This is a genomic window from Halopiger goleimassiliensis (assembly GCF_000455345.1).
GTDB lineage: Archaea > Halobacteriota > Halobacteria > Halobacteriales > Natrialbaceae > Halopiger_A > Halopiger_A goleimassiliensis.
Map to the genome: position 1 here is coordinate 1381747 of NZ_HG315690.1, position 56249 is coordinate 1437995.

Consider the following 56249-nt stretch of genomic DNA (forward strand, 5'->3'; position numbering starts at 1 on the left):
GTTCGCGCACGTCTCCACCCTGTTACCCGACGGAGCGCCCCACGTCACGCCGGTGTGGATCGACTACGACGCCGACGCCGATCGGCTACTGGTCAACACCGAGCGGGATCGACGAAAGGAGAAAAACGCCCGCAACGATCCGCGCGTCGCCGTGAGCATGACCGATCCCGACAACCCCTACCGGATGCTCTCGGTGACGGGCGAGGTCGACGAGATCACCACGGAGAACGCGCGCGAGCACATCGACGAACTGGCCCAGCGGTACACGGGCGAAGACGAGTATCCGAATCCGATCGAGACCGAACGGGTCATCATCTCGATCGAACCCGAACGGGTGAGCGCGTTCGAGGGGTAATCGCTCGAGTTCGGCGACGAACGCTATTCCAGATCGTCGACCAGATCGCTCGCGACGCCCGTGTACCCCGCGGGCGTGAGCGCGCGCAGTTCCTCGCGGACCGACTCGTCGACCTCGAGGTCGTCGAACAGGTCCCGGAAGTCCTCGAGCGTCACGTCCTTCCCGCGGGTCAGCGCCTTGACCTGCTCGTAGGCATCTTCCTGCCCTTCGCGGCGGAGAATCGTCTGAACCGCCTCGCCGATGATCTCGGGCGTCGACTCGAGGTCCTCGTGCATGACCCGCTCGTTGGGGACGACCTTCTCGAGGCCGGCGGCGGTCTTCGTGTAGCCGATCAGGCAGTGAGCGAACGCGGCACCGACGTTGCGCTTGACCGTCGAGTCCGAGAGGTCCCGCTGGAGCCGCGAGGTGGTGACGTAGTCGGCGAGAAAGGTCAGATCGGAGTTGGCCTTCGAGAGGTTGCCCTCGCTGTTCTCGAAGTCGATCGGGTTGACCTTGTGGGGCATCGTCGACGAGCCCGTCTCACCCGCGACGGCCTCCTGGCCGAGGTAGCGGTCGGAGACGTAGAGCCACATGTCGAGGTCGAGATCGAGGAGAACGTCGTTGGCCCCGCGGACGGCGTCGAACAGCGCCGCGAGGTCGTCGCAGGGGTTGACCTGCGTCGTGAGGGGTTCGAATCCCAGTCCAAGTTGGTCGGTCACGAACTTCTCGGCGAAGGCCTGCCAGTCGACGTCGGGATAGGCCGCAACGTGAGCGGCGTAGGTGCCCGAAGCGCCGCCGAGTTTGCCCCGGAGCGCGTCGTTCGCACGGTTGATCCGGCCGATGGCAGTCGCGAGGCGGGCCGCGTAGACGGCCATCTCCTTGCCGAAGGTCGTCGGCGTCGCCGGCTGGCCGTGCGTGCGGGCGAGCATCGGCAGGTCGCGATGCTCCCGGGCCATCGACGAGAGGGTGTCGGCGACGTCGCGCAGTTCCGGCAGCAGCACGTCGTCGACGGCATCGCGGACGAGCAGCCGGTGGGCGAGGTTGTTCACGTCCTCGCTGGTCAGCCCGAAGTGGATCCACGCCGAGGCGTCGCTGTCCTCGGGCAGGCGGTGGCGGACGAAGTACTCGACCGCCTTCACGTCGTGATTGGTCGCCTCGAAGCCGGCGTGGCCCTCCGTCTCGAGTTTCTTGATCAGTTGTGCGTCTTCCTCGGCGAACCCCTCGTACAGCCCCCGGAGGTGTGTGCGTTCCTCGGCGTCGATCTCGAGCGGCGTCGCCTCGAGGTCGGCCAGCGCGATCAGGTACTCGACCTCGACGCGGACGCGGGCCCGCATGAGCGCGGCCTCGCTGACGTAGGGCGACAGCGGAGCCGTTCGGCCGCTGTACCGGCCATCCAGCGGCGACACGGCGTACAGCGAATCTGTGTCGGTCATCGCCGACACCTTTTCAGTACAGGGGGAAAGGAATATCGGAACCGTCCGCGGGATCACCCACGAGCGTGTATATCACCGGTTCGGATCGATTCCATACCGCCCATTCGATCCACGAACGTGCACATATTTGCTCTCGAGACCGCAACGGCTTTGGCACTCGCGGGCGGGCGTCCAACCATGACGCGAATCGCCGGAATGGCCGGCAACCGAGGGCGTAACCTGTTGAACATCGCCGACAGACGGCCGGGCGGGGCCGAACTCGCCGTCGTCCTCACGAACGACCCGGACGCACCGGTGCTGGAGTCCGCCGCCGAGCGCGGGATCCCGACCGAGGTCGTCCCGCTCGAGGACGGCATGAGCCGCGGCGAACACGAGAAAGCGGTGCTCGAGGCCCTCTCGGAATACGAGTTCGACCTGATCTGTCTCGACGGCTACATGCGCATCCTCTCGGATACCTTCCTCGAGGACGCGCCCACCACGCTGAACGTCCACCCCTCGCTGCTGCCGTCGTTCCCGGGGATGGACGCCTGGGGGGACGCGCTCGAGGCGGGCGTCTCCGTCACCGGCTGTACGGTCCACGTCGTCACCGACGCGACCGACGAGAACGGCGACGTCCTCGAGAGCGAGGTCGACGCCGGGCCGATCGTCACTCAGGAGCCGATCCCGGTCTACGAGGGCGACGACGCGGAGACGCTGAAAGAACGGGTCCTCTACGAGGGCGAGTTCCGCGCGTACCCACGGGCCGTCAAGTGGTTCGCCGACGGTGCGGTCGAGGTCGACCGCGAGGCCGGCGAAGTCAGCGTCGAGGCCGACGCGCCCACGGCACCCGACGCCGAGGGCCTGCCGAACCGTCGCCTCGTCTCGAGCGACCGCGTCGACACGCTCCGCTACGGCGAGAACCCCCATCAGGACGCCGCCGTCTACGCCGACTACACCTGCGACGAGGCCAGCGTCGTCCACGCCGAGCAGTTGAACGAGGGCGCGAAGGCGCTGTCGTACAACAACTACAACGACGCCGACGGCGCGCTCAACCTGATCAAGGAGTTCGATGAACCCGCCGCGGCGGTCATCAAGCACACCAACCCGGCGGGCTGTGCGACCGCCGACTCGCTGGCCGCGGCCTACGAGAAGGCCCTCTCGACGGACCCGATGAGCGCCTTCGGCGGCATCGTGGCGCTGAATCGGGAGTGCGACGCAGAAACGGCGGAGCAAATTATCGACTCGTTCAAGGAGGTCGTCGTCGCGCCCGGCTACACCGACGACGCGCTCGAGATCCTCTGCGAGAAGGAGAACCTGCGCGTGCTCGACGTCGGCGAGTTGGGTGAGCGCACCGAGCGATTCACCGAGAAACCGCTCGTCGGCGGCCGACTCGTGCAGGAGCGTGACCTCCAGTCGATCTCGGTCGACGACCTCGAGGTCGTCACCGAGCGCGAGCCGACAGAAGAGGAACTCGAGACGATGATCTTCGCCTGGCAGACGCTCAAGCACGTCAAGTCGAACGGCATCCTCTTCGCCGACGGAACGGAGACGGTCGGCATCGGGATGGGACAGGTCTCCCGCGTCGACGCCGTCCGCCTGGCGGCGATGAAGGCGGACGAGCACGCCGAAGGAAAGGACGCCGAGGGAGCCGTGATGGCCTCTGACGCGTTCTTCCCGTTCCCGGACGGCATCGAGGAGGCCGCGACGGCGGGCATCGAGGCGGTCGTCCAGCCCGGCGGGTCGGTCAACGACGACGACGTGATCGAGGCCGCGGACGAACACGACATAGCGATGGCGTTTACCGGTCAGCGGTCCTTCAGACACGATTGAACTGCCGCGAACGAAGTGAGCGGCTTTTTGGTCGAGATTTTTCGAGGAGTGGTGAACGAAGTGAACCCGACGAGAAAAAGGTCGATGCCGCGATGGCGTTTACCGGTCAGCGGTCCTTCAGACACGATTGAACTGCCGCGAACGAAGTGAGCGGCTTTTTGGTCGAGATTTTTCGAAGAGTGGTGAACGAAGTGAACCCGACGAGAAAAAGGTCGATGCCGCGATGGCGTTTACGGGGCAGCGATCCTTCAGGCACGACTGAACGAACGTGAAGCGTGCGACCAGCGCTGTAAACCACGAGACCCTCGAGCGGATCGGCGAGGTGATCGACGCCGATCCCTCGTCGCCGCGAGCCTGACAGCCACCGACGCGTTCGATGAGACTGCGCAGCAGAGACGAGCCGAACGCCTTCGGAAAACGGCGGCGGACAGCCGACCGACGGAGATTTTGGCACCCCTAAATCGAACGACTTTTGAATTATTAGGGGAGCCTAAATCGCATGGACTCGAATCGGAACGGCGGACCGAGCCGTCGACAGTTCGTTGCGACGAGTATCGCAGTCGGCGGGACAGCGCTGGCCGGCTGTACGAGCGAGAGCGACGGGAACGGAACCGGGGGGAACGGGAACGGCGGGAACGGGGACACGAACGACGACGGATCGTCGGAAGGCGGCGATTCCGGAGCCGAATCCGACGGCTCGTACACGGTGTCGATGGCACCCGTGGGGGAGGTCGAGTTCGACGCCGTCCCCGAGGACGTCTTCGTTACCTTCCCGCAGTACGCCGACATGGCGGTCGCCCTCGGTCACGGCGAGGGCGTGAACGCGCTGTTCTCGACCGAGATGGCCGGCACGACGATGAACAAGTTCTACGAGCACCTCGAGGGCGTCTCTTTCGACTGGGACGGGCTCCCGGACCCCCTCGCGGACGGGCTCTCCCGGGAGCAACTGTACGACCTCGACAGCGACGTTCACTTCCTCGACCCCTCGTATCCGGTGAAACACGACGACAACTGGGACGAAGACGACGTCGAGCAGATCGCCTCGACGCTGGGGCCGTGGCTCGGGAACTTCCACAGCGGCGTCCACAGCGAACCCGCCGAGGCGTACGCGGACGCCTACGAGTACTACACGCTCTGGGAGATCTTCGAGCGCGTGGCGGCGGTCTTCCAGGAGCAGGAGCGCTACGAAGAGCTCAGGGCGGTGTACGATGACCTCCTCGCGGAGATCGAGTCGAATCTCCCCCCGGAGGACGAGCGGCCGACCGCCGCACGGGTGACGCTGGGTGACGGCCAGTTCTTCACCTACCACCTCAACACGCCCGGCTTCTGGCAGGCCGAAACGCGCCCGCTCGGCGCACGCGATGCGCTGGCCGACTACGACTGGTCGGGTGACTGGGGCACCGTCGACTACGAGACGATGCTCGAAGCGGACCCGGACGTCATCCTCCACCTGTGGGGAATCACGTCCCGCTACTCGATCGACAGCGTCCGCGATCGGCTCGCGGACCACCCCGCCGGGAGCGACCTCGCGGCGGTGCAGAACGACCGGGTCGTCGCAAGCGGGATGCGCTACCAGGGTCCGATCATGAACCTCTTCCAGCTCGAGATGACGGCCAAACAGCTCTACCCCGAGCAGTTCGGCGAGTGGCCCGGCTACGACCCCGGACAGCCATATCCGGAGATACCGAGCGAGGAACAGCTGTTCGACCGAGAACGGGTCGCCGAGATCGTTCGCGGAGAGCGCTAGGGCGGCAGAAGCCGCAGTAACGGCGGCTCTGTCGACGACGTGCTCGAGGTCGCGGACGAGCACGGGATGGAAACGGACCGCGAGGACGCGAACGGACGCACGTCGTTGCACTGTTTTCATCCGATCGTCGGCGGGAGGAGTCGCCGCAGCGAACCGGTCAAAGAACCGTTTCACCTTGGCGAAGGTCCATGTAGGTATCGTTCGAACCGACTGATATGGATCGACGACAGTTCCTCGCCGCGTCGACCGTCGCCGTCGCGGCGGTCGCCGGCTGTACGAGCAGCGCCCAGGAAGAGACGCCCGAGGGGGAAATCCGCGGAGCCGCCCCGGAGGGTCCCGCCGAACGGGCGATCGAGGTGAGCGCCGTCGGCGAGGTCGAAGCCGAACCGGATCGGGCCACGCTGAGCGTCGGCGTCGAGGCGACTGGCGAGAGCGCCGAGGCGGTCGAGTCCGAACTCGCCGAGAAGGCCGACGCGCTGCGGGCGACGTTCGACGACCTCGGCATCCCCGACGAGAACGTCGAATCCGGGCGTTTCAGCGTCCGTCCCGAGTACGACGGCGACGGCTACCAGGGTGCCCACCGGTTCGAGGTCGTCGTCGACGACGTCGACAGCGTGGGCGACGTGATCGACGCGGTCGCCGCCGACGCCGACGACATCGGCCGAGTCAGCTTCGGACTGACCGACGAGACCCGCGCCGAGTTGCGCGACCAGGCCCTCGAGCAGGCCCTCGAGAACGCCGACGAGGAGGCGAGCTACATCGCCGAGAACCGCAACGTCGCCATCACGGGAACGCGGTCCGTCTCGACGCGCAACGTCGACGTCGTCCCGGTCCGAGCCGACCACGGGTACGTGGCCGAGGCCGACGCCGCCGACGACGGCGGAGCGGCCCCGACGACCGAAATCGACTCGGGACCGGTCACCGTGACCGCCTCGGTCGACGTCAGCTACGGGTTCGAGGACGCCGACTGAGACGGTTTACTGTAAGTCATTTCCGGCGCACCCGCGATCCGGGCTGCGGGTGCGCCGGTAAATCGTTACAGTAATCCGTATGTGACGGACTGCCGTATCCGCTCTCGGCTACGAGTCGAGAACCACGAGCACGCCCCTTCTCGACCCGGTGTTTATTCGGTGCGGTGTCGTACGAGACGTATGCTCGATCGAGTTCTCGTTCCGATGGGTGGCTCCGAAATGGCCGAACGTGCGCTCGAGTACGCACTGGAGAATCACCCCGACGCCGACGTGACGGTGCTCACCGTCGTCGCCGAACCGACCGGACTGATGGGCGACGCGATGGGGCTCGCGCTCGAGGACGACTTCGAGGCGGCCGCCACCGAACGCGCCGAGGCGGTACTGGAGCGGGCGCAGGAACTGGCTGCCGAGCACGACGCGGAGATCGACACCGTGATCGCGGTCGGGCGGCCGGCCCGAGAGATCGTCCGACGCGCCGAGGACTACGACGCGATCGCGATCGGTACCCACGGCGGGAGCCTCGCCGATCGACTGTTCGTCGGCAACGTCGCGAAGACCGTCTTCCAGCGCTCGCCGGTGCCGGTCATCACGGTCCGATAGTCGCGTCGAGAGCGGAGACCACCGAGTCGGCGACGCTGGCGAGCGGTACGAAATTCGAAATGCGGCTGTCGATCCCGAAACGGGCGGTCGACGGCGGGACGGCGGCCGATCAGTCGTCGGCGGGAACGGCCGTGGACGCTCGCGGGTCGGCCATCGCGAGCACGTCGTCGAAGAAGTCGAGGGTGTCCTCCGGGCCGGGGTTGGCTTCGGGGTGGTACTGGCGGGTGATGACGTCGTACTCGACGCCGTCGAGTCCTTCCGGCGTGTCGTCGTTGACGTTGATCTGAGTCACCTCGAGGTGTTCGCCCGGATCGTCGACGGTGTAGCCGTGGTTCTGCGTGGTCATCACGACCTGCCCCGACTCGAGGTCGAGCACGGGCTGGTTGACGCCGCGGTGACCGAAGGTCATCTTCTCGGTCGAACCGCCGAGCGCCTCGGCGACGATCTGCTGCCCGAGGCAGATGCCGGCGACGGGCGTGTCCGCGACGAACTCCTGGACGAGGTCGATCGCCGCCTCGTAGTTCGCGGGGTCACCGGGTCCGTTGGAGATGAACAGAACGTCGGGATCGACGGCCTCGACGTCCGCGGGCGTCGCGTCGTAGGGGAGGACGTGGACCTCGGCGTCGCGGGCCAGCAGCGAGTCGACGATCGAGCCCTTCGCGCCGCAGTCGACGAGCGCGACGGTCTCGCCGCCGTTGTCTTCGCCGTGGACGACGGGGTCGTCGACGCTGACCTGTGCGCCGATGTCGGTGTGCTCGCTCATCGCCTTGCACTGCTCGAGTTCGGCCAGGGCGTCCGCCTCGGTGACGTCCTCGCCGACGGCGATGCCGCACTTCATCGCGCCCTCGTCGCGGATGTCCGTGACGATTTCGCGGGTGTCGAGGTGGTCGACCGCCGGGACGCCCTCCGACGCGAGCCAGTCGGCGACGTCGGCGGTGAACTCCTTGGCGATCGCCGCACGCGGGTGGACGCGGTCGTCCTCGAACCGCTCTTCGCGGACGCCGTAGTTGCCGATCAGCGGGTAGGAGAAGGTCAGGACCTGTTCCTCGTAGGACGGGTCGGTCAGGCTCTCCTCGTAGCCGGTGTAGGCCGTCGTGAAGACCAGTTCGCCGCGTGCTGTGCCCGGAGCACGACCACGCCCCTCGAGTACGTGGCCGCCTTCCAGTGCAACGTAGGCCGGTGTCATTACGAACTACGTATCGGACACACCGCCATAAGTGTTGTCTTCGAAGCTCAGTTACGAAATTCGTAATCGGTAAGTGGCCGTTGGTGCTACACTCGCATCTCCATGGACGAACTGGACCGGCAGATTCTCGACATCCTGCGGCGAGACGCCCGGACGCCGTACACCGAGATCGCCGACGAGATCGGCACGAGCGAGGGGACCGTCCGCAACCGCGTCGAACGGATGATGGACGACGACGTCATCGAACGGTTCACGATTTCGACGCGGACGGGCAACGTCAAGGCGATGATCGAGGTCAGCGTCGCGGTCGACGTCGACACGAAGGCCGTCGCCGAGCGGATGGCCGAGTGGGACGAGGTCGACTTCGTCTGGATGGTCTCGGGCGAGCAGGACGTGGTCCTCGTCGTCGACGCCGCCGACACGCGCGGCGTGAACGACCTCATCACCCAGGCCCGCGATCAGGAAGAGGTGGTCAGCACGAAGACGCGACTGATCCTCGACGAGGAACTGGGCTGAGAGCGGGCAGTCCGCCTCAGTCGTCCGTCTCGCCCGGCGGCGTCCCGACCCCCGGCGTCGGCTCCTCGAGCGCGTCGATCACGCCCTTCTTGCGGTGGACCGTCCGGTAGCCGCGTCTGAGCAGTCGATCGAACGAGGAGCGAGCGACGCGAGCGCGCACCCGGCCGTCGCGGACCGCGTCGACGACCGCCCCGGGCGTGAGCCGGTCGGCGTCGACGATGGTGTAGGCCCGTCCCACCTCGAAGGGGTAGTGGGCGTCGCTGCCGCCGACCAGCGGGAGGTCGCGGCTCTCGGCCAGTTCCTCGACGAGCGGCTGCGATCGGGGGTGTTTGCCGTTGACCTCGATCGCGTCGAAGGGGACGTCCTCGAGTTCGCGGACCGTGCTGTTGCGAAACGGGTGGGCGACGATCGCCACGCAGTCGCGGTCGTGGGCCAGCTCCGCCGCCTCGGCCGGTGTGAGCGCACCGGGCTCCGTCTCCCGGGGCGGGTCCGGCCCGACGACGAGGACGTGGCCCCGGTCGGTCGTGATCTCGATGCCGGGAATCGTCTCGACGTCGCCGGGCGGATCGAGCGGGGTGTAGTAGTCGTGGTTCGTCGTCGCGACGCCCTGGAGACCACGCCAGGCGGCCGCTCCGGCGAGTAGTCGGACGCCGAGCGGGTCGAAGCGGTCGCCGAGGGAGCGGCGACCGTGGAAGAAGCGCGTGTGGGCGTGCAGGTCGATGGCGTACACGAGAGCGCATACGCCGGGCAGGCCCTTTTGCGCACGGCCGGCGTTTCCCGCGGCATGGGATCCGATGCGAGCGACGGCCCCGGCTCGAACCCCTCCCGCGTCCTCGTGCTCAATCCGGTCAGCGGGAGCCAGGATCACGTCGACGACGCAGTCGAACTGGCGGGCGAGTACGGCTTCGAGGTCCGACGAACGGAGGAGGGCGGCGACGCCGAGCGGTTCGCCGAGGCGGCGGCCGACGAGGCCGACCTGATCGCCGCCGTCGGCGGCGACGGCACCGTCAACGAGGTCGTCAACGGCGTCGTCAACGCGGACGCCCTCGAGTCGACGACGGTCGCCGTCGTCCCAGCCGGGACGGGCAACAACTTCGCGACGAACGTCGGGATCGAGGGCCTCGAGCACGCGTTCGAACTGATCGAGGACGGTCGCCGCCGCGCGATCGACCTCGGATTCGCCAACGGCCGGGCGTTCGTCAACTCCTGTATCGGCGGCGTCACCGCCGAGGCCAGCGCCGAGACCTCCGCGGAGAGCAAGCGCGAACTCGGCGTGCTCGCGTACGTGAAAAACACTCTCGAGACCGTCCGGGAGTTCGACTCGCTTAGACTCGGCGTGGAGACAGCACCGGGACCGGACGACGAGCGGCCGCATCGCTGGGAAGGAGAGGCGCTGTTCGTCCTCGTCGGCAACTGCCGGCGGTTCAACGGGACGCGAACCGCCCAGGCCGACGTCGAGGACGGCTTCTTCGAAGTTACCGTCGTCGAGGACGCGGCGGCCACGGAACTGCTGGGCGACGCGGCCCTCGAGGGACTGTTCGGGAACGGGAGCCGCCTCGTTCGGCGGCGGACGCCGTCACTGGCCATCGAGAGCCGCGATCGGGCCGTCGAGTACAGCCTCGACGGCGAGTTGCTCGAGACCGACGCGCTCGATCTCGAGACGCACGCGGGCGCGCTCGAGGTCGTCGTCGGCGACGGCTACCAGCCGGATCCCGACCAGGGCTGGCCGCTCGAGACGACGTAGCGATCGTTGCCGAACGAACCGCGCCGACGACCGCGGGTCGATACTGGTTTCAAAGTCGTCTACGATGAGGTCGATATGAGCACGCACGACGACGGCCCGGTACACGAGAACGCGGGCCAAGACGTGATCGCCGTCGACGCCGACGACAACGAACTCGAGGTCGTCAACCGGCTCGAGGCCCACACGGGCGAGGGCATCCGCCACCGTGCGTTCACCTCGCTGGTCTTCGACGAGGACGACAACATCCTGCTCGCCCAGCGCGCGCCCGACAAGCGCCTGTGGGGCACCTACTGGGACGGTACCGTCGCCTCCCACCCCGTCGAGGGCCAGAGCCAGGAAGAGGCGACCCGGGAACGGCTCGAGGAGGAACTGGGCATCACGCCCGACCAGTACGACGACCTCCGGCTGACGGACCGCTTCGAGTACAAGCGCTACTTCGAGAACGCTGGCGTCGAACACGAGGTCTGTGCCGTCCTCAAACTGACCCTCTCCGACCGCAGCCTCGAGCCGAACGAGGAGGAGGTCGCCGGCCTCATGTGGGTCCCCTACGAGCGACTCCACACCCACCCCGAGTGGTACCGACAGCTTCGCCTCTGTCCCTGGTTCGAGATCGCCATGCGCCGCGACACCCGGTAGTCGGTTCCTGTACTTCCTGCCGAACGTTCAGTCCAGCCCGTGTAAGTATCGTTCCGTCCTACCCCACCAGCCTGCGGTGGCGCGTGCTATCGAGCGGCCGACCGAGAGGGAGGTCGCTCGATGAAACCGCGCGAGGGATGAACGAGCGACTAGTGCGGGACCGAGGTCCCGCATACCATGCGAACGGGCACAACGTGCCCGTGAGCAGACGACGGGAGCGAGTGAATCGGCTGGGGAGGGTGTGGCCACTCCCCGTGTCCACGATAGCAGAACGCTTCAATTCGACATCCTCCGTTCGACCTCACCGTTCAGTGTCACGTAGGCCAGAGAGAGCGGACCGACCTCCCGCTACCAAGCTTTTCCGAGCCGTCAGACCGTCCAGACCGCTACATCGCCCGGAAACGAGCCCGGAAACGAGCCCGCGGATCGACCGACGGAACGCCGGTGGCGCGTGGTACCACGCAACAAGGCTTATTAGCACCCCCTTCGTAGCGTCGGGTGAGGACCGACGGAATCGGTCCGTGTGACGCAATGAGTTCCCCAGCACCGGAACCCGAGACGCACGAGGTGACGCTCTCCAGAGAAGAGCAGTGGGTCGTCCACCACGCCCTGACGACCCGGATCGACGAGGCCATCGACGCCGACGAGGAGCCGCCCGAGTGGGCGCTCGAGGCCCTCGACGCGATCGAAGCCGGCCGGGAGACGTTTACCGGCCGCCAAGCGACGGCACTGGTCGACCTGCTCGAGCGCTATCTCGACGAAAAGCCAGTTCCGGAGTCCGACAGCGTCCACGGATCGGCCGTCCGCGACCGACTCGAGGACACCCTCGAGTCCCGAGCCTGAGCGCCGTTTTCCTCGCGTCAGGGACGCGTCGTCGCCCAGACTGCCGTCAACGCGAGTAGCAACGCGGGAAACAGCGGCAGGATGATCAGCGCGAACCGGTACTCGACGTCCGGCGGAATCAGGAGTATCAGGCCCGGCGCGATAATGAACGCGAACACGATGACGCCGACGAGGAGCCAGCCGCGCCAGTCGAACTCACGGTCGGCCGTCGCGGGGTGGGCCGGGTCGTCGACCCAGTCGTCGCCCTCGTCGTCCCGCCGAGCGCCGTCCTCGTCGAAATCCGACGGATCGTGCACGTAGCCGCCGTCGTCGCTCGAACTCACGCCGGGTAGTTGCGACTCCCGTGTGAAAGCAGTCACGGTTTGGGACCGACTCCCAGGGGACGTGGGTCGTCCTCGAGCGCGCACGGCACCGACCGGGACGCGATACTGCCCCCGCCTAGCGTTCGCTGTCCGGCCGCACGACGACCTTGCCGAACCCCTCGCGGTTCTCGATGATCTCGTGGGCGCGCGGGGTCTCGCTCATCGGCAGTTCCTCGCGGATGGCCGGCTCGAACGTGCCGTCCCAGACCAGTTCCATGACGTCGTCGACCTGGTCGGGCGTGGCCATCGTCGAGCCGATGATCTGGAGCTGTTCCCAGAAGATCCGCGGAATGTCCGTCTCGGGCCTGCCGCCAGCGGTGCCGCCGCAGGTGACGAGTCGGCCGCCCTTGGTGAGGCTCTTCAGCGAGTCGCGCCAGGTCGGCTCGCCGACGTGTTCGACGACGACGTCGACGCCGCGGCCGCCGGTCTCGTCGTATACCCAGTCGGCGAAGTTCTGCTCCTCGTAGTTACAGACGTAGTCCGCCCCGTGATCCTCGGCGTACTGGAGTTTCTCCTCGGTGCTGCCGGTGGCGTACACCTCCGCGCCCGCGTAGTCGGCGATCTGGAGGGCCGCGTGGCCGACGCCGCCGCTGGCCCCCAGCACCAGCACCGTCTCGCCGGCCTCGAGGTCGGCGCGGTCGATCAGCATCCGCCAGGCGGTCTGGAAGACCAGACAGCTCGAGCCGGCGACCGTCCAGTCGACGTCCTCGGGAACCGGAATCAGGTTCTCCTCGGGGATGGCGGCGTACTCGGCGTGGATGCCGGGGACGTGTTCCCCGATGATGTAGTAGTTCGGGTCCATCGTCGGATCGTCCAGCCGCAGGTCGCCACAGCCGGCCGAGAGCGCGACGCGGTCACCTTCCTCGAACCGGGTGACGTCCTCGCCGACCGCCTCGACGATTCCCGCACCGTCACTGCCCGGGATGTGAGGCATCTCGAGGTCAAGACCGGGCATCCCGCGGCGCGTCCAGATGTCCAGGTGGTTGAGCGCCGCGGCCTTGACGTCGACGAGGACCTCGCCGCGCCCGACCTCCGGGTCCGGATACTCGTCGTACTCGATGACGTCGGTGTCGCCGTGCTCGCTGAATTGGACAGCCTGCATACAGGTGGGTAGACGGAAACGCGAGCCATAACGGTTGGGTCACGGGGCGCTCGGACGTCGTTCCGATCGACGATCGACGCCCGCCGCGACCGGCCAGCGTTTTATTCGTGGACTGACGACACGGTCGTATGGACGAGTCCAGCGCACGCGCGGGCACCGAGTCGGCCGACGAGCGTACGGCGTCGGCCGAGGAGGGGCTCGGAACGGGGCTGATCACGATCTCGACGGACCGGTCGCTCGACACCGACGCCGCCGGCGAGCGGATCGAGACGGCGTTGGCCGAGGCGGGCCACGACATCGTCACGCGCGAACACGTCGTGAACGACCACGACCGCGTCCAGTCGATCGTGCTGCGGATTATCGACCGGGAGGACGTCGACCTCGTGATCACCGCCGGCGGGACAAGCATCGAACCCGACGACGTGACCATCGAGGCCACGGAGCCGTTGCTCGAGAAACACCTCTCGGCGTTCCCCGAACTGTTCACCCAGCTAGCCTACGACGCGGTCGGCACGCGGGTGGTCGCCGCGCGAACGCTCGCGGGCGTCGCCGAGGGGACGCCCGTGTTCTGTCTCCCCGGCAACGCCGACGCCGCCGGACTCGCGACCGAGGAGATCATCCTGCCCGAGGCGACGCATCTGACGACGCTCGCGGCGGTCGACGAACCGGACGAGGAGGACGAGTGAGATGAGCAAGCCGGTCGAGAAGGACGCGATCCGAGAGCGCGTCTGGGACGACCTCGAGGACAGCGGCGTCGCGCGCTTCCCGTTTCCGCCCCACGGGCGCATCCCGAACTTCGAGGGGGCGAAGCGGGCGGCCGAGCGACTGGCCGACCAGCCCGAGTGGACGGCCGCCGAGACGATCAAGGCGAATCCGGACGCGCCCCAGTTGCCGGTCCGCAGGCGCGCACTGCGGGAGGGGAAGACGGTCTACATGGCCGTGCCGCGCCTGCGGGACGAGCAGTGTTTTCTAAAACTGGACCCCGCCGAACTCGAGGACTACGACGCGGCGACGACGGTCTCGGGGTCTGCGGAACACGGCGAACAGGTCGGCCCCGACGCCGTCGAGGGGATCGATCTGATCGTCTCCGGTAGCGTGGCCGTTCGCGCCTCCCGAGGAGACGGGGCGAGCGGCGAGAGAAGCGAGCAGGACGGCGCTCGCATCGGCAAAGGGGAGGGCTACAGCGATCTCGAGTACGCCATCCTGCGCGACCTCGGGTTGGTCGACGACCGGACGCCGGTCGCGACGACGGTCCACGAACGCCAGGTGATCGACGACCCCGTCGACACCGGGGAACACGACGTCCCGATGGATCTGGTCGTGACGCCGGAGCGGGTCCTCCGCCCCGACGGCGGCGACCGGCCCGACGGCGTCGACTGGACGTTGCTCTCCGAGGACCGACTCGAGGAAATCCCGGTGCTCCGGCGGCTTCGCGACGCGATCGACTGGACGGGAGACGGGTAAGGGAGCCACGGTGGCTCCAGCGGACGACTGCGCGGTCGACCCGTCGGTCCGTCGTCAGAAACGAACTCGAGGCGGAACGTCCGCCCCGAGCGCCAGAACCGCAGGACGCGACGCGGACGTATGGAGGTCCGCGTCGAAACGGTATGGCAATGGTGGGGGGAAGGGTGCTGTGGTGGGATTGCTGGAAGTCACGGGAACAGGCGTGGGGTGCCTCGGTGGGGTCTGCCCGTCGACCTCCATCCGATGAAAGGGCCGGGACCCACTTGAACGGGGATGACGGTATACCGTTCTTACGACGAATTTCCGCCAAATTAACCCGAGTTCAATCGGCCGATAACAGCAGTCTAACCGTTTATACCCGGAACTATCGGAATAACTGGTGATTTCTCACGATCGATAGCGCGAGTCGCGGCAACGAGCCGGACGTGTTAGGCGAGCAACTCCTCGGCGACCATGCTCGCGTCGACCAGTCGCGGATCGACCGCCAGGTCGAGTTGGGCCGTGACGAACTCCGGAACCGTCTGGCGGTCGTAGACGACGGTCCGGAGGTCCTCGTTCAGGTCACAGACGATCGGAATCGTCGTCGCCTGGCCGACGTCGGTGAGCACGTAGAGGTCGGCCTCGAGAATCCCCGCGTCCTCGAGTTGCGGCCGGGAGATGACGCCGTCGACGCGCGTGACGTCCACGCCCTCGGCCTCGAGCGCCGAGCCGATGTCGTCCTCGTCGGGGCCGGCAACGATCGCCTGCGTTCCAGTTGCGTCGCTCATTCGTACTCGATGGTCGCGGGCGGTTTGTGCGTCACGTCGTAGACGACGCGGGCGACGTTCTCGTTGGTCCCGGTGATGCGCGACTGGATGCGCTGGAGGGTCTCCCAGTCGATCTCCTGGGCGCGGGCGGTCATCCCGTCCCGGGAGTCGACCGACCGGACGGAGACGACCCAGCCGTGGACCCGGTTGTCGCCCTTGACGCCCGTCGCCTTGCCGATCACGGCCGCGAGCGCCTGCCAGGGCTCGTACTCCTCGAGTTCCTCCTCGACGACGTGGTTGGCCTCGCGGGCGACCTCGAGTTTCTCCTCGGTGACCTCGCCGATGACGCGGACTGCGAGGCCGGGGCCGGGGAACGGCATCCGCTCGGCGACGATCTCCTCTAATCCGAGGTGGCGGGCGACCTCGCGCACCTCGTCCTTGTAGAGGTCGCGGACGGGTTCGACGATCCCCTCGAAATCGACGACCTCGGGGAGGCCGCCGACGTTGTGGTGGGATTTGATCCCGCCCTCGCTCTCGATGCGGTCGGGGTAGATCGTCCCCTGCACGAGGTAGTCCGCGTCGGCGTCTTTCGCCTCGCGCTCGAACTCACGGATGAACTGCTCGCCGATAACCGACCGCTTCTCCTCGGGATCGGTAACGCCCTCGAGGGCCTCGAGGAACCGGTCTTTGGCGTCGACGACCCGCAGCGACTCCATGTAGTCGAACGTCTCGCGGATCTGGTCGGTTTCTCCCTTGCGCATCAGCCCGGTGTCGACGTAGACCGGCGTCAGTCGGTCGCCGATGGCCTCGTAGGCTAAGGCGGCGGCGACCGAGGAGTCGACCCCGCCCGAGAGGGCGATGACGGCGTTCGCGTCGCCGATTTCCTCGTCGATCTCTGCTACTGCCTCCGGAACGAACGTCTCTGTCTCGACCATCAGTGGGTTACCTCCGTTTCGGCGTCGTCGTCCGTATCGGTGTCGCCGGCCGGCGACTGCTCGAGGATCGCCTCGACCAGTCCCAGGAAGGGCGGACTCGGCTGGCCCGGCCGGGACGTGTACTCGGGGTGGAACTGCGTCCCGAGGAAGTAGGGGTGGGCCTCGTGTTCGAGGATCTCCATGCGATTTCCGGCGGTGCCGGAGAAGGTCAGCGGCTCGTCCTCGAAGTGCTCGAAGTACTCGGGGTTGACCTCGTAGCGGTGCCGGTGGCGCTCCGAACACGAGGTGTCGCCGTACAGGTCGTACGCGAGCGTCTCGGGTTCGATGACGGTCGTGTGCTCGCCCAGCCGCATCGTCCCGCCCATGTCCTCGACCTCGTACTGCTCGGGCAGGATGTCGATGACGGGATGGGGCGTGTCCTCGTCCATCTCAGTGGAATGAGCGCCCTCGAGACCCAACACGTTCCGGGCGTACTCGACGACGGCCATCTGGAAGCCCAGACAGAGCCCCAGGAAGGGAACGTCGTTCTCGCGGGCGTACCGGACCGCGCGGATCTTCCCCTCGGTGCCGCGCATCCCGAAGCCGCCGGGGACGATGATCCCGTCGACGGCCTCGAGTTGGTCGTCGTACTCGTCGGCCATCCCGTCGGCGTGGACCCAGTGGACGTTCACGTCGACCCCGAGTTCGAAGCCGGCGTGTTTCAGCGACTCGTGGATCGACATGTACGCGTCCTCGAGATCGTACTTGCCGACGAGCGCGACGTCGACCGCGCCCTCTTTCTCGGTGGTGACGATCTCGCGCCACTCGTTGGCCCGTTCGCCTTTCGGCAGGGCCTCGTCAGCCAGCCCGAAGTGCTCGAGGACGTACTGGTCTAACCCTTCGTCCTCGACCATCAGCGGAACGTGATAGACGTCCTCGACGTCCGGGTTGGAGAACACCGCCTCGGTCGGAATGTCACAAAACAGGGCGATCTTCTCCTTGGTTTCGGGCTCGAGGCGGTCCTCACAGCGGCCGACGATGACGTCGGGCTGGAGGCCGATCGAGCGGACCTCCTTGACCGAGTGTTGCGTGGGCTTGGTCTTCTGTTCGCCGTTTTTCGAGTAGGGGACGAGCGTGACGTGAGCGAAGAGAATGTCGTCGTCGTCCTCCTCGTGGGCGAACTGTCGCAGCGCCTCGAGGTAGGGCATTCCCTCGATGTCGCCGACGGTGCCGCCGACTTCGACGATACAGACGTCGGTTCCCTCGGCGGCCTCGCGGATGCGGCGTTTGATGTCGTCGGTGACGTGGGGGATGATCTGGACCGTCTTGCCGAGGTAGTCCCCGGCGCGTTCGGCCTCGATGACGTGCTGGTAGGTCTTGCCCGTCGTGATGTTGTGGTCCGAGGTCATGTCGACGTCGAGGAACCGCTCGTAGTTCCCCAGATCGAGGTCGACCTCGCCGCCGTCTTTCAGGACGTAGACCTCGCCGTGTTGGTAGGGGTTCATCGTCCCCGCGTCGACGTTCAGGTACGGGTCGATCTTGACGGCGGTAACGTCGAACCCGGCGTTTTTCAGGAGTCGGCCGGTGCTGGCGGCCGTGATCCCCTTGCCGAGTCCCGACATGACGCCGCCGGTGACGAAGATGAACTTGTTCCCCAACGTGGGGTCATAATGGGTGTCCGAGTCCGTCGGCATACCGAGTGTCCGCGCGACCGGTTGAAAACGATTTCGGGACCGTACCGGCTCCGACAGTCCTTGTCACTCCCGGCCGAACGCCCTCGAACCTGCCCCTTCCTCCCGCTCGCGTTCCGCGCAACGCCGCAGCACCGAATCGTTCACCTGGAGGACGACCGTATTTATTTTGTGGCCGGCGCTCGAACGTGTGCATACTGTGTCATCTCACGGACGCGCACCGCCCCTCGAAGTGGACACCCCCGACATCGGCTTCCAGGCCGGCTTCGGGTTCTATCTCGGCGTCGTCGTGGTCGGCGTCGCAGCGATCGCGGGACTGGCCGCCGACGTGTCGACCGCGACGCTGCTTGGCGTGCTGCCGACCGCGCTGACGGTCGTCACGATCGCCGGCCACGTCATCGCGAGACGAAGCCACGGTCTGCCCGAGCGGATCGGCCGCTCCCGCTGGCGACGAGCTGCCTGTTACGTGCCGCCGCTCGCGTTCGCCGTCACGTTGTTCGCTGCCACCTTCGAACTGATCGACCCCGGGACCCGGATCTACCTCGTTACGGTCGTGTTCGCCCTCCTGTCGGCCCCCGCGGCATACGGGATCGACCGCATGTCCCGCAACCGGTACGTCGAGGCGGCCACCGCCGACGAACCGGTGGCGACCTGGCAGTACCACCCGGTAGGGCTTCTCTCCGGCCGGACGTCTTTCACCGTCGTTGTCGGTCTCCTGATCGGTCTCGGGATTCTCGGTGCCCTGCTGGGACGTCTCAGAGCGTTGTTGTGGCCGGTCTACGGCGTCGTCATGCTGGTCTCGACTCGGCTCGGCCGGCGGAACGCGGCCGACTCGAGCGGTCGATGGAACGTACCGACGCTCCGGGCACACCGGGCCGGACTGGTCGTCCAGCGACCCTTTGCGCGAACGCTCCTCCCCTGGGACGCTATCGAAGACGTCCGCCTGACCGACGACGAACTCGTCCTCGAGCGCAGACGCCGGTTCGACCTCCACTGTGATCGGGACCCAATCGACGATCCGGAGGCAGTGTGCGAGGCGATCGAACGCACCCGCGCCGGAACCGTCGACCCGATCGGTGCCTCGAGTTCCGTCTGACCCTCCCTCTCCCTCGGCCGTGGACGACGCTCGTCACGCTATCTCGTATCGGCCGAATCTGTCCGTCGCGTACCGGAGCGAGAGTCCGGCCACCACGACACAGGTCCCGAACAGCGCGATCCCACCCCACGTCCGAATCGCCTCGGTGGAGACGGACGGGACGACGATCCGGAACGCCGACGGCAAATACACGAGGAGTAACCCACCCAGCCCGGCGACGCCGACGAGAAACGAGTAGCTCCCGATGACGCCGAGATGCGGGGTCGTGACGGTCCGACCGTCCGCCCGCGTCGATCGATGCGTCGCGGGGACCAGAGAACCGAGACCGCTGGCCACCGTCGTCGCCCAGATCGAGAGCAACGCCGTGAACCCGAGCAGCGTCGCCGTCTGCGATCCCGTGATCGGTCCGGCGATTCCCGCCAGGCCGATCAGGAGCGACGCCGGCGGAAGCGTGACCGCCAGTCCGGCGAGCATCCGACCGAGGACGAAACAGCGCGTGGGAACGGTCGCCAGGGCGAGTTGCGAGTACATCGGTGCGCTATCGCCGATCGGATTGAGACAGAAGAGGGCACCGGCAGTCCACGCGGTCACAACCGACAGAAGCGGCGGGGCGACCAGCAGTGCGACCTCGAGCGGTTCCCCGATGAAAGAGACGACCGTCGGGAGCAACACGAAGGCAGCGACGAAGACGTGGCCCAGGCGTGCGGGGTTTCGGACGCCACGGAGCAGCTGTACCCACGCGACGTGAACCGACGGGAACCGACCGGTCGGGAGCCAGCCGCCACGGACCGACGTCGTCGACTCGGAGTCGCTGGATCGATCGGGGAGCCACCAGACCGTGGGCGTGACCGCCCGGATCGCCCCGAGAAACGCGAGCGGAAGCCCGACCGCGACGACGATCGATCCCGCAACACGCGGGTCGAGCAGCGGCCCCGCCGACGAACCGAGAAGCGCGAGACGTGCGTACAGTGAAACCGGTGCCTCGAGGACGGACGTGGCGTCCGCGACGGCCGACGGAACCCGATCGATGGCGAGCATCGCCGCCGCGACGAGGGCTGCGACGAGAGCGTACCGAACGCGGCGGTCGATCCACCGGAGCGTCGGCGTCACGAGCAGTCCGAGGAGATAGCTACCGAGGACGCACGCGAGGAGGAACGCGGCGAGGGTCGCCCCGCCGGTGAGGACGAGCGCCGGCGAACCCGCTCCGAGAGCGAAGACGGACCAGACGGCGATCAGCGGCCCGCCCAGAACGAGCGTGACCCGAACGTACTCCGCGAGGGCCAGCCCCGTTGCGACGTCCGGCGCGGAGACCGCAAGCAGGACGAACGCCGGTTCGTCGGGATACCCCACCTCGAGGATCGTCCGAAGCACGACGAGAACGACGACGACACCGCCCAGTACGGACAGTTGTCCGGTGAGAAGTTCGGCGAGGGGAATCGGCGACTCGCCGACGGACCACGCCCGACCGTACCGATACACGGCTCGAGCGCCGTAGTACCACGCCGGCGTCGTGACGAGCAGGCCCGCGAACAACAGCAACAGTCGCCGTCGCTCGGCCGCCAGCCGACGGCCGCTACGGCGGAGCGCGACCGACCAGATTCGTCGGACGTGACTACTCCCCATGCTCGTCGGAGCCGTTCAGGCCTGCGACGTCGCCGAAGACCGGTATCGAGACGACGACCCAGACGCCAGCAGCGACGACGACCAACGCATCGCTCGTCGTGATCGGTGCGAGAACTGCCGTGAGTCCCGCCGCGAGGAGTGCTCCTAACCCCCCGCCTGCGAGGGATCGCGGCTGGTGATCGAGTACCACCAACCCGATACCGTAACAGACGGCGGACAGGACCGCGAAGCCGGCCGCGATCCCGTTCCACGCCGACACGTCGGCGACGGAGAGACCGTACAGGACGAGTCCACAGAGGGCGAGGAGTACTCCGTTCCCGACGACGAGTTTATTCGACGTCAGTAACTCGAGGCGGCTTCGAGGCATCCGACATCAACCAATATTTCATTATCGGTCGGCGAGCAAATATATTTCGGTTATTGGGCTGGTGTGCTGGCTCAGCGGGGAGGACCGTTGGAACGGCGTCAACAGAGGCCGAGTTGCGGGTGGGAACAGATGTCTTCGGCGGGGGAATCACAGCCGATGGCCGCGATCGCCGTACAGGCGGCCTGTGTGAACGTGAAGCACGCGCCACCAGCGATAATACCGAGTCCGGAAAGGACGCCACAGATGAAGGCCGTCGACGCACCACAACCGATCTGGCAGATCTGCGTTACGGCGAGTTTACAGCCCGAACACCCGATGTCGAACGCCGGTGCGACGGCGTCCGTCGACTCGAAGACCGACTCGTCCGCGTCGAACTGTATCTCGTGGACCGACTCCTCCATCCCGTCCAGCCCATCGACGACGCGGGCGGTGATCGTTCCTTCGACGTCGTCGACGGAGTCGACGTCCGCGGGCGATCGGTCGAAGGATTTCTCGACGTACTCGAGGGACGCGATGGTCACCCGCTGTGAATCGAGCGACCGACCGATCGTGAGGTGCGCTTCGTCGGCGTCCGCGTCCGTAATCGGAACCGAAACGAGTTCGAGTCGCTCGTCACCGGTTACCGTTCCGGCAGTGATGTCGTCGCCGAGCGAACCGCCGCGCTCGAGAACAGCCCGCTCGAGGCGCTCGAACTCGTCGGTCTCCCGGAGCCGTTCGTACAGCCGCGTCGCTTCCGCACCCGTAACTTCGTCGAACCCGGCCGGACGCTCCGCACTGACGGCGGGAACGCCGATACCGGTAAACGCAGCGGTCGCAGCGCTCATTCTGAGGACGTTTCGACGGTTGAACGACGCGTCGGCCGAATCCGCTTCGTCGTGGTGATCTGTCATTGGGTATCGACCCCGGGCGCGGCTACCATACACGATCGATTATAGTTACTCGCTGATCGAATTTCACGCATCGAAACACGATTCAGCCGCTGCATCCCCTCGACGGGCCGGCTGAGATCGACACCGACGGACTCGAGCGTGAGTGATCGACACCGACGGACTCGAGCGTGAGTGATCGACACCGACGGACTCGAGCGTGACCGACGATGGGGGTGGAGCCATGCAGTGGTCGAACCGTCGACCGTCGGTCGGGCGCTCACTGCGAAGGCTGCTCGGCGAACCGTCTGGCCGATGCCTTCTTCGACTCCGCGTACGACGCAAACCAGCGTCGCAGTTCCTCGTTCGAACAGTCGATACAGACCCGCCCGGATCGGTCCGCGTCGTAGAGGATGGCCAGTGCGTTCCGTTCCGAAAGAACGAGCCCAATCGAAAGGTCTCCGGAATAGACGTAGAGATCGTCGGGAGCGACGGCTTTCAGCCATCGATCGGTCGTGACGTGGGATTCGAACGCCGATTCGACGATCACGTCGACGGCGTCGTTCGCCTCGTACAGGTCCTGATGAACGTCGGTGAAGAGGGAGTTCACGATCGGATCGACGATGTAGCTCGGCTCGATCGATCGACTGGCGGCCTGTTCCCGATAGTAGAGGACGGGTGCGTGTGGCCGTTCGTCGGTTGGGACCACGATCGTACTTTCGGAAAGCGGCTGAAGCGGCGGTTCGTTTCCCGGATCGAATCGCCGAAGGACGGGTTCCGTTTCGAGGACCTGTTCGACGCGTGTGATGGCGTGGTCGTACGTCTCGAGGATTATCGCCCCCGCAGCGGTCAGATGATACTCCCCATCACGTTTCGTGATCCACCCGTGCGTCTCGAAATCGCTGAGGATTCGCTGGACGGTCGCTCGCGAAATGGAGTACCGATCGACGAGTTCTGAGGGGGTGCTCGGCCGCTCGTCGATCGCTTCCAGGAGCAGCGGACGATTCGCAGATCGGGTCAAATACGATAACCGATCGTGGCACGAACTCATATCTCTCGCTCTAACGGGTTTATTTTTCTAATTTTTGGTTAATATATTATGTTCCGTTGGAAGACGTATTCGTCGTGGACGGAAGCGACGACGGATACCAGATTCACACCCCCGTGAGAGTACCCGCGAGGCCGGCTTCCCGTCACCCGTCCCGTGATGTCGCCCTGTCCGTCGATCGGTTGGCTCTCGAGAGGACGAGCCACTGCGGAATCGCAAACACCAGTAACAGCACGCTCAGCAGGACGAACACTTCGAGTGCCCGGATCGCCAGACTGTAGACCAACCCGACGGCGACGCCCGTGTAGACGGTCGCCAGCAGCCAGCCGAGTTGGTGCATGCAAAACCGTTCACATTCGGAAACGATAAGATCACTGGCCAGTCCTCGCCACCGATGGTGATCGGGTCAACCGGCGATCGATAGCTGTGGACCCGGCGGTATCAGGTCATGACCGAGGTCTCCTGCAACTCCCCGTCTTTGAACCGCCAGACGACCTCCTCGTCGCAGACGGTGCAGTAGGTCTCCTCGGTGTCGTAGTTGTCGCCATACGAACACGAACCACGGGGGGACGGCGAGAGCGGCAGCGAACTCATCGTTCGGCTCCTCGAAGGGTCAGCGAACGGGCAAACCGGCACGCTCGAGGGGCGTCGGGGGACGTCGACGGGGACGGGTGAGGGCCGGACCCTGACTCACTTGCCCCAGAACGGATCGCGATTGCGCTGTTTCTCGAGGTACATGTTCAGCGCCTCGAGTTCGTCGCCGGGGATCTCGTCGGTGAGTTCCTGCTCTAAGATCTTGGCGTGTTTCTCTGGGATCTCGGTCCAGAGGCGGTCGCCCTCCTCGATGTCGCGGCCGACCGTGGGGCCGTCGATGGCGACCGAGACGCGGTCGCCGTTGCGGGCCTCGTCGATGTCCTCGCCCTGTTCCTGGATGCCCTTGATCCCGCCGACGCGTTCGGGTTCGTTACCGTCGAACTTCACGACCTGGGTGTTGTTCTGGAGGGTCCCGGCGTCGACCTCGACGCCGACGACCGCAGGGTCGTTCTGGCGGAAGGTGTGATCCGGCAGGATCCGGAACCGGGCGGGCCGGGTGATGTTCTCGAGGATGGTGTCCTGCTGGGCCTGTTCGATCTCCTCGACGAACGCCTCGTACTCCTCGACCACCTGGTAGATGACCGCATCGGTGAAGATGGTTACGTCGTCCTGTTCGGCGCGTCGCTCGGCGTCGTCGAGCACGTCGACGTTGAACCCGAGAATGACCTGCTGTTTCGGATCGTCGGCCGTCGAGGCCACCGAGACGTCACGTGGCGCGACGTCGCCGACCTCCGCGCGGACGATGGGGACCTCCGCTTCTTCGAGCGCGTCGGCCATCGCCTCGAGGCTCCCCAGGGTGTCGGCCTTGACGACGACGCCCTCCTCGGCGGTGTCGACGGCGATATCGGCGAGTTCGGCCCGGACCTCCGTGATGACCTCCTCGAGGTCGCGGTCGCGGACGACACGGACCGGCGCGCCGGCCATCGCCTCGTCCAACTCGGGCGCGGCGACCTTGATCCCGGCCGCTGCGCTGACCTCGTCGACTTTCTCGAACCGGCTCTCGGTGCGGATCTCCTCGAGCGGCCGGGGCTGGAGCAGCGCGCGGACGTCGGTGACGATCGGGTCGTTCTGCCCGCCGACCACGATCTTGTCGTCGGCCCGGATCGTCCCGTCGTAGAGGACGATGTCGATCGTCGTCCCGAAGCCCTTCTCCTCTTTGACCTCGAGGACGGTGCCGACCCCCGGTCCCTGGACGTCGATCTCCATCTCCTCTTTCATGTACCGCTGGGACAGCCCCATCATCACCGCCAGCAGGTCCGGCACGCCCTCGCCGGTCATCGCGGAGACGGGGACGACGCCGACGTTGCGCTGGAAGTTCTGGACGCGCCAGTAGAGGTCGGCGGAGAAGCCCTCGTCCGAGAGGTTGCCGATGATCTCGTACAGTTGCTCGTCGAGGCGGGAGGTGACGCGATCGGACTGTCGCTCGTAGGTGTCGTTGATCGGCGAGTTCTCGTTGGCGTCCCACCCTGGCACGGTATCGATCTTGTTCGCGGCGACGATGAAGGGCGTCTGGGAACGTTTGAGAATGTCGAGCGCCTCGAGCGTCTGGGGCTGGAAGCCGTCGTTGACGTCGACGACGAGGATGGCGATGTCCGCGAGAGCACCCCCGCGAGAGCGAAGCGTGGTAAAGGAGTGGTGTCCCGGCGTGTCGATAAAGAGCAGGCCGGGCAGGTCGAAGTCGTCCGGATCGACCAGATCACCCGCGATCGAGGAGACGACGTCTAGCGGGACGGCCGTAGCGCCGATGTGCTGGGTGATAGCGCCTGCTTCGCCCTCGATCACCGCTGAGCCACGGATCTTGTCGAGGAGACTCGTCTTCCCGTGATCGACGTGTCCGAGGACGGCGACGATCGGGGTCCTGAGAGATGTGGGGTCGCGCGTATCGGTATCCGACATGGTGAACCACCCGAGAAGGTCTTGCCTAGAGCGTCCGCAGGACGGTAGTTAAACCCATCGTCATGCGTGCTGGCTGCGATGGCCCACTGCGTGGATCGAGCGCCCGCACGCGATCGGTTACTTCGGCCCCGGAGGCAGGTTTCGGTCCCGGACGCAGGGACGGGGTACGTCCCCCGTCGAAATCGCGGCCGTCGCGGTTTGTTGCGCGTCCCCGTGGTTTTTAATACCGACTAGTCAGTACGGGGTAGCATGAGCGAGATACTCGCCGAAAACCTCTCGGGCAAATCGGTCATGGGCTCGGACGGAACCGAGCTCGGACTCCTCTACAACATCACGATGGACGTCAAATCGGGCAAACTCCACGATCTCATCGTCGACCCCGACGAGGAGGTACCGACGCACAAGATCGACTTCGACGTCGACGAAGACGGTCGCTTTCGCGTCCCCGTCAACCGCGTGCAGGCGGTGAAAGATTACATCGTCGTCAAGCGTTAACGATATGTACGTCCTCGATTCTTCGGCGTTTATTCACGACTTCCACACGTCAGAACAGACTGCGACCATCCCGCTCGTTCGTGACGAGCTCGAAGACGAAAGCGCCTACCGCTACGACGCGATGGAAGGCTCCGGGATGCACATCCACATTCCGAACGACGACACCACGGAGAAAGTCGAGCGGGCCGCCCGCGAGTCGGGCGACCTCGAGGTACTCTCGGAAACCGACGTGCGCCTCATCGCCGCGAGTTTCGAACTCGACGGCGTACTGGTCACGGACGATTACGCGATGCAAAACGTCGCGGAGAAGCTAAACGTCGACGTCGAAGTGATCGCCCGAGAGGGAATCGACGAGCAACGCCACTGGAACTACCAGTGTCAGGGCTGTGGACGGGAGTTCGACGAGGAGAAAGACCGCTGTCCGATCTGTGGCACCGGCGTCGCGCGGAAGAATCCCCAGTAAGTAGCCCACACTCCAGTTCGACGTTCCCGGCGGCCGTTAGATACCGGCGATTAGCAGGAACTGCACCGCGTTGAACACGCCGTGTGCCAGCGCCGGGACGAGCAGGTTGTCCGTCCGTTCGTAGATCGTCCCCAGCACCAGCGACAGCCCGAAGATCATCGTCAGACTGGCGAGTATCTCCCCCGGACCGGCGGTCGCGTACGCCAAGAGGTGGACGGACGCGAAGACGAGGCTCGCGGCGACGACCGCACCGTACCGCGAGAACGTCTCGTAGAGCGACTTCTGGACGACGTTCCGGTACACGAGTTCCTCGAACGGGCCGACGATCAGCACCATCGCGGGCAAGATGACGAACAGCAGTTCGGGGTTCTGCTCGGCCTCGAGGACGGTCCCGTGGTCGGCAGTCTCGACGCCGGCGGCGGTCATCACCAGCGACGCCCCGATCAGCAGCCCGAACAGGGCGAGGACCCCCGCGATCATCCAGCCGGCGTCTCGGAGCGTCGGCAGCCGGAGGTCGACGAACGATCGATCCCGATCGGTCACCAGGAGGTAGCCGCCGGCGACCGCGCCGAGGCCGACGGCGATCGAGAGGTAGTTCAGCAGTTCGAACCCCAGCACCGAAGGTTCGCCGAACAGCACCAGCGTCGGCACGGCGAGCAAGTCGAGTGCGATATCCATCGAGAGCAGACCAACCGCGCCGACGACGAAGGTTTCGACCAGCCGTATCGCGCGCCTGCGGAGGCCACGACCGGTCAGGCCCGCGTACTCTGCCACGCCGATGCCGACGACCGCGACCCCGACGAGAAACGCCCCGAAGACGAACGAGAGCGACTGCTCGAGTCCGGGTACGACCACCGATCCCGTCGCGCCGACGTTGATCGCGTAGACGGAGCACGCGACGACCGCCAGGCCGGATCCGGCCGCGAGGAGGCCGCCGATCGATCGCTCGAGAACGCCCTGGCGTCGACCGAGGAACGCGGCCGTCGCGAGCGCGGCGAACCCGGCCGCGAGCAGCACCGGGAGGGCGTCCGTGCCGTCTCGAATCGGTACGCCGATCGCGACGAGTAATACCGCAGCGAGGACGAGACCGACCCCGGGGACGACGGTCGCATCCGGGTCGGACGACGGCGTCTCGTCCAGCGTCGCTTCTGTCATCACGATAGTGTTCTCGCGGGGATAAATAGGCCCACCGTTTCCAGAGGTGGGACCGGCGACGGATTCGGCGCGAGGAGTCGATACCGACCGAACGCTCGAGGTGGCATACGAACCGCCGTAACGAGTGCCCGGCGCAACCGCACCATAGTCGAGGTTGCGACGGGAGCGATTGACGGCGGTTCGTATCAGCGATCGACGCGGAGTTCGGTCTTCTCGGCGACGGCGTCGGCTTCTTCGAACTCCCCGCCACCCAGGAGGCCGCGAGTCGCCTTCTTCGCCCACTCGACGGCCGGCTGGTCGAACGTGGAGACGCCGTAGAGTTCGCCCGCGAGGACGCAGGCCGCCTCCATGCCGTACAGGAGTCCGCCGAGTTCGGTGGCGTCGACGCGCTCGAGTTCGATCCGGACGTTGGGCCGGCCGGCGGCCGCGAGGCTGGCCTCGGTCGCCTCGAACTCCGCCTCGAGCAACTCACCGAGGCCCGAATCGCCCAGGTAAGCGAGGGCCGCGACGTCCGTCTCGGGGATCGGACGCGTCTCCCGGTCCCGCGGCGTGACGAAGGTGACGAGTTTGTCCCGCGGGCCGGCTCGATAGAGCTGGAGCTGGGAGTGCTGGTCGGTCGCGCCCAGCGCGCGGACCGGCGTCTGCCCGAGTTCGTCCTTGCCGAGGCTCTCGGCCCAGAGCTGGGCGAACCACTCGGCGAACGTCTCGAGCGACTCCGCGTAGGGCATCACGGCGTTCGCGGCGGCCCCCCGCTGGTCCAGCGCGTAGCTCGTCGCGCCGTAGGCGTAGGCCGGACACTCGAACAGCGATCCCGAAAGCGTCTCGCGCTCGGCGGCGGCCCCCTCGAGCAACGCCTCGAGATCGAGGTCACAGACCGCAGCGGCGACGAGACCGACGGGCGACAGCGCGGAGTAGCGCCCCGGCACGCCATCGGGGACCGAAAGCGCGGGGAGGTCGTGGCGGTCGGCGAGGTCCCGGAGCGGGCCGGACTCGCCGGTCGTGACGATCGTTCGCTCGGTCCAGTCGACGCCCGCCGACTCGAAGGTCTCGCGGACCACGAGGAAGTTCGCCAGCGTCTCGGCCGTCGTCCCCGAGCGGGAGACGACGTTGATCGCCGTCCGTTCGAGCGGCAGCGAGTCGAGTCGGCGCGAGACCCACGCGGGATCGACGTTGTCGAGGAACACGGTTTCGGTGCCGTCGCCCGCCGCCTCGAGCGCGTCGACGATGGTCGCCGCGCCGAGGGCGCTGCCGCCGATCCCGACCGTGATCAACGCTTCGCAGTCGGCGACCGGCTCGACGGCCGCCCGGATCTCGTCGGGGTCCGTCCGTTCCGGCAGGTTCAGCGCCTCGTAGCCGTGCTCCGCGTTCGCCATCCCCTCGGCGATGCGCTCGTGGGCCTCGGCCACCCGGCCGTCCAGGCGCTCGAGGCTCGCCCGCGAGACGCCCGGCGAACTGACCGACGCCAGGGCGTTCCCGATGTCGACGTCCATGTGCGAGTGGGCGACGGCTCGCGGTAAAGGCGTTCCGTCATTCGCCGAACGGGCGGCGCGCGGCCGAGGCGAAACCCGGAAAACCGCGCTGTGCCTACGACCGACCATGAGCGAAAAGACGGGTACGTTCGTCGTCACCAACGCCGAGGCGGAGTCGGCGGTCCTCCGCGACGTCGAGACCAGCCAGGTCCACACCCTCGGATCGAACCCCGGCCTCGAGGTCGACGACGTCCTCGAGGCGACCGTCGCGCCGGAACCACCGCTGGAAGTGACGTGGCAGGTGATCGAGATCGAGAACCGACGGCGGATCGAACTGGTCGACAGCGACCTCGAGCCGACCCAGCACGCGAAGGAACTCGCTGGCGACGCCGAGGTCGGCGACCTCGTCACCGAGGAGCGGGCCGGCACCGGCGAAATTCACGTCCTCCCGCTGCCGGGCGAGGAGGTCGAGTCGGCGGCCGAGGACGTCCTCGCGGACGAGGAGACGATCGCCCGCGCGGCGCGGCTGGACGCGGTCCGCGTCGAGGTCCGTCGGTCGGTCGATGACGGCGTGTTGAGCGTTCGCTACCTGCCTGACTGACCGCGACGAGCCGACGGCCTCGAGCCGGCGAACCGATCTCAGGGCCGATCCGGGCCGTCCTCGCTCTGGACGAGCCAGCCGCCTTCGATTCCGCAGGCCTCGCGGACCGCGTACTCGATTTCGGTCGACTCGTCGATCCGGGTCCCGCCCTCGAGCCGTTCGACTCGCAGCGGGACGTCCAGCGAGTCGCCACAGCAGCCGACGCCGACGAACTCCTCCCAGACGTCGCCCTCGCGGGCTCGATCGCGGGTTCGCCGGAGGAACGCGCGGAACGAGGGTTTCTCGACCTGAAAGCGACCCCAGTCAGAGAGGTCAGCGGGGTAAGAGACGACGACGCGTGCGGCCGTCGACACCTCGTCGTCGCCTCGGGACCTCGCGTCCGCGTCGTGACGTGATTCACCCGACATTCGGTGTGGATACGGCCCGGAGACGGTTAAACGACGCGCGTCGACGGTATCGTTCACGCCGGGAAGATACTGGAGAAATTGAGAAGGCTTACTTTGGGGGGTCCCCAGTGGTCCGATACATGGGGTCTTTCGACGTACCGGAAGTCAACTACACCCGGTACAGTAACCGCCAACTCGCAGCCGTGCCGCTCGCGGTTCTCGCGGTCGCCGTGCTGGTGTTGAGCGGGTCGTTTCTGATCTACGGAACGCCGGTGGAGCTGGGAATGGACTTCGCCGGCGGTGCGGAACTGACGGTACAGACGACCTCCTCGGAGGAGGCCATCCAGACCGCGTTCGACGTCGAACCGGACTCGATCCAGGCGGCGTACTCGCCCGACGCGGACAACCAGTACATCGTGCAGTTCGCGGGACTCGAGCAGTCCGAGATGCAGGACCTCGCCAACCAGGCCCGGGACAACCTCGATGCCGATGGAGACGCGGAGATCGTCCAGCAGGAGTCGACGGCGTCGCCGAGTTTCGCCGCACAGACCCAGCAGACGGCGTTGCTCGGGCTCGCCGTGGCGTTTCTCGGGATGAGCGTCATCGCCTTCCTGCTGTTCCGGACCTTCGTGCCGTCGATCGCGATCGTGGTGTCGGCGTTCTCCGACATCGTGATCCCGCTTGCGTTCATGTCGATCGCCGGCATTCAGCTCTCGCTGGGGACCGTCGCCGCGCTCCTGATGCTGATCGGCTACTCGGTCGACTCGGACATCCTGTTGAACAACCACATCCTCCGACGGGAGGGTGACTTCTACGAGAGCACCCGCCGCGCGATGCGGACGGGGATCACGATGACGCTGACGTCGATGATGGCGATGCTCGTGATGGGCGTCGTCGCGTACTACTTCGGCGTCGAGTTGCTGGCCTCGATCGGGATCATCCTCTTCGTCGGCCTCGCCGCCGACCTGATGAACACCTACATGTTGAACCTGAGCATGCTGCGGTGGTACAAGTTCCACGGGGTACGATCATGATGGGGCCGAAGGCGTTTCTCAAGGAGTACTGGCGGATCCTGATCATCGTCTTCTTCCTCAGCTTCGCGCTCGTGGCGCTGTTCATCCCGGGCGGCATCTTCGCCGAGGAGTCGATCGCGGACGACGACGCCGTCGACCAGGGGCTGACGAACCTCGAGTACGGCCTCGGCCTCGAGGGCGGCTCACGCGTTGCCGCGCCGCCGACCGGAATGATGGTCGACGACCTCGACATCGAACCCGGCACCGACCACGAGGTCGAGTCGGCGATCCTCGAGTACGACTACGAGAACGCGGACCTCGAGGGGGCCGACGCGCGGGTGCTCTACCACCAGGACGACGGCGAGTACACCGCCGAAGTGTTCACCTACAACGTCACCCAGGCGGAGTTCGCCGACGCGCTCCAGTCGGCCGGCCTCGACGTCACCGAGGACGACGTCGAATTCGACGTCACCGACCAGACCCGCGAGGAGATCGTCCAGACGCTCGAGTCGCGGATCAACGAGGGCGGCCTCGACGGGGGCCAGGTCTACCAGGAGTCGACGCTCGACGGCACCACCTACATCGTCACCGAGGTGCCCGGCATGGACGCCCAGGAACTCCGGGACATCCTGACCGCCCGCGGCGAGGTCCGGATCGACGCCTACCACCCCGACGGCGAGGGCGGCCAGACCAACACCACGGTGCTGGAAGGCGACGAGATCGCCGACCCCGGCATGGCGTCGTTCAACAACCAAGAGGGGTACCACTACGTGCCCGTGACCATCGACGGCACCGAGGGTCCCGACGGAACGAGCCCTGCCGAGGAGTATCAGTCGGCGATGGTCGACCTCGGGTTCACCGGCGAGGGGCAGGGCCGGTGTGCACAGTCGGTGTACGACCGGGATACCGGCGAGTTCTCCGACGATCACGCCAATCCCCAGTGGTGTCTGCTGACGGTCGTCGACGACGAGGTGGTCGACGCCCACCCGATGGGGTACGACCTCGCCCAGAGCATGGCCAGCGGGCAGTGGGTCCACGGGCCGACGTTCGAGATGATCGTCCCCACCCAGCAGGACGCCCACCGGCTCTCGGTCAATCTGAACTCGGGGTCGCTGACCGCGCCGCTGGATTTCAGCCAGGAACAGGTGTTCTCGCTCGAGCCGGCGCTCGCGGATCAGTTCAAGCTCTACTCGCTGATCATCGGCGGCCTCGCGGTGTTGACCGTCAGCGGGATGGTCTTCCTGCGCTACCGGAACCCCAAGGTCGCGGTACCGATGATCCTCACCGCTTCCGCCGAGGTGGTGATACTGCTTGGCTTCGCGGCGGCGATCCGGATGCCGCTCGACCTCTCTCACGTCGCCGGCTTCGTCGCCGTCGTCGGGACCGGGGTCGACGACCTGGTCATCATCGCCGACGAGGTGCTAGACGACGGCCAGGTGAACTCGAGGCGGGTGTTCGAGTCGCGCTTCCGGAAGGCGTTCTGGGTCATCGGCGCGGCGGCGGCGACGACGATCATCGCGCTCTCGCCGCTGGCCGTGTTGAGCCTGGGCGACCTGCGCGGGTTCGCCATCATCACGATCCTCGGCGTCCTGATCGGCGTCTTCGTCACCCGGCCCGCCTACGGGGACATCCTCCAGCGGCTGCTGACGGACCGGTAACTCCCCGCCCTTTTAGCGGTCGCGACAGCGCGGACACCACTCGACCGTTCCGTCCTCGCCGTAGACGCGCGCGAAATCGAGAGAGACCGGCTCGCCGCAGTTCGTACAGAGAGGCATGGTATCAGCACAACGGCCGCGACCGACGGGCAAAAACGCCCAGCCTGCTCGTGCACCTTCTGCGCGTACGAACGCGAGGACGGCGACCGCGATTCAGCTCGGCACGACGGTCGTAACGCCGACGCTCTCGAGGACGAGCCAGACGACGAACAGGCCGTAGACGCCGAGCAACAGCCTGGCTTCCCGATCGGACAGCAGCATGTCGGTGCGGGCGATCGCGAAGAAGACGATCGTCGCGAGGACCAGAAAGCCCATCATGGGGACGACGTGGTCGAACGTGATATCGAGGGTGCCGGCGATGACGACGCCGATCGGCACCGCGACGAGCAGGTCGAAGATGTTGCTCCCGAGGACGTTCGCGAGGCTGACCGACGCCCGCCCCGACCGGGCGGCGACGACGCTGACGAACGCGTCGGGGATGCTCGAGCCGGCGGCGACGACGGTCATCCCCCAGAGGAACGCGGGCGTGCCGAAGGCCTCGCCCAGGCCGATCGCGGCCCGGACCAGTCCCTCGACGCCGACGATGATCACCACCAGCCCGAGGACGAACCACAGCCAGGCCCGGCCGCGGGCGATCGATTCGTCGGCCGCCGTGTCGTCCTCGGCCGTATCGAGGTACTGGGTGAACAGATAGAGGACGTACAGGGCCAGCGGGAACAGCGCGAGCGGTCGGGTGACCGTCCCCTGGAGGCCCGGGCCGGCGGCCGGGTAGTAGATGACCGCCAGCGAGAACGTCAGCAGGAGCGAGGCGACCGCGAGCATGTAGAACAGCGCCTCCTTGTAGACGAGCGCGCGACCCGTCTCCATGCCGTCGCTCTCGACGGCCAGCACCGACACTGCCGGCACGACGAGCAGGTTGAACACCGCCGAGCCGACGATAGCGCCGACGCCGACCTCGAACTCCTCGTGGAGGAACGTCGAGACCAGCACGCTGACCAGTTCCGGCATGCTCGAGCCGGCGGCGGCGATGATCGCGCCCTGGACGACCGCGGGAACGCCGTAGCCGGCCGCGAGCTGGTTGGCCGACGTCTCGAGCCAGTCACTTCCCTTCCAGACGACGGCCGTTCCGATTGCGGCGAGCGCCAGTAGCGCGAGTACGTCGAGCACGCGTTACCCACTGCTGGATCCGGCGAGACTATAAATCGGTCGACACGTCGCGGCCACGACGTGCTCAGAACCCCTCGAGGCTGGTTTGCTGGGCGTCTGCGAGTAGGTCCTGACAGGTCGACCACGATTCGCGGGCGCAGGCGGGTAACTCGCCGTGGTCGTCGACGTAGGCCTCGAGGAACTCGCGCGTGGTCGGGTCGCCGGGGTAGCCGCTGCCGACCGGGCCGTACTCCTCGGCCAGCGCGTCGACGTGGGCGTCGCGCTCGACCTTCGCGACGATGCTGGCCGCGCCGACGATCGGCGCGTCGTCGTCGGCCCCGTGGCGGGCGTCGACCTCGAGATTCGCCTCGAGTCCGTCCGGACAGGCCTCCCGAACCCGCCTCGCGAACCGATCGGCGTCGGTATCGCAGGCGTCACAGAGGGCGGACACGGGGGACTCGCGGTCCCACGCCTCGAGACAGTCGGCGATCGCGTCGGCGTGGGCCGCGACCGCCAGCGAGTTCATGTCGGTCTCGGGGTCGTCGATCCGCGCGGGCGTGATCTCGGCGACGCCGACGGCGATCCGGTCGTCCGCGCGCAGTCGGTCCGCCAGTTGCTCCCGTCGGGACGGCTCGAGGCGCTTCGAGTCGGCGATGCCCGCCGGGAGCGCGTCTGGATCGGGACAGGAGACGGCTGCGGCGAACATCGATCCCAGCGCCGGCCCCTTCCCCGCCTCGTCGACGCCGAGTGGCATACCTCGAGGATCCGTCGCGGGGTACTAACCCGTTGCGTTGTCCGATCGGTCGCTGCCGAGGCGGCACCCGGACCGTCCACCGGCGTCCGTTGGTGTGGTATTTTCTCCCACGGTCGGGAAACACCTATTAGCCGTCGTTGAAATGGTGAGTGCGTGACAGAACGCAGCGAGTTACCGCTCGAGTCGTACTACGACCTCACCGAGATAACGGACGTCGCGACGTCGCCCGACGGGGATCGGGTCGCGTTCACCGCGACGGAGTACGACCAGTCCGCCGAGGAGGCCGTCACCTCGCTGTTCGTCGTGCCGACGGACGGCTCCCGGGAGCCACACCGCCTGACGACAGTCGCCGGGGCGGCGAACCCGACCTGGAGCCCCGAGGGGGACCGACTGGCCTTCCTCGCCGCACGCGAGACCGACGTCGACCGGCGCGTCGGCTGGCAGGACCGTGACGAGGACGACGCCGAGACGAACGACGACGAGGACAACGAGGACGAGGAGGACGCCGAAAGCGAGACGGACGAGACCCCCGACGGGGGGAACGGCGACGACGAGCCGAAACGGCAGGTCTGGCTGTTCGACCTCGCCCGCGGCGGCGACGCCCGGCAGGTGACCGAGCGTGAGGACGGCGTCACGGGATTCGACTGGTCGCCCGACGGCGACCGTCTCGTGATCGCCGCGCGGGACCCGACCGACGACGAGCAGGAGTACCTCGAGCAGGTCCGGGAGGGCGGCCCTGTCGAGACGACGCGACTCCAGCACAAGGTCGACGGCGCGGGCTGGACCGACGAGGTGACGAGCTACCTGTTCGTCGTCGACCTCGCGACCGACGAGACGACGCGACTGGACGACGCCTACGGCGGCGGCGCGTTCGAGGACCTCGAGGGCATGCAGCCCCGGTGGGGGCCGACCGATCGCATCGCGTTCCTCTCCTGTCGGCTCGAGCGCCCCGACGACACGATGGTCCGTGACGTCTACACGATCGCACCGGACGGCTCGGACCTCAGGCGGGTGACCGACGGCGAACTCCAGTGCTCGCGACCGACCTGGCGTCCGGACGGCGGCCTCGGGTTCGTCGCCAGCGATCCCGAGAACTGGTGTCGACCCGCCGAAGTGTACTACGACGACGGCGAGGAACTCCGGTCGCTGACGGCCGACCTCGATCGAACCGTCGCCTTCTGGGGAACGATCGAGTGGGCCGACGACGCGGCTTACACGCTCGTCGGCGACGAGGCGCGCACCAGGATCGTCCGTGCGGGACTGGACGGTACCGTCGACCGCGTCTTCGAGGCCCAGGGCGACGACCGGGCGATCCTCGGCCTCGACGTCGCCGACGACGGCGAGACCGCCGCCCTCATCTTCTCCCATCCGCAGGAGGGGACGGACGTCCACGCCGTCGCGGTCGACGACCTCGAGGCGGCGACCGAACCCGACTCGCTCCGTCGGCTGTCGGCGGTCAACGACGACCTGCTCGAGCGGTATCCGATGCCGGCGGTCCGGCGCGTCGAGTGGGAGTCCGACGGCTGGACGCTCGACGGCGTCGTCTACCACGACCCCGACGTCGACCTCGCCGATGGTCCGCACCCGGTCGTGGTCGCGATCCACGGCGGGCCGATGTCCTACGACGAACCGGTCTTCAGCTTCAACCACGCCGTACTGACCAGTCGCGGCTACGTCGTCTTCCGGCCGAACTACCGCGGCGGCACCTCGCGGGGCCGCGAGTTCGCCGAGGTGCTTCGCGGGCGCTGGGGCACCGCGGAGGTCGAGGACGTCGTCGCCGGCGTCGACGCGCTCGTCGACCGAGGGTGGGCCGATCCCGACCGGGTCTTCGGCTACGGCTTCTCCTACGGCGGGATCGCCCAGGGCTATCTCGTCACCCAGACGGACCTGTTTACCGCCGCCGTGCCGGAACACGGGATCTACGACCTCCGCTCGGAGTTCGGCACCAGCGACTCGCACAACTGGACGGAGGCCGACTTCGGCCTCCCCTGGGAGAACCCCGAGACCTACGACGACGCCTCCGCCATCCTCGACGCCGGCGAGATCGAGACGCCGCTGCTCGTGATGGCCGGCGGGAAGGACTGGCGGTGTCCGCCCACCCAGTCCGAACAGCTGTACGTCGCCGCGCGCAAGCAGGGCGTCGACGCGAAACTCGTCGTCTACCCCGACGAACACCACAACATCGGCGACCCCGACCGCGCGATCCACCGACTCGAGGAGATCCTCGAGTGGTACGAGACGCACGATCCGGCCCGCGAGACGACGGAATCGGACTGATCGACGGACTGGGACTCGAGCACCAGCGGTCCGTCTGCGTAACGGCTATCCGGATAGGCGTACAACGTACACACAGTGAGTTCCGAGAAGAAACGCGTGCAGTTTCGCGCCCCTGATCGTCTCATCGATCGAGCGGATGCACTCGCGACGGTACTCGGTTCGGATCGGACGGACGTCCTCGTGACCGCGCTTCGCGAATACCTCCGTGAAGCGACCCACGACGACGACCTCAAACAGGAGATCGCAGCCGCGTACTACGACGACGAGATCACCTTCGAGCAACTTGTCGACCTCGTCGGTCGGGAGGAAGCGGCGAACTTCCGGGTCCTCAAGCGGCAGCTCGACGACGACTACATCGACGAACTCGCCGAACTATAGATGCCGGAGCTGGTCGCCGATACGTCGGCACTCGTCAGCCTCGGGATCGCCGACGACCACGAGCCCGCTCCGCTCGAGCTACTCGAGGAGGCGTACGAACTCGTCGTTCCGCAGCCCGTCGACCGTGAACTCGAGGAGATCGCCTCGTACGACGACGAACACGGCACCGCGGCGGGGAACGTTCTCGAGCACGTCTCCGACGAACGGTTGTACGACGTCGCCCTCGACGAAACGTTTCCCCTCGACGAGGGCGAGAACGCGGCCGTGAGTCTGGCGAACGAACGGGAGAGCGACGTCCTCCTGTGCGACGAGTTCAACAGTCTCGGACTCATCCACGCGTCGCTCGCCGACACCCGCCTCGTAACGACGCCGACGCTGCTCTCGTCGTTTACGCGGCGTGGAAGGCTGTCCCCAAACGAGGCGATGTCACTGCTGGATACGATCGCAACCGCACGGAGCTGGGACGGGAACACCTACGTTAGCCGGGTTCGGTCTCGTCTCGAGGCGGACTGATCGACCGCGGTCGGACACGCCCATCGTCACTGGAATCAGGACCGAGGGTCGTCCCGGAAGTACGCCTCCTGTTCGAACGGTTCCTCCTCGCCCTCGACGCCGGTGACGTCCAGCGCCGTCACCTCGGCGTCGGTCTCGAGCAGGCCGGCCAGACTCGGCTCCGTACGCCCGTCGTCGCTGCTGATCAGTTCCTTGACGTAGAGACCGCCCTCGCCGTGGAGGCGAACTTCGGCCTCGGTGGGTGACTCGAGGTCCCCGTCGATGTCGTAGACGGTCCGCTCGCGGGTGAGGTTCGCCCGCCGGTGATCGACCCGCTGGGGCGTGTACTGCTCGACGGTCGTCCCCGAGAGTTCCGCGAGGGCGGTCTCGAACTCGGCCTCGTCGACGGGGTCGGCGAACGCGACGGCGGCGCGGTAGCGCTTGCTCGCGTCGTGTTCCTTGACGCGCTCGACCATCTCGTAGGTGGCCAGCCGTAGCCCCTCGACCTCGACGCCGTCGGCCACCTCGTTGATCTCGCGCTCGAGCGCCGCGACGTCCGGCTCGCGCACGCGCGGGCGTTTCACCTCGAGGACGAACGGCCGACCCTCGCCGAGCATCCGCGCGTCGACGTCCTCGCGGCCCGCACCGTGGAACTTCCCCTCGTCGCCGTCCATCGCCTCGACGACGTGGGGTCTGACGGTCTCCTCGACGCTGGTCTCGTACATGTAGCCGGTTCCGTCGCAGTATTCGCAGGGCTCCTCGCCGTCGTCGGCAAGCTGAACGCCGCTGCCGCCACACTCCCGGCAGGGCCACTCCGTCTGGGGGATGTCGCGCTCGAGCTTGCGGTAGCGGCCGTAGACGAACGCCGGGTTGAGCTGGACGTCGACCGCGTGGCCCGTTACCGACCCCGACTCGAGGGCCTCGAGCGGGTCGAACCCCTCGAGGTCGACGACCGCGAGCACGTCCGGCCGGTCGAAGTCCACGTCTGCGCCCGTCTTCGCGCCGAGGCGGCGGCCGACCTCGCGGTTGACCTCGCGTTTCATCGACTCGCCGACGTCCGGATCCAGGCCGGCGTCCTCCCGGAGCAGGCGCTCGTTCTCCTCGACCAGCGGCGGCACGCGGGTTCCCACCTGGTAGGTCGAGAAGTCGACCCCCTCGAGCGCGTCGACGATGGCCGACGCGACGGCGTCGAACGTCCCGCAGTACCCCTCGCAAACCCAGCAGTCTGCGGGGTCGTCGGGCTCGTAGTCGGCGTCGTCCTCGAGGGCGATGGTCGTCCGCAGCGCCCGGCCGCGGTCGACGTTGGTCAACCCGAAACTCCGGTCGGCGAAGGGGCGGCCGAGACAGGAATCGCAGACGGGGTCCGTCTCGAGCAACGCGCGGGCGTCGTCCAGCACGGTCATGTCCCATCACTCGGTGCGGCGGGCGTAACACGTTTTCCTTTCGTCGGACGTTTCGAGACCGTTCAGTTACGGGGGCCGAGAATCGAGGGGACATTCTCAGCATCGACGACGTCGGATCGAACGACGCGTCGGTCGGTCCCTTTGTCCGAGTATTGATCGGGGTGTTCGTTAGAGGACTCGGTGAAACGAAGCGTCCCGCTATCGTGGACACGGGGAGTAGCCACACCCTCCCCAACCGATTCGTTCGGTCGCTACGCTCCCTCACTCATCCACTGGAAGACGCAAGCGTCTTCCAAGCCTTCGTTCGCTCAGCTCACGAAGACCTCGCGCGATTTCGTCGATCGACCTCGTAGTCACTCGGTCGATCGACAGCACGCGCCACTACAGACTGCCAGGCGAGGTACGAAACGATATCTACACGACCTGTACTGAGCGTTGTCCCGATCAGCGTCCGGATATGCGAACCGTTCTACGTCACCCGTTGGCGTTGCGACGACAGGCGCGGCATCGATAGACGGGGTAAACCAACGAGTCGAGCGAGTGGATCCGAACGCCGTCCGTAACATCCTCCGTTCGCGGCCCGCGAAGGCGGGCGTAAGAGACATACAGCCCCAACCCTTGGTAGCTACACACATGGATATACGCGTTCAGGGCCCCGGGCCCACGTCTCCGTTTCTCAGCGCGCGTGACCTCTTCGAAACCGAACACGACCTCTCGCTGCCGGTCCGCGTCCAGTTACGGGACGACCCCGACGAGCGGACCTGGGCCGGCCACTACGACGACCACCACGTGCTGAACATCTCCCGCCAGGCCGCCTCGAGCGCCATGGCCCGCGAACTCGTCCTCCACGAGCTGGCCCACATGGCCAGGTACGAACAGGAACACCCCTCTCACACGCAGTCGATCGAGGAGGTCCTCTACCTCGCGCTGGCCGGCAAGAGCGTCGAGCGACGGAAACTCGCCCACTGCTACCAGATCGCCAACCACATGAAAGACATCTACGCCGACGACATCACCCTCTCGGTCGGTCCCGGCGAGAAACTCCTCTCGTACCTCGAGTCGAGCCTCGCGACCGCAGTCGCCGACCGTCCCCAGACGCCCTCGCGTCCGGGTCTCCAGCGGCTCTCGGCCAGCGCCGATCCCGAGATCACGGCGGTCAACGCGGCGTTCGCGCTGGCGCTTGCGGAGCGCCACGACCTCGTCGACGACGACCACCGGCTGTACGACCTCGCACACGTCGCCGCGATGGACGCCCCGGGCGTCGATTTCGAGGGGTTCAAACGCCGGTTCAAGGAACTCGGCAGGGAACCGGACGCGAGCACGTACCGGAAGGCGCTCGTCGACGCCACGCGAGCGTACGTGACCGGTAGAAACGCGGGTGTCAGCGCGGCCGATTGACCGGGGGAGCCGGCGGTTTTTCGGGGAAACGACGATTGTGGGGCGTCGGTCCAGTGCGAACCCGTTTCGATTCGGCCGGGATCACGTCGATCCGGCCGACTGGTCGACTGGTTCCGGGCCCGCGGTCCAGCGGAGGGCGACTCCGGGTGCGAGCAACAGGAACGCCACCCCGAGCCACGCGACGGTCGAGACCGGGCCGACGACGTCGGCGGCGAATCCGGCGAGCGGCATCACCGGCGCGCGAACGAGTGCGTACGCCATCGACGCCGCACTCAGTACGGTCGCCCGACCGGCCGATCCGGTCGCGTCGTTGAGATACTGGGTGACGAGCGGTTCCCAGAGCGCCGACGCTCCCTTCATGGCGAGAAACACCGGGATCGCGAGCAACGGCACCAGCCGCGGAAGGAGTAAACAGCCCGCGACGGCGATCGGAAGCCACACTACCGTTCGCCGAAGCCCGACCAGGTCGCGGACCGTCTCCGCGTGATAGCTCGCAACGGCGGCGAGGAGTGCGAAACCCGCGTACAGAAATCCCAGCGTCGTTTCTTCGGGGATCGCTCCGGCGAGCGACACCGCCTCGAAGGCCGCCTCGAGAACGTCGGTCGTGATCGGCTGAATGTACTCGTCGGCGGTCCGGGTGACGGCGAAAAACAGGGCCACGTAGGCGACGAACGACCGGAGTCCGGGTCGCGTGAACTCCGCTCGGACGAGTTCCAGCGACTGACGGGGACCGAGCCGGTCGGCCGCGACCCCGTCGTCTCGAAACCGGGAGTTTCGCGGCATCGTGAGCACGATCACGACCCCGGCCGCGTTCAGTACGGCCGACGCGAAGAACGGGTAGGTCGGGTGAACGACGTAGAGGAATCCGCCGAGGATCATCGTCACCCCCGACGTCCACTGATAGACCGCACCGCCCCGTCCGCGGATCCGCGTAAACTCCTCGTCCCGGAGGGCTTCGGAGAGGGTGTCGTACAGCCAGGCGTCCGCCGTTCCGGACTGGAGCGCCAACGATACCGACCAGAACGCGTAGAGAACCACGAACTCGAGAAACGTCGTCGCGACGACGAAGCCAGCGATCGATACCGTCATCGCTCCCATCCCGAGTGCCATCGCGTTCCGCCGGCCGATTCGGTCCGCCACGTAGCCGGTCGGCACCTCGAGACCGACCACGAGAACTGCCGAAATAGCACTCAGCGCCCCGATCTGGGCGTACGTGAGATCGTTCCACAGCAGAAAGAGCGTAAACACCGGCCAGATGAAGCCGACGGAGTCAGCGGCCTGGTAGCCGTAGTACTTGAGTATCGTCCCACGAGGGAGCGTCCGCGTCATCGTCCCGTACCTGTCGCGCCCGGACAAAAACGGTTCCCTGCAGCCAGTTTCAGTAACTCAGTTGATACGAGTGGTGGTAGCAGCCGGGTCGCGATACGTTTGCCACACTATCGGTCCGGATGGCCGACGGGGGGTCCACGCCGATGCCCGAGTCCGGCGGGCGTGCCGTCCGACGCGTCGCGGTACTCGGCTACGAACACCGCGAATCGATCCGGGCGCACCGTCGGGCGTTCAGTCCCCGTCTCGCTTCGACGGCGTCGAACGTAGACTCGAGGAGCGACGGCTCCGGTAGAGACGTCGCTTCCCGTTCGGTCATCGATCGGCGAGTCGAACTCCCGCCGTCTCCATGGATGGAGCGAGCAGGTGCTCTCGAGTGACCCAGCGAAACAGAAGCGAGAACCGCGTTAGCGGGCAGCAGCCGCGACGCGCTCTTTCTCTTCTTTCTGACTGACGGCGTAGGTCTGCACGTCGTTGTTGGCCGCGCCGATGAGCTGGGAGGCGATGGCCTCCTCGACGGGCGTCGTCGTCTTGAACGAGTCGTTGTAGACGCCTTCGGCGAGGAACTTCAGGGCCTGGTCGACGCGCCGCTGCGGGGCGACGTCGACGGCCTTCGGGACCGAGATACCACCGTATTTGAGGCGGACGGTCTCCTCGCGCGGAGCCGCGTTCTCGACCGCGCTCACGAGTACCTGGACGGGGTTCTCCTCGGTGCGCTCGTGGACGATCTCGAAGGCCTCACGGACGAAGTTGAGCGTCTGCTGTTTCTTGCCCGTGTTCTCCTCGGTCTGCATCAGGCGGTTGATGAACCGCTCGACGATGGAGATCTGGGACTTCTTGAACTGCTTGCTGGCGTGGCGACCGGCGGTGTGAGCGATCGGCGTCACCGTGATGTAGCGCTCGGTCGAGGGATCGGAGTACTCGATCTCGCCGATCTCCCACTCGCCGAACAGCTTCGCGCCGACGTCCGTTCCTCCCGCGGGGGCGTCCGGATCGGGTTGGTCTTCCACTGCCATGGTTAGCGCACCGGTTTCTCGGCGTTCCCGCGAACGAGTTCGATGAGCGCGACGCCGTTGACCTTGTCGACCTTGTAGTTGACGCCGGAGAGGTCGCCCATCGCACGACCCTTGGCCCCACCGATACCGGCGATGGTGACCTCGTCGTGTTCGTCGATGAACGAGATGGCACCGTCGCCGGGACAGAAGGCGGTGACCTGCTTCCCGTTCTTGATCAGCTGGACCCGGACGCACTTCCGGATCGCCGAGTTGGGCTGTTTCGCCTCGATGCCGACCTTCTCCAGTACGATACCTCGAGCCTGCGGCGCACCCTCGAGCGGGTCGGATTTCTCCCGAAGCCCACGGGCGCGGCGCGCGTAGTCCGAGTCGGACCACCGCTGCTCCTGGCGGTCCTTCTTGAGCTTGCGCGCGGCGTACTTGCCGTTTGCCATAGTACCCGTCGCTATCCGACGAAGGCACTTAAGCGACCCGTTTCGATTCGGCGTTACGGCTCGAGAGCGCTCCATCGGGGTCAGCGAAGGAATCTGAGCGCGTTTCGGTACCGAGCGATCGTTCTCGAGGCGTCCGAAGTGCGAGACGGTAGGGGACGGTAGGAGCTGTCACGCACCGATGCGTGAGGTCGGACCGCCTTACCTGGAGGGATCGGCCGATTGCTGGGTCGACGCCGTCCCCGACGCGGGGTCGTCGCCTGCGGCGGGGTCGATCCCCGTCTCGAACCGTTCGAGACGATCCGAGAGGGCGGCGGCCTGGTCCGCGAGGCCGCTGACGCTCTCGGTAACTTCCGTCAGGGAGGCGGTCTGTTCCTCCGCCGCCGCGGAGACGGTGCCCGCCTCGGTCGCGGACTCCTCGCTCGAGGCCGCGACGTCGTCGACGGCGGCCACGACCTCCTCGGCCGACGCAGCCTGGTCGTCGGTCGCGGCGGAGATCTCCTGGACGCCCTCGTTGGTCTCCTCGGCGTAGGTCGCGATGTCCTCGAGGGCGTCGACGGCCGGTTCGACGGCCTCGGTTCCCTGTCGAACCCTGTCGCTGGTCGTCTCGACGACGCCGACGGATTCCTCGGTTCGTTCGCGGATCGTTTCGATCCGCTCTTCGATCTCCGCCGCCGCCTCCTTGGCGTCGGCCGAGAGCGCCTTGACCTCGTCGGCGACGACGGCGAACCCGTCGCCCTCACCGCCTGCGTCCGCAGCCTCGATGGAGGCGTTGAGCGCGAGCAGGCTCGTCTGGTCGGCCACGTCGGAGATCGCCTCGACCAGTTCGTCGATCCGCTCGACCTCGCTCTCGAGCGACCGGATCGTCTCGACCGCTCGTTCGGCCTCGGCCTCGACTTCGTTCATCTCGTCGATGGCGTCCCGGGCCGCCTCGTGGCCGTGCTCGCTCGAGTCGACGGTGCGTTCGGCGACGCGTGCGACCTCGCTCGCCGTCGACGCGATCTCCTCGGTACTCGCCGAGAGCCCCGACATCTCCGACTGGATCGTCCCGAGTTGCTCGCTCTGTCGGTCGGCGACGTCCGAAATCTCCTGGACGGACTCCGAGACCTGCTCGCTGGCGGTCTTGACCTCCTCGCTCGAGGCCGTCACCTGCTCGCTGGCCGCGGCGACGTCGGTCGCGAACCGCTTGACCTCGCCGACGGCGTCCTCGAGTTCCGCGAGCATCGCGTTGAACTCCTCGCCGATCTCGCGCATCTGCTCGTTGTCGGTGTCGACCGTCGCACGGACGGTGAGGTCACCGTTGGCTGCGGCGCGCATGGTGTCGCCGTACTGGTCGGCCACCCGCCTGAGTTCCTCCATCATCGACGCGATCCGCTCGCGTTCGGCTTCGGCCTCCTCCCGGGCGGTTTCGGCCTCGGACTGGGCCCGTTCGGCGTCCTGCTGAGCCGATTCGGCCTCCGCTTTCGCCTCCTCGGCGGCCGTGATCCGAGCGTCGAGCGACGTCCGCATCTCGTCGAACGCCCGGTAGAGACGGCCGACCTCGTCGATGCGATCCGTCTCGAGGTCGACCGACCGGTCGCCCTCTTCCATCCGTCGCGCCCGATCCCGGAGGGTCTCGAGCGGCGTGACGGTCTGGCGCGCGAGCACGAAGCCAGCCCCCAGCAACGCGACGAGGCCGACGCCGATCACCGAGAGGACGGTCCATCCGACGGCGTTACTGGCCGCAAACGCCTGCTCGGCGGGGACCGTCGTCACCGCTACCCAGTCGTTGTTCGTGGTCGCGGCGTAGGCGGCGACGAGGTCGGATTCCTCGTCGTGTTCGAACGCGGTGCCGTCGCGCGTCTCCCCGAGTTCGGCGACGAGGTCCGGATCCGGCTCTCCCCGAAGTTCGTCGCTCGCGAGGACGGTCTCGCCGTCGGTATTGACGATCAGCGTCTCCTGATCGTCGTGTAACTGTCGGAGGCCGTCGACGCGGTACTCGATCGTTCCGACGACGACGGCGATCCGTGCCTCGTCGCCCTCGATGGGGCTGGCGAACGAGATGACCTGGTCCTCGACGGTGTCGTCCGTGTAGGCCGTCGGCGAGTGCCAGACGTCGGTGGCTGCGGTCAGGTCTATCCCCGGTTCGATCTCGGTCCAGGGTTCGTCGACGGCGTCGACGGACGCACCACGCAGTTCGCCGTTCGTACTCGTCAGAACGTTGCCGTCGTTCGTATCGACCACGTGGATCGCACGGACGTCGACGGGTAACTTCGCCTGTTCCTGGATGACGTGAGCGTGGGCCGTTTCGGCGTCCGCGCCGGCCAGTGCCTGCGCCGACGAGAGCGAGCGCGTGTGCGACTCCATCGAGATCATCCACTCGTCGATCGAGTCGGCGTGCATATCGACCGTCGCGGTCAGTTGCTGCTCCGCGTCGGCCTCGACCGTCCGTTCGGCATCGACGTAGCCGATTCCCCCGACCAGCGAAATGACGAGCAGCACGGCGACGATCGTGATCACGAACTTCGCACGGTAGCTCCGCCGGACGAACGTGGGAACCAGCCCCCGAGCCAGCCGACCGACGCTCGAGTCGGGCGACGACGCCGCGTCTCCGTCGTCGGTCATGGCGACACCTCCGAGGGAGTCAGTTCGTCACGAACCTCGAGTTCGCCGTCGGCGAACGCGAAGTACTCGTACTCGACCGAGCCGCCGTCGCCGTTCTCGTCGAACTCGATCTCGCCGGAGGCACCCCTGTACCGGATCGGCTCACCCGCCGCCGCGAGGTCGATCCCCTCGGCGAGTTCGCCGGGCAGTACCTCCGTCCCCTCGCCGGCCGTCACCGTGTACATCCGGTCGGCGATCGCCGTGCCATCGTTTTCGCCGGCCGCGGCGTTGGCCAGCAGCACCGTCGCCGCGGCGTCGTAACAGTTCGCGGCGAACAGTCCCGGATCGTCGCCGTACTCCGACCGATACAGCGAGCGAAACGCCGACCGACCGGGACCGCTCGAGGTCGGGGCGGTCCCGTACGCGCCGATGCGAGCGCCGAGTTCGTCGACGACCACCTCGTTTTGCATCCCGTCACTGACGAACAGCGTCTCCTCGCCCGCGTGTCCGTCGTAGTACTCCTCGAGCAGCGGCACGCCGCTTTCGGGATAGCAGATCAGAAAGAACACGTCGGGATCGTCTGCCAGTGCTGTCGCCAGCGCCTCGTCGTAGCCGTCGGCTTCGGGGTCGAACGAGACCTGACGCTGGACGGCTCCGTCGAACGACGCCGAGAACGCGCCCGAGAGCTGTCGTCCGTAGTCCCCCGTCGCATACAGCGTCGCCGCGGAGTTCGCTCCGTGTTCGGTGGCGGCGAGTCGCGCCGCGATCACTGCCTGCAACGAATCGACCGGGGCCGTCCGAAACGAGTAGCCGCGATCGTTCACGATCGACAGCGTCGGCGTCGTACTCGCCGGCGAACAGGAGACGACGCCCGACGGAATCGTCGCTCGCTGTACCATCTGTAACGTCACGTCGGAGGACGCCGCGCCGACGATGGCGGGAACGCCGTCGTCGATCAGCGACCCCGCCGCCTCGACCGCACGCGTCGGCGACGTCTCGGAGTCGGCGACCTCGTGTTCGACGTCGGCCGCCAGCGACGCATCCTCGAGTTCGATTTCGGGAAGCGATGCGCCGTTCAGTATCGTCTTCCCCGCCTGCTCGAGTTCACCCGAAAGCGGGAGGACGCTTCCGTACCGGAGCGTCCGCTCCGAAAGCGGCGGCCGATTCTCCGCGTGACCGTCGGCGTCGGTACCGCCGAGACAGCCACCCAAAACGGAAACGGTGGCTCCCCCGACCGCGCCGAGATACCGACGGCGATTCCAGTGGCGACTCATCGTTCGTTCGCTGTCGACCTGCGATTGCGTCGACGATGCTGCGTGACCATACTACCAGTTCGATGGATGAACTCGGTTAGCAGCGCTTCAGTATTCCGGCCATTTAGTTGAACGAATTTCATATTCTCGGCAGCATGACGACGAACACACCAAATACGCCCCCACATAAGAAATATATTAAACGTCCGGCCAGGAAAGCGAAAGCGGTCCGGTCGGAGTGGCGGACGAACCGTCCCGTATCGACACCGGTCGTACCCTCGAGTCGGCGATACGTTACTACAAAGTATTAGTTAGATCGGTCAAATGCTCTACTCAGTATGGCTACACTCGCGACGGTGCTCATCAACACGTCCTGGTTCAAGCGACTGATCGGCCGGTCCGACGACGATCCGGAGTCCGACGACGAGCCCCCCGAGGTGGCGGACCGAATCGGGTGGAAAGGATCGCTCGAGGACGCGGAGGTGATCGGGCGAAGCCCGCTCTCGTACGTCGCAGCGGGCGAATCGGTGTCGTCGTTCGTTGGCAAAGAGATCTCCAGCAAACTCGCCCACTACGGCCTCGAGGAGATCGAACCGGAGGAGTGGTATCCCCTGGCGATCCCGCTGGCCATGCTGTACGACATGCGCGACGAGTACGGCGACGTCAGAATGCGAAACATGGGGCAGAACGTCCCCCAACACGTCGAGTTCCCGCCGGAACTGTCGGCGGTCGACGACGCCCTCCGGGCGATCGATCAGGCCTATCACCAGAACCACCGCGGCGAGGAAATCGGCTTCTACGAGTTCGAAACGACCGGCGAGACGGAAGGCGTCATGACCTGCGAGACGCCCTACCCCTGTGAGTTCGACAAGGGACTCATCAAAGGCGTCGCAAAGAAGTTCGCCGACAATCCCGTCCAGGTCGAGGAGATCGGCGACAGCTGTCGGAAAGAGGGCGATTACCGCTGTGAGTACCGCGTTAACTGGTTCTGAACGTCGCCGGTAACGCTGACTGTTCCGACCGCGACCCCGTCAGTACGGGTACTCCCGGGGTTCACGCTGGACCGAGATCCACTTGGTCGTCGTCAGGATCTCCAGGATCCACTCGTCGTTGTACCGACCCATCCCCGACGCGCCGACGCCGCCGAACGGAACGTGTGGTTCGTCGTTCAGCGGCTGATCGTTGATATGAACCATTCCGGTCTCGAGGGCGTCGGCCACGTCGCGCGCTCGCTCGAGGTCCGTCGAGTGGACCGATCCCGAGAGGCCGTACTCGGTGTCGTTGGCGATCCGGATCGCCTCCTCGTCGCTTTCGAACGGGATGACCGGCGCGACCGGGCCGAAGTGTTCGTTACAGGCGACCGGCATGTCGGCACTGACGCCCGACAGCACCGTCGGCTCGACGAACAGGCCGTCGTGGTCACCGCCCGCCTCGATCGTCGCGCCCCGTTCGACCGACTCCTCGAGGAAGCCGACGATCTTGTCACGCTGGCTCTCGTTGATGACCGGCCCGACGAGGGACCCCTCCTCGAGCGGATCGCCGATGGGGAGCGAAGCGGCACGGTCGGCCAGTCCGGCCACGTACTCGTCGTACAGCGACTCGTGGACCAGGTGGCGATTGATCGAGATACACTCCTGTCCCTGGTGGGTGAACGAGCCGAACGCGCCGGCGTCGATCGCCCGCTCGAGGTCGGCGTCCTCCAGGACGACGTGGGCGTTGTTCCCGCCGAGCTCGAGCGCGGGTTCCGTGTAGGAGCCGACGGCGTGCTGGCCGACGCGACGACCGATCTCCGAGGAGCCGGTGAAAGACATCACCGAAGGGGTCGGATGGCCGGAGAAGTGGTCCCCGATCTCGTCGCCGTAGCCGGGCACGACGTTCAACACGCCGTCGGGCAGCCCGGCCTCCTCGAAGACCTTCGCGAGGACGAGCCCGCCCGTCACCGGGGTATGCTCGTCGGGCTTGATCACGACGCTGTTACCGAGCGCGAGGGCGGGGGCGACGACGCGACTGGTGAGGTACAGCGGGAAGTTCCAGGGGGTGATGACCCCGACGACGCCCGCCGGTTCGCGTACCACCAAGTTCTCCTTGCCCGGCGTGACCGACTGTTTGTGTCGACCGCTGGCCCGCATCGCCAGTCCGGCACCGACGTCGATCGTCCCCTGTGCGAGCTGGATCTCGAAGTCGGCTTTCAACTGCACGCCACCGCACTCGAGTGCGAACAGCGTCGCGAGGTCGTCCGCGTACGAACCCAGCAGGTCGCCGGCCTCGGAGACGATCGCCGCACGCTCCTGGGGCGGTCGCTTGGCCCACTCCTCCTGGGCCGTTTCCGCGACCGCGAACGCCTCGTCGACGTCGTCCTCGGTCGCGTGGGGAACCGTCGTCACTGTCGATCGCGTCGCGGGGTCCTCGACCGGGATGGCGTCCCGGTCACCGCCAGCCACCCACTCCCCGTCGAGATACAGCGCGTTCCAGCCGGCTTCCGGCGCGATCTCGAGGGCGTCTACGTCATCCCGTTCGACGAACGAATCGATATTCGTCATACGTAGCAACTCTCACGGAATCCGTATATTCATTTGGTTCTGACCGAAAGCGCCGGAGGACTGGCGCTGGCACCACGCGACGCGTTCACTGCCGTCACGTCGACGCGAATGGGCCGTACGAACGGGAGCGAGCGACGAGGAACCAGAAGGGACGAAGAAAACCGATCCACTGCGCCCGATTAGGGCGGTCAGATCAACTGTACGTCGTCGATGTCGAAGTGCCGATCGGCGAGTTCACGGGCGGTTTCGATCGTCCGCCCGTTCGAGCCGATAGCGACGCCGCGGTCCTGGTCGGCGACTTCGACGTAGGCGACGGTGTCCTCGTTCTCGCTGATGGTCACGTTGTAGACGGCCGCCGGCGCGAGCGCGTTCGCGACGAACGTCTCGGGATCGTCGGCGGCTTCGACGAGTCGTACCGGCATCTCGACGCGATCCTCGAAGCGGGTGACCGTCCGTCCGCCGGGGCCGATCGCTTCCCCCATCTCCCCGCTCGCGACGACGACGATCAGCCGTTCGTCGGCGTCAACGTCGGCGTCAGCGTCGGTACCGTCGACAGACTCGAGGAGACAGTCGATCCCTGTCGCCCCCGTTACCTCCTCGAACAGCGCGAGCTGGCGACGGGCCTCGTCGTCGAGGGAGACGGGCATCGATCAGTCGGCCTGGCTGCTGGGACCCGTCGACCCCATCCGCAGGTCGACGTCGCCGGTGCCGAGCTTGATCGGCTTGCCGACGATCACGTTCTCCGTGACGCCCTGCAGTTCGTCGACCTCGCCGTGGATGGCGGCGTTGAGCAGGTGGTTGACCGTCACCTCGAACGCCGCACGAGCGAGCACCGAGTCCTTCGAGCCGGAGATGCCGTGGCGGCCGATCGACTCGATCTCGCCGTTGTTGGTCATGATGTCCGCGACGAGCATGAGGTGACGAACGTTGACGTCGTCCAGGCCCTGTTCGGCCAGCGTGTTGTTCGTCTCCTCGATGATCGCCTCGCGGGCGGCCTCGACGCCCAGGTTGCGGTAGATCTCGTGGATGTTGTTACACGTGGTCCGGGAGGCGTCGACGCCCTCGATCTCGAGCACGTCGCCGAAGGCCGAGCCCTCGGTGTAGAGGACGAACTCCTCGCTGCCGTCGTCCATCTCCTCGCGGCGGATGACGACCCGGGAGATGTCCTCGATGCCCTTGAACGTGATGTCGCGTAGCTCCTCGACGAGTTGCAGAAGGTCGCGATACGAGGGTTCCTCGGGGCCGAACTCGATCTGAGTTCCCTGCTGGACGGTGTCGACGCCGAGGTGGTCCTCGATCGTCTCGGCGACCTCCTCGGGCTCGATCATCCGCTCGGTGAGGGTGTCCTCGTTGAGCGCGATCTGGACGCGCATGTCCGCGACGTTCGTCGAGACGTCGCCCAGCGCGAGGATCTTGGTGGCCTCGATCTTCCAGACGACCTCGTGGGCCTTCTCGCGCTCGGTGGCGTACTCGTCCTCGAGGTGGACGGTCATCATCGGCGTGTCCGGGGTCTTCCGGGCGTCGACCAGCTCGATCAGCCGGGGCAGGCCCTGGGTGACGTCGATCTCCGCCACGCCGGCGTAGTGGAACGTGTTCATCGTCAGCTGCGTCCCCGGTTCGCCGATCGACTGCGCGGAGACGGTCCCGACGGGGTCGAGTGGATCGACCCGGGTGTCGACGTAGCGCGTCTCGACCGCTTTCGCGAGTTCGTCGGCGTCCTCGACGGTCGCGTCCTCGCGGCTCTCGAGTTCCTCGTAGACCTCGTCCTTGAGCCGCCGGGGGAGGTCGGCGTCCTCCACGACGGCGATCATGTCGTCGGTGACGTCGTAGTCGACCTCAGTCATCGGAGGTCACCTCCGGACCGTCGACGGAGAGGCGATCGTCGGCGTGCTCGGAGAGGTTCGTCGGCCGCGGCCGCCGGCCGAGGAACTCCTGTTTCTCCTCCTCGGAGTCGAACTCCGAGTCGAGGACGCGATCCGCGATGTGGGCGACGTCGATGTCGTTGTCGTCGCCCGAGGAGACCTTGACCGGCGAGGTGCCGTCCTCGCCGAACTCGAACTGGACGATCGTATCGGACGTATCGCGGACCGTGCCGTCGTACTGGGTCTCGAGTTCCGACAGCGCGTTGATCAGGCGACGCTGCAGGTAACCGGACTTCGACGTTCGGACTGCGGTGTCGACCAGCCCCTCGCGGCCACCCATCGCGTGGAAGAAGAACTCCCGCGGCGTCAGACCGCTCGTGTAGGAGTTCTCGACGAAGCCGTGGGCCTCCGCGGAGAGGTCGTTCTCCTTGTAGTGGGAGAGAGTGCGGTTCTCGTAGCCGCGGTTGATGCGCTCGCCGCGAACCGCCTGCTGGCCGACGCAGCCGGCCATCTGGGTCAGGTTCAGCATCGAGCCACGCGCCCCGGATTCGGCCATGACGACCGCCGGGTTCTCGTCCGTGAAGTGCTCGTCGGCGATGTTCCCGGCGTTGTCACGTGCCCGCGAGAGCGTCTGCATGATCTTCATCTCGAGGGTCTCGTCGATCGTCCGGCCGGGCAGGGTCTCGAGTTCGCCGCGTTCGTAGGCCTCGATGAGTTCCTGGACGCGGTCGTAGGCGTCGTCGATCGTCTCGTCGATGCGCTCCTGGGCCTCCGTCGGGATCGTCTCGTCGTCGATCCCGATCGAGAAGCCGAAGTGCATGATCGAGCGCATCGCCAGCGACGCGACCTCGTTGATGAAGATCCGGGCGCGGGTCTTGCCGTAGATCTTCGTGATCGTGTCGACGATCTCGCCGCCGAACTCGCCGACCTCGTCCTCGGCGATGGTCCCCTCGACGAGCTGGCCGTCCTCGATGACGACCTGCTCGCCGACGGTGCCCGTGAACTCGAGGTTCAGGTCGTCGGGCAGCAGCTCCGAGAAGACGTCGTAGCCGGTCCAGAACGGCTCGCCTTCGTCGTCGATGCCGCTGGGTTCGGGCAGTTCGTCGATCCGGGTCGCCCGCAGCAGGTCCAGCGCCTGCGTCTCGTTGAATCGGGGGTTGTTGTGGGTCAGGAGGTAGGTCCCGGAGATGTGGTCTTGGATGGCCCCGATGATGTTCTCGCCGAAGCGCGGCGAGAGGATCTGCTCCTGGACGCGCATGAGCACGCGGGCCTCCGCGCGGGCCTCCTCGTTCTGGAGCGCGTGCATGTTCATCTCGTCGCCGTCGAAGTCGGCGTTGTACGGCGGACAGACGACGGTGTTCAGGCGGAAGGTCTTGTACGGCATGACCACGACCTCGTGGGCCATGATCGACATCCGGTGCAGCGACGGCTGGCGGTTGAAGATGACGATGTCGCCGTCGACGAGGTGGCGGTTGACCTCCCAGCCGGCCTCGACCTTCTCCGCGAGCTGTTCGCAGTTCTTCTCGGTCACCTTCAGCCGGCGTCCGTCCGGCCGGCGGACGTAGTTCGCGCCGGGGTGGGCCTCGGGCCCGTTCGCCACGTAGCGGCGGGCCTCCTCTAAGTTGCGCTCGGTGACGTTCATCGTCTGGGTCATCTCCTTGGCCACGCGGTCCGGAACGCCGACCTCGTTCAGCGAGAGGGTCGGGTCCGGCGAGATGACGGTACGCGCGGAGAAGTTGACGCGCTTCCCGGACAGCGAGCCGCGGAAACGCCCCTCCTTGCCCTTCAGCCGCTGGGAGAGGGTCTTGAGCGGTCGCCCGGAGCGGTGCCGGGCCGGCGGCGTCCCCGAGATCTCGTTGTCCATGAAGGTGGTGACGTGGTACTGGAGCAGTTCCCAGAGGTCCTCGATGATCAGTTGCGGCGCGCCGGCCTCGCGGTTCTCCATGAACCGCTGGTTGATCCGGATGATGTCGACCAGCTTGTGGGTGAGGTCGTCCTCGGATCGCTGGCCGTTGTCGAGCGTGATCGAGGGCCGCGCGGTGACCGGCGGCACCGGCAGCACCGTCAGGATCATCCACTCGGGACGGGAGCGCTCGGGGTCGATGCCCAGCACTTCGATGTCCTCGTCCGGGATGTCCTCGAACCAGTCCCGAATATCGGAGGGCATCAGCTTGTTCGTGTCCTCCTCGGTCAGGTCGATGTCCAGGGCCTTCTCGATGGCCTTGCGCTGGCTCTCGCGCGGGCGGAACGACCCCGAGAGGATCTCGTTGATCCGCCCGAGGTCGATGTCGGTCTCCTCGGCGAGTTCGTCCGGCGACATCCGCTCGCCGTCCTCGCCGCCCTGCATCGCGCCGGCGATCCGCTGGGAGTACTCGCTCGTGAGGACCTGCTGGACCTCGTAGTAGGTGGTCGGCTTCTCGTGGTCGATGTCGTACTGGATCTCGCCACAGAAGGGACAGCGATCCTTCTTGCGGGCCTGTCGGATCGCGGCCTTCGTGACGTCGTTCAGGTCGCGTCCGAGTTTCCGCGTCTGGTCGATCTGTTCGCGGAACTCGACGCGCTCGTCCTCCGTGAGCAGGAGTCGGGAACACTCCCGACAGGTACCGCGCAGGAGGCGGCGAATGAGCTTCGTGAAGCCGACGTGGATGACCGGCGCGGCCAGTTCGATGTGCCCGAAGTGGCCGTTACACGAGCCGGAGTGTTTGCCGCAGGTCTTGCACTCGAGCCCCGGATCGATCACGCCCAGACGCGGGTCCATCAGCCCCATGTCGATGGGGAACCCGTCGTCGTCGTAGGTGTCGGCGGTGATGATCTTCGTCGCGCTCATCTCCCGATACTCCTCGGGCTCCATGAGCCCGAAGTTGATCTTCCCGATGTCTTTTGGTGTGTTGTTTCGCATGCGTTAGACGGCGTCCTCGAGTTCCAGTCGTGGCGCGATACCCAGAGCCTTCATCTCGTCGAGCAACAGCTTGAACGCGTAGCTCATCTCGATCTCGTGGATGTCGGTCTCCTCGTCGCAGTTCGGACAGTAGACCCGGCGTTGCTCGACGTTCTCGACCGCGCTCATCCCACACTGCCCACAGATCGGGATGTACTCGCGGTCGGACTCGTCGAGCAGGCGCTCTTTGAGGGTCATCGCCGCGCCGTGGCCGATGAAGACGTCCCGTTCCATCTCCCCGATACGGAGACCGCCCTCGCGGGCGCGACCCTCCGTCGGCTGGCGAGTCAGCACCTGCACCGGCCCACGCGAGCGGGCGTGCAGCTTGTTCGAGACCATGTGGTAGAGCTTCTGGTAGAAGATCACGCCCACGAAGATCTCGGCCTCGATCTTCTCGCCGGTGATGCCGGAGTACATCGTCTCCTTGCCGGCCGAGTCGAAGCCGGCCTCCTCGAGGCCCTCGCGCAGCGCGGACTCGTCCTCGCCGAGGAACGGCGTGCCGTCGACGCGCCGGCCCTCGAGCGAGCCGAGTTTGCCGCCGATCATCTCGAGGATGTGCCCGACGGTCATCCGGGAAGGCAGGGCGTGGGGATTGAGCACGAGGTCCGGCACGACGCCGTCCTCGGTGAATGGCATGTCCTCCTGGGGAGCCAGGTGGCCGACGACGCCCTTCTGCCCGTGGCGGCTGGCGAACTTGTCCCCGAGTTCGGGGATGCGCTCGTCCCGAACGCTCACTTTCGAGAGTTTCGAGCCGTCCTCCCCCTCCATCAGCGTGACGGTGTCGACGACCCCGCTCTCACCGGAGCGCATCGTGACCGACGTTTCCCGGCGCTTCTGGGGCGAGAGGCCGCCCATGTCGTCGGGTTCCTCGAGGAATCGCGGCGGGGAGGTCTTGCCCAGCAGGACGCTGTTCTCGTCGACCTCCGTCTCGGGGTTGACGAGGCCGTCCTCGTCGAGATGCGAGTAGGCTTCCTCGCCGCGGGCACCACGGACGTCCTGGGAGGGAATCTCGAAGCGGTCCTCCTGGCCGCCTGGGTAGCGCCGTTCCTCGCCCTCGTAGGTCCGGAAGAAGTGCGAGCGGGCGAGCGCACGCTCGACGCTGGCCTTGTTCATGACCAGCGCGTCCTCGATGTTGAACCCCTCGTAGCTCATCACGGCGACGACGAAGTTCTGGGCGGCTGGCCGGTCGTCGAAGCCGATCTGTTCGGTCGTCTGGGTCTTGACCATCGAGAGCTGCGGGTAGTGCAGCAGGTGCTGGCGCGTGTCCGGCCGGATCCGATAGTTGGCCGACGGCAGCCCCAGCGACTGCTTGATCATCCCCGCCCCCATCGTAATGCGCGGGCTGGCGTTGTGCTCGGGGTAGGGGATCATCCCCGCACCGATCCCGAAGATCAGCGACGGGTCGATCTCGAGGTGCGTGTGGTCCTCGGTGAGGTCCTCCTCGTCGACGGCCACGAGGATGTCCTCCTCCTCTTCGGCGTCGATGAACTCGACGTAGCCGTGGTCGACGAGGTCCTCGAACTCGAGGTCGCCGTTTTTGAGCGCCTCGATCTCCTCGTTGGAGATGCGC

Annotated in this window: 54 protein-coding genes (2 of these 54 only partly in view); 22 read left to right on the forward strand and 32 right to left on the reverse strand. The window is 66.6% G+C overall.

The features are described 5' to 3' along the window. Positions 1-355: the 3' portion of a PPOX class F420-dependent oxidoreductase gene (locus tag TX79_RS06780; protein WP_049926611.1), read on the forward strand. It extends 47 nt beyond the left edge of the window; the window shows 355 of its 402 coding nt (coding positions 48-402); its start codon lies off the left edge, out of view; it ends in the stop codon at positions 353-355. 23 nt (positions 356-378) lie between these two features. Here TX79_RS06780 and purB read toward each other — a convergent pair whose 3' ends face one another. Then, complete coding sequence (gene purB / locus TX79_RS06785; RefSeq protein ID WP_049926612.1) at positions 379-1767, reverse strand: adenylosuccinate lyase; 1389 nt, start codon at positions 1765-1767, stop codon at positions 379-381. A gap of 177 nt (positions 1768-1944) precedes the next feature. On the opposite strand from purB, the gene purH reads away from it, so the two are divergent. The 4 genes from purH to TX79_RS06805 all read left to right on the forward strand — a co-directional run bounded on the left by purH (position 1945) and on the right by TX79_RS06805 (position 6894). Next, entirely contained in the window at positions 1945-3576 is a 1632-nt protein-coding gene (gene purH / locus TX79_RS06790) for a bifunctional phosphoribosylaminoimidazolecarboxamide formyltransferase/IMP cyclohydrolase (protein ID WP_049926614.1), read from the forward strand. Between the two features lie 499 nt (positions 3577-4075). Continuing rightward, complete coding sequence (locus TX79_RS06795; protein ID WP_049926616.1) at positions 4076-5323, forward strand: ABC transporter substrate-binding protein; 1248 nt, start codon at positions 4076-4078, stop codon at positions 5321-5323. Between the two features lie 215 nt (positions 5324-5538). Then, positions 5539-6294 (forward strand): SIMPL domain-containing protein, encoded by a 756-nt coding sequence (locus TX79_RS06800; protein WP_049926619.1) that lies wholly within the window; start codon positions 5539-5541, stop codon positions 6292-6294. A 180-nt stretch (positions 6295-6474) separates the two neighbouring features. After that, positions 6475-6894 (forward strand): universal stress protein, encoded by a 420-nt coding sequence (locus TX79_RS06805; RefSeq protein ID WP_049926621.1) that lies wholly within the window; start codon positions 6475-6477, stop codon positions 6892-6894. A 109-nt stretch (positions 6895-7003) separates the two neighbouring features. On the opposite strand, the gene carA is transcribed toward TX79_RS06805, so the two are convergent. After that, positions 7004-8080 carry a glutamine-hydrolyzing carbamoyl-phosphate synthase small subunit gene (gene carA / locus TX79_RS06810; RefSeq protein ID WP_049926623.1) on the reverse strand — a complete coding sequence of 359 codons (1077 nt, stop codon included), beginning with the start codon at positions 8078-8080 and terminating at the stop codon, positions 7004-7006. A gap of 102 nt (positions 8081-8182) precedes the next feature. Here carA and TX79_RS06815 point away from each other — a divergent pair, with 102 nt between their 5' ends. Continuing rightward, complete coding sequence (locus tag TX79_RS06815; protein WP_049926626.1) at positions 8183-8596, forward strand: Lrp/AsnC family transcriptional regulator; 414 nt, start codon at positions 8183-8185, stop codon at positions 8594-8596. Between the two features lie 16 nt (positions 8597-8612). Here TX79_RS06815 and TX79_RS06820 read toward each other — a convergent pair whose 3' ends face one another. Further along, positions 8613-9326 (reverse strand): PHP domain-containing protein, encoded by a 714-nt coding sequence (locus TX79_RS06820; protein WP_049926628.1) that lies wholly within the window; start codon positions 9324-9326, stop codon positions 8613-8615. Between the two features lie 54 nt (positions 9327-9380). On the opposite strand from TX79_RS06820, the gene TX79_RS06825 reads away from it, so the two are divergent. From TX79_RS06825 to TX79_RS06835, 3 genes are all read left to right on the forward strand, one after another. Next, positions 9381-10340: a diacylglycerol/lipid kinase family protein gene (locus TX79_RS06825; RefSeq protein WP_049926629.1), complete on the forward strand. Its 960-nt coding sequence runs from the start codon at positions 9381-9383 to the stop codon at positions 10338-10340. Between the two features lie 75 nt (positions 10341-10415). Next, positions 10416-10976, forward strand: coding sequence for an NUDIX hydrolase (locus tag TX79_RS06830; protein ID WP_049928311.1), 561 nt, complete (start codon positions 10416-10418; stop codon positions 10974-10976). A 531-nt stretch (positions 10977-11507) separates the two neighbouring features. Further along, positions 11508-11819 carry a DUF7853 family protein gene (locus tag TX79_RS06835; RefSeq protein WP_049926632.1) on the forward strand — a complete coding sequence of 104 codons (312 nt, stop codon included), beginning with the start codon at positions 11508-11510 and terminating at the stop codon, positions 11817-11819. Between the two features lie 17 nt (positions 11820-11836). Here TX79_RS06835 and TX79_RS06840 read toward each other — a convergent pair whose 3' ends face one another. Then, positions 11837-12142 carry a hypothetical protein gene (locus tag TX79_RS06840; RefSeq protein WP_049926633.1) on the reverse strand — a complete coding sequence of 102 codons (306 nt, stop codon included), beginning with the start codon at positions 12140-12142 and terminating at the stop codon, positions 11837-11839. Between the two features lie 115 nt (positions 12143-12257). Further along, positions 12258-13283, reverse strand: a complete 1026-nt coding sequence (locus TX79_RS06845; protein ID WP_049926635.1) for a zinc-binding dehydrogenase — start codon at positions 13281-13283, stop codon at positions 12258-12260. Positions 13284-13411: 128 nt separating this feature from the next. On the opposite strand from TX79_RS06845, the gene TX79_RS06850 reads away from it, so the two are divergent. Beyond that, complete coding sequence (locus TX79_RS06850; protein ID WP_049926637.1) at positions 13412-13969, forward strand: MogA/MoaB family molybdenum cofactor biosynthesis protein; 558 nt, start codon at positions 13412-13414, stop codon at positions 13967-13969. Position 13970: 1 nt separating this feature from the next. Beyond that, positions 13971-14747 (forward strand): 5-formyltetrahydrofolate cyclo-ligase, encoded by a 777-nt coding sequence (locus tag TX79_RS06855; RefSeq protein WP_049926639.1) that lies wholly within the window; start codon positions 13971-13973, stop codon positions 14745-14747. Between the two features lie 428 nt (positions 14748-15175). Here TX79_RS06855 and TX79_RS06860 read toward each other — a convergent pair whose 3' ends face one another. From TX79_RS06860 to TX79_RS06870, 3 genes are read right to left on the reverse strand one after another with little or no spacing between them, the layout of a single operon-like run. Beyond that, entirely contained in the window at positions 15176-15514 is a 339-nt protein-coding gene (locus TX79_RS06860) for a DUF7126 family protein (RefSeq protein WP_049926641.1), read from the reverse strand. Next, complete coding sequence (gene guaA / locus TX79_RS06865; RefSeq protein WP_049926643.1) at positions 15511-16428, reverse strand: glutamine-hydrolyzing GMP synthase; 918 nt, start codon at positions 16426-16428, stop codon at positions 15511-15513. The genes TX79_RS06860 and guaA overlap by 4 nt, the downstream gene beginning before the upstream one ends. Next, positions 16428-18101 carry a CTP synthase gene (locus TX79_RS06870; RefSeq protein ID WP_049926645.1) on the reverse strand — a complete coding sequence of 558 codons (1674 nt, stop codon included), beginning with the start codon at positions 18099-18101 and terminating at the stop codon, positions 16428-16430. Before TX79_RS06870 ends, guaA begins: the two co-directional genes overlap by 1 nt. Before the next feature lie 196 nt (positions 18102-18297). On the opposite strand from TX79_RS06870, the gene TX79_RS06875 reads away from it, so the two are divergent. Then, positions 18298-19194: a PH domain-containing protein gene (locus tag TX79_RS06875; protein ID WP_081655503.1), complete on the forward strand. Its 897-nt coding sequence runs from the start codon at positions 18298-18300 to the stop codon at positions 19192-19194. A 33-nt stretch (positions 19195-19227) separates the two neighbouring features. On the opposite strand, the gene TX79_RS06880 is transcribed toward TX79_RS06875, so the two are convergent. The 7 genes from TX79_RS06880 to infB all read right to left on the reverse strand — a co-directional run bounded on the left by TX79_RS06880 (position 19228) and on the right by infB (position 25588). Then, a complete protein-coding gene (locus TX79_RS06880; RefSeq protein WP_049926649.1) occupies positions 19228-20817 on the reverse strand; it encodes a hypothetical protein in 1590 nt (529 codons plus the stop codon). Beyond that, the gene (locus TX79_RS06885) at positions 20807-21184 is read right to left on the reverse strand and encodes a hypothetical protein (protein ID WP_049926651.1); all 378 of its coding nucleotides are present in this window, start codon (positions 21182-21184) and stop codon (positions 20807-20809) included. The genes TX79_RS06880 and TX79_RS06885 overlap by 11 nt, the downstream gene beginning before the upstream one ends. A gap of 98 nt (positions 21185-21282) precedes the next feature. Next, on the reverse strand, positions 21283-22074 hold the full coding sequence (locus tag TX79_RS06890) for a halocin C8-like domain-containing protein (protein ID WP_049926653.1): 792 nt from the start codon (positions 22072-22074) through the stop codon (positions 21283-21285). 256 nt (positions 22075-22330) lie between these two features. After that, positions 22331-23101: a transcriptional regulator FilR1 domain-containing protein gene (locus tag TX79_RS06895; protein WP_081655504.1), complete on the reverse strand. Its 771-nt coding sequence runs from the start codon at positions 23099-23101 to the stop codon at positions 22331-22333. A 142-nt stretch (positions 23102-23243) separates the two neighbouring features. Continuing rightward, positions 23244-23438, reverse strand: a complete 195-nt coding sequence (locus tag TX79_RS06900; protein WP_049926657.1) for a hypothetical protein — start codon at positions 23436-23438, stop codon at positions 23244-23246. Positions 23439-23539: 101 nt separating this feature from the next. Next, the gene (locus tag TX79_RS19245) at positions 23540-23692 is read right to left on the reverse strand and encodes a hypothetical protein (protein ID WP_154660471.1); all 153 of its coding nucleotides are present in this window, start codon (positions 23690-23692) and stop codon (positions 23540-23542) included. A 96-nt stretch (positions 23693-23788) separates the two neighbouring features. Continuing rightward, positions 23789-25588 carry a translation initiation factor IF-2 gene (infB, locus tag TX79_RS06905; RefSeq protein ID WP_049926659.1) on the reverse strand — a complete coding sequence of 600 codons (1800 nt, stop codon included), beginning with the start codon at positions 25586-25588 and terminating at the stop codon, positions 23789-23791. A gap of 249 nt (positions 25589-25837) precedes the next feature. On the opposite strand from infB, the gene TX79_RS06910 reads away from it, so the two are divergent. Next, on the forward strand, positions 25838-26083 hold the full coding sequence (locus tag TX79_RS06910; RefSeq protein WP_049926661.1) for a PRC-barrel domain-containing protein: 246 nt from the start codon (positions 25838-25840) through the stop codon (positions 26081-26083). Between the two features lie 4 nt (positions 26084-26087). Further along, on the forward strand, positions 26088-26546 hold the full coding sequence (locus TX79_RS06915; protein WP_049926664.1) for an NOB1 family endonuclease: 459 nt from the start codon (positions 26088-26090) through the stop codon (positions 26544-26546). Between the two features lie 36 nt (positions 26547-26582). Here TX79_RS06915 and TX79_RS06920 read toward each other — a convergent pair whose 3' ends face one another. Beyond that, positions 26583-27701 carry a CPBP family intramembrane glutamic endopeptidase gene (locus TX79_RS06920; protein ID WP_049926666.1) on the reverse strand — a complete coding sequence of 373 codons (1119 nt, stop codon included), beginning with the start codon at positions 27699-27701 and terminating at the stop codon, positions 26583-26585. A gap of 185 nt (positions 27702-27886) precedes the next feature. Continuing rightward, the gene (locus tag TX79_RS06925) at positions 27887-29191 is read right to left on the reverse strand and encodes a hypothetical protein (RefSeq protein WP_049926668.1); all 1305 of its coding nucleotides are present in this window, start codon (positions 29189-29191) and stop codon (positions 27887-27889) included. Between the two features lie 106 nt (positions 29192-29297). On the opposite strand from TX79_RS06925, the gene TX79_RS06930 reads away from it, so the two are divergent. Then, entirely contained in the window at positions 29298-29771 is a 474-nt protein-coding gene (locus TX79_RS06930; protein WP_049926669.1) for a DUF5812 family protein, read from the forward strand. 38 nt (positions 29772-29809) lie between these two features. Here the strand turns inward: TX79_RS06930 and TX79_RS06935 are convergent, their stop codons facing one another. Further along, positions 29810-30178 (reverse strand): hypothetical protein, encoded by a 369-nt coding sequence (locus TX79_RS06935; RefSeq protein ID WP_049926672.1) that lies wholly within the window; start codon positions 30176-30178, stop codon positions 29810-29812. 119 nt (positions 30179-30297) lie between these two features. On the opposite strand from TX79_RS06935, the gene secF reads away from it, so the two are divergent. Both secF and TX79_RS06945 read left to right on the forward strand, forming a co-directional pair. Next, positions 30298-31191, forward strand: coding sequence for a protein translocase subunit SecF (gene secF / locus TX79_RS06940; RefSeq protein ID WP_049926674.1), 894 nt, complete (start codon positions 30298-30300; stop codon positions 31189-31191). Then, a complete protein-coding gene (locus TX79_RS06945) occupies positions 31191-32828 on the forward strand; it encodes a preprotein translocase subunit SecD (protein ID WP_049926676.1) in 1638 nt (545 codons plus the stop codon). Before secF ends, TX79_RS06945 begins: the two co-directional genes overlap by 1 nt. Before the next feature lie 12 nt (positions 32829-32840). Here the strand turns inward: TX79_RS06945 and TX79_RS20130 are convergent, their stop codons facing one another. From TX79_RS20130 to rnhB, 3 genes are all read right to left on the reverse strand, one after another. Continuing rightward, positions 32841-32945, reverse strand: coding sequence for a DUF7563 family protein (locus TX79_RS20130; RefSeq protein WP_449271619.1), 105 nt, complete (start codon positions 32943-32945; stop codon positions 32841-32843). Between the two features lie 93 nt (positions 32946-33038). Next, the gene (locus TX79_RS06950; protein WP_049926678.1) at positions 33039-34052 is read right to left on the reverse strand and encodes a sodium:calcium antiporter; all 1014 of its coding nucleotides are present in this window, start codon (positions 34050-34052) and stop codon (positions 33039-33041) included. Between the two features lie 64 nt (positions 34053-34116). Next, on the reverse strand, positions 34117-34785 hold the full coding sequence (gene rnhB, locus TX79_RS06955; protein ID WP_049926680.1) for a ribonuclease HII: 669 nt from the start codon (positions 34783-34785) through the stop codon (positions 34117-34119). Positions 34786-34938: 153 nt separating this feature from the next. Between rnhB and TX79_RS06960 the strand changes: the two genes are divergently transcribed. The 3 genes from TX79_RS06960 (at position 34939) to TX79_RS06970 (ending at position 37953) form a co-directional block, all read left to right on the forward strand. Continuing rightward, on the forward strand, positions 34939-37062 hold the full coding sequence (locus TX79_RS06960) for an alpha/beta hydrolase family protein (RefSeq protein ID WP_049926682.1): 2124 nt from the start codon (positions 34939-34941) through the stop codon (positions 37060-37062). Positions 37063-37137: 75 nt separating this feature from the next. Beyond that, on the forward strand, positions 37138-37440 hold the full coding sequence (locus TX79_RS06965) for a hypothetical protein (RefSeq protein WP_049926684.1): 303 nt from the start codon (positions 37138-37140) through the stop codon (positions 37438-37440). Then, positions 37441-37953 (forward strand): hypothetical protein, encoded by a 513-nt coding sequence (locus TX79_RS06970; RefSeq protein ID WP_049926686.1) that lies wholly within the window; start codon positions 37441-37443, stop codon positions 37951-37953. Positions 37954-37988: 35 nt separating this feature from the next. On the opposite strand, the gene TX79_RS06975 is transcribed toward TX79_RS06970, so the two are convergent. Beyond that, positions 37989-39335, reverse strand: a complete 1347-nt coding sequence (locus tag TX79_RS06975) for a tRNA pseudouridine(54/55) synthase Pus10 (RefSeq protein ID WP_049926688.1) — start codon at positions 39333-39335, stop codon at positions 37989-37991. Positions 39336-39968: 633 nt separating this feature from the next. Here TX79_RS06975 and TX79_RS06980 point away from each other — a divergent pair. Next, complete coding sequence (locus tag TX79_RS06980; protein ID WP_049926691.1) at positions 39969-40733, forward strand: DUF5781 family protein; 765 nt, start codon at positions 39969-39971, stop codon at positions 40731-40733. Between the two features lie 81 nt (positions 40734-40814). Here the strand turns inward: TX79_RS06980 and TX79_RS06985 are convergent, their stop codons facing one another. From TX79_RS06985 to TX79_RS07005, 5 genes are all read right to left on the reverse strand, one after another. Then, positions 40815-42062 (reverse strand): MFS transporter, encoded by a 1248-nt coding sequence (locus TX79_RS06985; protein ID WP_049926692.1) that lies wholly within the window; start codon positions 42060-42062, stop codon positions 40815-40817. A 404-nt stretch (positions 42063-42466) separates the two neighbouring features. Then, entirely contained in the window at positions 42467-43075 is a 609-nt protein-coding gene (locus TX79_RS06990; RefSeq protein ID WP_049926693.1) for a 30S ribosomal protein S7, read from the reverse strand. 2 nt (positions 43076-43077) lie between these two features. Next, entirely contained in the window at positions 43078-43506 is a 429-nt protein-coding gene (locus tag TX79_RS06995; protein ID WP_049926695.1) for a 30S ribosomal protein S12, read from the reverse strand. A 198-nt stretch (positions 43507-43704) separates the two neighbouring features. Then, positions 43705-46107, reverse strand: a complete 2403-nt coding sequence (locus TX79_RS07000) for a methyl-accepting chemotaxis protein (RefSeq protein ID WP_049926697.1) — start codon at positions 46105-46107, stop codon at positions 43705-43707. Next, a complete protein-coding gene (locus TX79_RS07005) occupies positions 46104-47360 on the reverse strand; it encodes an ABC transporter substrate-binding protein (protein ID WP_049926699.1) in 1257 nt (418 codons plus the stop codon). The genes TX79_RS07000 and TX79_RS07005 overlap by 4 nt, the downstream gene beginning before the upstream one ends. Positions 47361-47677: 317 nt before the next feature. Here TX79_RS07005 and TX79_RS07010 point away from each other — a divergent pair, with 317 nt between their 5' ends. After that, complete coding sequence (locus TX79_RS07010) at positions 47678-48331, forward strand: hypothetical protein (RefSeq protein ID WP_049926701.1); 654 nt, start codon at positions 47678-47680, stop codon at positions 48329-48331. 39 nt (positions 48332-48370) lie between these two features. Here TX79_RS07010 and TX79_RS07015 read toward each other — a convergent pair whose 3' ends face one another. The 5 genes from TX79_RS07015 to rpoB form a co-directional block, all read right to left on the reverse strand. Then, positions 48371-49879 carry an aldehyde dehydrogenase family protein gene (locus tag TX79_RS07015; protein WP_049926703.1) on the reverse strand — a complete coding sequence of 503 codons (1509 nt, stop codon included), beginning with the start codon at positions 49877-49879 and terminating at the stop codon, positions 48371-48373. A gap of 188 nt (positions 49880-50067) precedes the next feature. Continuing rightward, positions 50068-50526, reverse strand: coding sequence for a NusA-like transcription termination signal-binding factor (locus TX79_RS07020; protein WP_049926706.1), 459 nt, complete (start codon positions 50524-50526; stop codon positions 50068-50070). Positions 50527-50529: 3 nt separating this feature from the next. Further along, positions 50530-51723, reverse strand: coding sequence for a DNA-directed RNA polymerase subunit A'' (gene rpoA2 / locus TX79_RS07025; RefSeq protein WP_049926707.1), 1194 nt, complete (start codon positions 51721-51723; stop codon positions 50530-50532). Next, on the reverse strand, positions 51716-54640 hold the full coding sequence (locus TX79_RS07030) for a DNA-directed RNA polymerase subunit A' (RefSeq protein WP_049926709.1): 2925 nt from the start codon (positions 54638-54640) through the stop codon (positions 51716-51718). The genes rpoA2 and TX79_RS07030 overlap by 8 nt, the downstream gene beginning before the upstream one ends. A gap of 3 nt (positions 54641-54643) precedes the next feature. Beyond that, positions 54644-56249, reverse strand: the 3' portion of a protein-coding gene (gene rpoB / locus TX79_RS07035; protein WP_049926711.1) for a DNA-directed RNA polymerase subunit B. It continues 224 nt past the right edge of the window; 1606 of the gene's 1830 nt are visible here — the last part of the coding sequence; its start codon lies beyond the right edge, outside the window — the gene reads right to left on this strand; it ends in the stop codon at positions 54644-54646.

Excerpts from the sequence above, each read along its gene's own strand:
- TX79_RS06985 (WP_049926692.1), bottom strand. The coding sequence starts at position 42,062 with ATGACGCGGACGCTCCCTCGTGGGACGATACTCAAGTACTACGGCTAC.
- TX79_RS19245 (WP_154660471.1), bottom strand. The coding sequence starts at position 23,692 with ATGAGTTCGCTGCCGCTCTCGCCGTCCCCCCGTGGTTCGTGTTCGTAT.
- guaA (WP_049926643.1), bottom strand. The coding sequence starts at position 16,428 with ATGGTCGAGACAGAGACGTTCGTTCCGGAGGCAGTAGCAGAGATCGAC.
- TX79_RS06895 (WP_081655504.1), bottom strand. The coding sequence starts at position 23,101 with ATGAGTTCGTGCCACGATCGGTTATCGTATTTGACCCGATCTGCGAAT.
- TX79_RS06855 (WP_049926639.1), top strand. The coding sequence starts at position 13,971 with ATGAGCAAGCCGGTCGAGAAGGACGCGATCCGAGAGCGCGTCTGGGAC.
- TX79_RS06990 (WP_049926693.1), bottom strand. The coding sequence starts at position 43,075 with ATGGCAGTGGAAGACCAACCCGATCCGGACGCCCCCGCGGGAGGAACG.
- TX79_RS06900 (WP_049926657.1), bottom strand. The coding sequence starts at position 23,438 with ATGCACCAACTCGGCTGGCTGCTGGCGACCGTCTACACGGGCGTCGCC.
- TX79_RS07015 (WP_049926703.1), bottom strand. The coding sequence starts at position 49,879 with ATGACGAATATCGATTCGTTCGTCGAACGGGATGACGTAGACGCCCTC.
- rpoA2 (WP_049926707.1), bottom strand. The coding sequence starts at position 51,723 with ATGACTGAGGTCGACTACGACGTCACCGACGACATGATCGCCGTCGTG.
- rnhB (WP_049926680.1), bottom strand. The coding sequence starts at position 34,785 with ATGCCACTCGGCGTCGACGAGGCGGGGAAGGGGCCGGCGCTGGGATCG.
- TX79_RS07020 (WP_049926706.1), bottom strand. The coding sequence starts at position 50,526 with ATGCCCGTCTCCCTCGACGACGAGGCCCGTCGCCAGCTCGCGCTGTTC.
- TX79_RS06915 (WP_049926664.1), top strand. The coding sequence starts at position 26,088 with ATGTACGTCCTCGATTCTTCGGCGTTTATTCACGACTTCCACACGTCA.
- TX79_RS06995 (WP_049926695.1), bottom strand. The coding sequence starts at position 43,506 with ATGGCAAACGGCAAGTACGCCGCGCGCAAGCTCAAGAAGGACCGCCAG.
- TX79_RS06925 (WP_049926668.1), bottom strand. The coding sequence starts at position 29,191 with ATGGACGTCGACATCGGGAACGCCCTGGCGTCGGTCAGTTCGCCGGGC.
- TX79_RS06815 (WP_049926626.1), top strand. The coding sequence starts at position 8,183 with ATGGACGAACTGGACCGGCAGATTCTCGACATCCTGCGGCGAGACGCC.
- TX79_RS06920 (WP_049926666.1), bottom strand. The coding sequence starts at position 27,701 with ATGACAGAAGCGACGCTGGACGAGACGCCGTCGTCCGACCCGGATGCG.
- TX79_RS06975 (WP_049926688.1), bottom strand. The coding sequence starts at position 39,335 with ATGACCGTGCTGGACGACGCCCGCGCGTTGCTCGAGACGGACCCCGTC.
- TX79_RS06970 (WP_049926686.1), top strand. The coding sequence starts at position 37,441 with ATGCCGGAGCTGGTCGCCGATACGTCGGCACTCGTCAGCCTCGGGATC.
- TX79_RS07010 (WP_049926701.1), top strand. The coding sequence starts at position 47,678 with ATGGCTACACTCGCGACGGTGCTCATCAACACGTCCTGGTTCAAGCGA.
- TX79_RS07030 (WP_049926709.1), bottom strand. The coding sequence starts at position 54,640 with ATGCGAAACAACACACCAAAAGACATCGGGAAGATCAACTTCGGGCTC.
- TX79_RS06945 (WP_049926676.1), top strand. The coding sequence starts at position 31,191 with ATGGGGCCGAAGGCGTTTCTCAAGGAGTACTGGCGGATCCTGATCATC.
- TX79_RS07005 (WP_049926699.1), bottom strand. The coding sequence starts at position 47,360 with ATGAGTCGCCACTGGAATCGCCGTCGGTATCTCGGCGCGGTCGGGGGA.
- carA (WP_049926623.1), bottom strand. The coding sequence starts at position 8,080 with ATGACACCGGCCTACGTTGCACTGGAAGGCGGCCACGTACTCGAGGGG.
- TX79_RS06890 (WP_049926653.1), bottom strand. The coding sequence starts at position 22,074 with ATGACAGATCACCACGACGAAGCGGATTCGGCCGACGCGTCGTTCAAC.
- TX79_RS06910 (WP_049926661.1), top strand. The coding sequence starts at position 25,838 with ATGAGCGAGATACTCGCCGAAAACCTCTCGGGCAAATCGGTCATGGGC.
- TX79_RS06835 (WP_049926632.1), top strand. The coding sequence starts at position 11,508 with ATGAGTTCCCCAGCACCGGAACCCGAGACGCACGAGGTGACGCTCTCC.
- TX79_RS06935 (WP_049926672.1), bottom strand. The coding sequence starts at position 30,178 with ATGTCGGGTGAATCACGTCACGACGCGGACGCGAGGTCCCGAGGCGAC.
- TX79_RS20130 (WP_449271619.1), bottom strand. The coding sequence starts at position 32,945 with ATGCCTCTCTGTACGAACTGCGGCGAGCCGGTCTCTCTCGATTTCGCG.
- TX79_RS06850 (WP_049926637.1), top strand. The coding sequence starts at position 13,412 with ATGGACGAGTCCAGCGCACGCGCGGGCACCGAGTCGGCCGACGAGCGT.
- TX79_RS06805 (WP_049926621.1), top strand. The coding sequence starts at position 6,475 with ATGCTCGATCGAGTTCTCGTTCCGATGGGTGGCTCCGAAATGGCCGAA.
- secF (WP_049926674.1), top strand. The coding sequence starts at position 30,298 with ATGGGGTCTTTCGACGTACCGGAAGTCAACTACACCCGGTACAGTAAC.
- TX79_RS06870 (WP_049926645.1), bottom strand. The coding sequence starts at position 18,101 with ATGCCGACGGACTCGGACACCCATTATGACCCCACGTTGGGGAACAAG.
- purH (WP_049926614.1), top strand. The coding sequence starts at position 1,945 with ATGACGCGAATCGCCGGAATGGCCGGCAACCGAGGGCGTAACCTGTTG.
- TX79_RS06930 (WP_049926669.1), top strand. The coding sequence starts at position 29,298 with ATGAGCGAAAAGACGGGTACGTTCGTCGTCACCAACGCCGAGGCGGAG.
- infB (WP_049926659.1), bottom strand. The coding sequence starts at position 25,588 with ATGTCGGATACCGATACGCGCGACCCCACATCTCTCAGGACCCCGATC.
- TX79_RS06880 (WP_049926649.1), bottom strand. The coding sequence starts at position 20,817 with ATGGGGAGTAGTCACGTCCGACGAATCTGGTCGGTCGCGCTCCGCCGT.
- TX79_RS06845 (WP_049926635.1), bottom strand. The coding sequence starts at position 13,283 with ATGCAGGCTGTCCAATTCAGCGAGCACGGCGACACCGACGTCATCGAG.
- TX79_RS07000 (WP_049926697.1), bottom strand. The coding sequence starts at position 46,107 with ATGACCGACGACGGAGACGCGGCGTCGTCGCCCGACTCGAGCGTCGGT.
- purB (WP_049926612.1), bottom strand. The coding sequence starts at position 1,767 with ATGACCGACACAGATTCGCTGTACGCCGTGTCGCCGCTGGATGGCCGG.
- TX79_RS06980 (WP_049926691.1), top strand. The coding sequence starts at position 39,969 with ATGGATATACGCGTTCAGGGCCCCGGGCCCACGTCTCCGTTTCTCAGC.
- TX79_RS06795 (WP_049926616.1), top strand. The coding sequence starts at position 4,076 with ATGGACTCGAATCGGAACGGCGGACCGAGCCGTCGACAGTTCGTTGCG.
- TX79_RS06830 (WP_049928311.1), top strand. The coding sequence starts at position 10,416 with ATGAGCACGCACGACGACGGCCCGGTACACGAGAACGCGGGCCAAGAC.
- TX79_RS06825 (WP_049926629.1), top strand. The coding sequence starts at position 9,381 with ATGGGATCCGATGCGAGCGACGGCCCCGGCTCGAACCCCTCCCGCGTC.
- TX79_RS06860 (WP_049926641.1), bottom strand. The coding sequence starts at position 15,514 with ATGAGCGACGCAACTGGAACGCAGGCGATCGTTGCCGGCCCCGACGAG.
- TX79_RS06800 (WP_049926619.1), top strand. The coding sequence starts at position 5,539 with ATGGATCGACGACAGTTCCTCGCCGCGTCGACCGTCGCCGTCGCGGCG.
- TX79_RS06885 (WP_049926651.1), bottom strand. The coding sequence starts at position 21,184 with ATGCCTCGAAGCCGCCTCGAGTTACTGACGTCGAATAAACTCGTCGTC.